52 protein-coding genes (2 of these 52 running past the window's edge) are annotated in these 56,234 nt (G+C 66.2%); 19 read left to right on the top strand and 33 right to left on the bottom strand.

Going from position 1 to position 56,234, the window contains the following annotated elements; translation table 11 throughout:
* Together rhaI and LZD57_RS21480 are read right to left on the bottom strand one after the other, a co-directional pair.
* Positions 1 to 547, bottom strand: the start of a protein-coding gene (gene rhaI, locus LZD57_RS21485) for an L-rhamnose catabolism isomerase (RefSeq protein WP_233721632.1). 752 nt of this gene lie to the left of the window's left edge; the window shows 547 of its 1,299 coding nt (coding positions 1–547); its start codon is at positions 545 to 547; the stop codon falls past the left edge of the window.
* A gap of 49 nt (positions 548 to 596) precedes the next feature.
* Entirely contained in the window at positions 597 to 2,708 is a 2,112-nt protein-coding gene (locus tag LZD57_RS21480; protein ID WP_233721631.1) for a bifunctional rhamnulose-1-phosphate aldolase/short-chain dehydrogenase, read from the bottom strand.
* 274 nt (positions 2,709 to 2,982) lie between these two features.
* On the opposite strand from LZD57_RS21480, the gene LZD57_RS21475 reads away from it, so the two are divergent.
* Genes LZD57_RS21475 through LZD57_RS21445 form a run of 7 tightly spaced genes read left to right on the top strand, consistent with a single transcriptional unit; the run spans position 2,983 to position 10,221 of the window.
* Positions 2,983 to 3,786, top strand: coding sequence for a DeoR/GlpR family DNA-binding transcription regulator (locus tag LZD57_RS21475; protein ID WP_233721630.1), 804 nt, complete (start codon positions 2,983 to 2,985; stop codon positions 3,784 to 3,786).
* Entirely contained in the window at positions 3,776 to 4,135 is a 360-nt protein-coding gene (locus tag LZD57_RS21470; protein WP_233721629.1) for an L-rhamnose mutarotase, read from the top strand. The genes LZD57_RS21475 and LZD57_RS21470 overlap by 11 nt, the downstream gene beginning before the upstream one ends.
* Before the next feature lie 4 nt (positions 4,136 to 4,139).
* Positions 4,140 to 5,582, top strand: a complete 1,443-nt coding sequence (locus LZD57_RS21465) for an FGGY-family carbohydrate kinase (protein ID WP_233721628.1) — start codon at positions 4,140 to 4,142, stop codon at positions 5,580 to 5,582.
* A 52-nt stretch (positions 5,583 to 5,634) separates the two neighbouring features.
* Positions 5,635 to 7,155, top strand: a complete 1,521-nt coding sequence (locus LZD57_RS21460) for a sugar ABC transporter ATP-binding protein (RefSeq protein ID WP_233721627.1) — start codon at positions 5,635 to 5,637, stop codon at positions 7,153 to 7,155.
* The gene (locus tag LZD57_RS21455) at positions 7,152 to 8,102 is read left to right on the top strand and encodes an ABC transporter permease (RefSeq protein WP_233721626.1); all 951 of its coding nucleotides are present in this window, start codon (positions 7,152 to 7,154) and stop codon (positions 8,100 to 8,102) included. The genes LZD57_RS21460 and LZD57_RS21455 overlap by 4 nt, the downstream gene beginning before the upstream one ends.
* Before the next feature lie 15 nt (positions 8,103 to 8,117).
* Positions 8,118 to 9,068, top strand: a complete 951-nt coding sequence (locus LZD57_RS21450) for an ABC transporter permease (protein ID WP_233721625.1) — start codon at positions 8,118 to 8,120, stop codon at positions 9,066 to 9,068.
* 49 nt (positions 9,069 to 9,117) lie between these two features.
* Entirely contained in the window at positions 9,118 to 10,221 is a 1,104-nt protein-coding gene (locus tag LZD57_RS21445; protein WP_233721624.1) for an autoinducer 2 ABC transporter substrate-binding protein, read from the top strand.
* Between the two features lie 342 nt (positions 10,222 to 10,563).
* Here LZD57_RS21445 and LZD57_RS21440 read toward each other — a convergent pair whose 3' ends face one another.
* The 6 genes from LZD57_RS21440 to LZD57_RS21415 form a co-directional block, all read right to left on the bottom strand.
* Positions 10,564 to 11,295, bottom strand: coding sequence for an SDR family oxidoreductase (locus LZD57_RS21440; RefSeq protein ID WP_233721623.1), 732 nt, complete (start codon positions 11,293 to 11,295; stop codon positions 10,564 to 10,566).
* A gap of 75 nt (positions 11,296 to 11,370) precedes the next feature.
* Positions 11,371 to 12,099, bottom strand: a complete 729-nt coding sequence (locus LZD57_RS21435; RefSeq protein ID WP_233721622.1) for an SDR family oxidoreductase — start codon at positions 12,097 to 12,099, stop codon at positions 11,371 to 11,373.
* A gap of 37 nt (positions 12,100 to 12,136) precedes the next feature.
* Positions 12,137 to 12,868 carry an SDR family oxidoreductase gene (locus LZD57_RS21430; RefSeq protein WP_233721621.1) on the bottom strand — a complete coding sequence of 244 codons (732 nt, stop codon included), beginning with the start codon at positions 12,866 to 12,868 and terminating at the stop codon, positions 12,137 to 12,139.
* Between the two features lie 91 nt (positions 12,869 to 12,959).
* Positions 12,960 to 13,934, bottom strand: coding sequence for a tagatose kinase (locus tag LZD57_RS21425; protein ID WP_233721620.1), 975 nt, complete (start codon positions 13,932 to 13,934; stop codon positions 12,960 to 12,962).
* A gap of 3 nt (positions 13,935 to 13,937) precedes the next feature.
* Positions 13,938 to 14,822 (bottom strand): sugar phosphate isomerase/epimerase family protein, encoded by an 885-nt coding sequence (locus tag LZD57_RS21420; protein WP_233721619.1) that lies wholly within the window; start codon positions 14,820 to 14,822, stop codon positions 13,938 to 13,940.
* A 63-nt stretch (positions 14,823 to 14,885) separates the two neighbouring features.
* Entirely contained in the window at positions 14,886 to 15,887 is a 1,002-nt protein-coding gene (locus LZD57_RS21415; protein ID WP_233721618.1) for a sugar-binding transcriptional regulator, read from the bottom strand.
* Positions 15,888 to 16,074: 187 nt separating this feature from the next.
* On the opposite strand from LZD57_RS21415, the gene LZD57_RS21410 reads away from it, so the two are divergent.
* The 6 genes from LZD57_RS21410 (at position 16,075) to LZD57_RS21385 (ending at position 21,878) form a co-directional block, all read left to right on the top strand.
* A complete protein-coding gene (locus LZD57_RS21410) occupies positions 16,075 to 17,526 on the top strand; it encodes an extracellular solute-binding protein (protein WP_233721617.1) in 1,452 nt (483 codons plus the stop codon).
* A gap of 228 nt (positions 17,527 to 17,754) precedes the next feature.
* Positions 17,755 to 18,630 (top strand): carbohydrate ABC transporter permease, encoded by an 876-nt coding sequence (locus LZD57_RS21405; RefSeq protein ID WP_233721616.1) that lies wholly within the window; start codon positions 17,755 to 17,757, stop codon positions 18,628 to 18,630.
* A gap of 4 nt (positions 18,631 to 18,634) precedes the next feature.
* Positions 18,635 to 19,471 (top strand): carbohydrate ABC transporter permease, encoded by an 837-nt coding sequence (locus tag LZD57_RS21400; RefSeq protein WP_233721615.1) that lies wholly within the window; start codon positions 18,635 to 18,637, stop codon positions 19,469 to 19,471.
* Positions 19,472 to 19,475: 4 nt separating this feature from the next.
* Positions 19,476 to 19,745, top strand: coding sequence for a DUF2160 family membrane protein (locus tag LZD57_RS21395; protein ID WP_255700091.1), 270 nt, complete (start codon positions 19,476 to 19,478; stop codon positions 19,743 to 19,745).
* A 6-nt stretch (positions 19,746 to 19,751) separates the two neighbouring features.
* Positions 19,752 to 20,801 carry an NAD(P)-dependent alcohol dehydrogenase gene (locus tag LZD57_RS21390; protein WP_233721614.1) on the top strand — a complete coding sequence of 350 codons (1,050 nt, stop codon included), beginning with the start codon at positions 19,752 to 19,754 and terminating at the stop codon, positions 20,799 to 20,801.
* Positions 20,802 to 20,813: 12 nt separating this feature from the next.
* Entirely contained in the window at positions 20,814 to 21,878 is a 1,065-nt protein-coding gene (locus LZD57_RS21385) for an ABC transporter ATP-binding protein (protein WP_338034728.1), read from the top strand.
* A 66-nt stretch (positions 21,879 to 21,944) separates the two neighbouring features.
* Here the strand turns inward: LZD57_RS21385 and LZD57_RS21380 are convergent, their stop codons facing one another.
* From LZD57_RS21380 to LZD57_RS21340, 9 genes are all read right to left on the bottom strand, one after another.
* Positions 21,945 to 23,669 carry a nitrilase-related carbon-nitrogen hydrolase gene (locus LZD57_RS21380; RefSeq protein ID WP_233721613.1) on the bottom strand — a complete coding sequence of 575 codons (1,725 nt, stop codon included), beginning with the start codon at positions 23,667 to 23,669 and terminating at the stop codon, positions 21,945 to 21,947.
* 108 nt (positions 23,670 to 23,777) lie between these two features.
* The gene (locus tag LZD57_RS21375; RefSeq protein ID WP_233721612.1) at positions 23,778 to 24,776 is read right to left on the bottom strand and encodes an acetamidase/formamidase family protein; all 999 of its coding nucleotides are present in this window, start codon (positions 24,774 to 24,776) and stop codon (positions 23,778 to 23,780) included.
* A 62-nt stretch (positions 24,777 to 24,838) separates the two neighbouring features.
* On the bottom strand, positions 24,839 to 25,558 hold the full coding sequence (locus LZD57_RS21370; protein ID WP_233721611.1) for an ABC transporter ATP-binding protein: 720 nt from the start codon (positions 25,556 to 25,558) through the stop codon (positions 24,839 to 24,841).
* Entirely contained in the window at positions 25,551 to 26,267 is a 717-nt protein-coding gene (locus LZD57_RS21365; RefSeq protein WP_233721610.1) for an ABC transporter ATP-binding protein, read from the bottom strand. Before LZD57_RS21365 ends, LZD57_RS21370 begins: the two co-directional genes overlap by 8 nt.
* Positions 26,267 to 27,325, bottom strand: a complete 1,059-nt coding sequence (locus LZD57_RS21360; protein ID WP_233721609.1) for an ABC transporter permease subunit — start codon at positions 27,323 to 27,325, stop codon at positions 26,267 to 26,269. Before LZD57_RS21360 ends, LZD57_RS21365 begins: the two co-directional genes overlap by 1 nt.
* 19 nt (positions 27,326 to 27,344) lie before the next feature.
* Positions 27,345 to 28,217 (bottom strand): ABC transporter permease subunit, encoded by an 873-nt coding sequence (locus LZD57_RS21355; protein WP_233721608.1) that lies wholly within the window; start codon positions 28,215 to 28,217, stop codon positions 27,345 to 27,347.
* Positions 28,218 to 28,366: 149 nt separating this feature from the next.
* Complete coding sequence (locus tag LZD57_RS21350; RefSeq protein WP_233721607.1) at positions 28,367 to 29,608, bottom strand: urea ABC transporter substrate-binding protein; 1,242 nt, start codon at positions 29,606 to 29,608, stop codon at positions 28,367 to 28,369.
* Positions 29,609 to 29,628: 20 nt separating this feature from the next.
* Entirely contained in the window at positions 29,629 to 30,288 is a 660-nt protein-coding gene (locus LZD57_RS21345) for an ANTAR domain-containing response regulator (RefSeq protein WP_233721606.1), read from the bottom strand.
* Positions 30,288 to 31,445 (bottom strand): transporter substrate-binding domain-containing protein, encoded by a 1,158-nt coding sequence (locus LZD57_RS21340; protein WP_233721605.1) that lies wholly within the window; start codon positions 31,443 to 31,445, stop codon positions 30,288 to 30,290. The genes LZD57_RS21345 and LZD57_RS21340 overlap by 1 nt, the downstream gene beginning before the upstream one ends.
* A gap of 289 nt (positions 31,446 to 31,734) precedes the next feature.
* Between LZD57_RS21340 and LZD57_RS21335 the strand changes: the two genes are divergently transcribed.
* Positions 31,735 to 32,496 (top strand): SDR family NAD(P)-dependent oxidoreductase, encoded by a 762-nt coding sequence (locus LZD57_RS21335; protein WP_233721604.1) that lies wholly within the window; start codon positions 31,735 to 31,737, stop codon positions 32,494 to 32,496.
* Between the two features lie 116 nt (positions 32,497 to 32,612).
* On the opposite strand, the gene scpA is transcribed toward LZD57_RS21335, so the two are convergent.
* From scpA to LZD57_RS21270, 13 genes are all read right to left on the bottom strand, one after another.
* Positions 32,613 to 34,778, bottom strand: a complete 2,166-nt coding sequence (gene scpA / locus LZD57_RS21330; RefSeq protein WP_233721603.1) for a methylmalonyl-CoA mutase — start codon at positions 34,776 to 34,778, stop codon at positions 32,613 to 32,615.
* Complete coding sequence (locus LZD57_RS21325) at positions 34,775 to 36,823, bottom strand: acetyl-CoA carboxylase biotin carboxylase subunit (RefSeq protein ID WP_233721602.1); 2,049 nt, start codon at positions 36,821 to 36,823, stop codon at positions 34,775 to 34,777. The genes scpA and LZD57_RS21325 overlap by 4 nt, the downstream gene beginning before the upstream one ends.
* Positions 36,824 to 37,340: 517 nt before the next feature.
* The gene (locus LZD57_RS21320) at positions 37,341 to 37,718 is read right to left on the bottom strand and encodes a hypothetical protein (RefSeq protein WP_233721601.1); all 378 of its coding nucleotides are present in this window, start codon (positions 37,716 to 37,718) and stop codon (positions 37,341 to 37,343) included.
* Positions 37,718 to 37,981: a DUF2442 domain-containing protein gene (locus LZD57_RS21315; protein WP_233721600.1), complete on the bottom strand. Its 264-nt coding sequence runs from the start codon at positions 37,979 to 37,981 to the stop codon at positions 37,718 to 37,720. Before LZD57_RS21315 ends, LZD57_RS21320 begins: the two co-directional genes overlap by 1 nt.
* A 17-nt stretch (positions 37,982 to 37,998) precedes the next feature.
* Positions 37,999 to 38,277, bottom strand: a complete 279-nt coding sequence (locus LZD57_RS21310; protein ID WP_233721599.1) for a DUF2442 domain-containing protein — start codon at positions 38,275 to 38,277, stop codon at positions 37,999 to 38,001.
* Positions 38,258 to 38,494, bottom strand: a complete 237-nt coding sequence (locus LZD57_RS24195) for a DUF4160 domain-containing protein (RefSeq protein ID WP_233721598.1) — start codon at positions 38,492 to 38,494, stop codon at positions 38,258 to 38,260. The genes LZD57_RS21310 and LZD57_RS24195 overlap by 20 nt, the downstream gene beginning before the upstream one ends.
* Before the next feature lie 66 nt (positions 38,495 to 38,560).
* Entirely contained in the window at positions 38,561 to 39,127 is a 567-nt protein-coding gene (locus LZD57_RS21300; RefSeq protein ID WP_233721597.1) for an HXXEE domain-containing protein, read from the bottom strand.
* Positions 39,127 to 40,044: a glutathione-dependent disulfide-bond oxidoreductase gene (gene yghU, locus LZD57_RS21295; protein WP_233721640.1), complete on the bottom strand. Its 918-nt coding sequence runs from the start codon at positions 40,042 to 40,044 to the stop codon at positions 39,127 to 39,129. The genes LZD57_RS21300 and yghU overlap by 1 nt, the downstream gene beginning before the upstream one ends.
* A gap of 127 nt (positions 40,045 to 40,171) precedes the next feature.
* On the bottom strand, positions 40,172 to 41,704 hold the full coding sequence (locus tag LZD57_RS21290) for an acyl-CoA carboxylase subunit beta (RefSeq protein WP_233721596.1): 1,533 nt from the start codon (positions 41,702 to 41,704) through the stop codon (positions 40,172 to 40,174).
* 306 nt (positions 41,705 to 42,010) lie between these two features.
* Positions 42,011 to 42,760: an arginyltransferase gene (locus tag LZD57_RS21285; RefSeq protein ID WP_233721595.1), complete on the bottom strand. Its 750-nt coding sequence runs from the start codon at positions 42,758 to 42,760 to the stop codon at positions 42,011 to 42,013.
* 16 nt (positions 42,761 to 42,776) lie between these two features.
* Positions 42,777 to 44,606, bottom strand: coding sequence for an SLC13 family permease (locus tag LZD57_RS21280; RefSeq protein WP_233721594.1), 1,830 nt, complete (start codon positions 44,604 to 44,606; stop codon positions 42,777 to 42,779).
* Between the two features lie 118 nt (positions 44,607 to 44,724).
* Positions 44,725 to 45,165, bottom strand: coding sequence for an RDD family protein (locus LZD57_RS21275; RefSeq protein ID WP_233721639.1), 441 nt, complete (start codon positions 45,163 to 45,165; stop codon positions 44,725 to 44,727).
* Positions 45,166 to 45,327: 162 nt separating this feature from the next.
* Positions 45,328 to 46,602 carry an NAD(P)/FAD-dependent oxidoreductase gene (locus LZD57_RS21270; RefSeq protein WP_233721593.1) on the bottom strand — a complete coding sequence of 425 codons (1,275 nt, stop codon included), beginning with the start codon at positions 46,600 to 46,602 and terminating at the stop codon, positions 45,328 to 45,330.
* Positions 46,603 to 46,835: 233 nt separating this feature from the next.
* Between LZD57_RS21270 and LZD57_RS21265 the strand changes: the two genes are divergently transcribed.
* Both LZD57_RS21265 and LZD57_RS21260 read left to right on the top strand, forming a co-directional pair.
* Positions 46,836 to 47,552 (top strand): class I SAM-dependent methyltransferase, encoded by a 717-nt coding sequence (locus LZD57_RS21265; protein ID WP_233721592.1) that lies wholly within the window; start codon positions 46,836 to 46,838, stop codon positions 47,550 to 47,552.
* Between the two features lie 144 nt (positions 47,553 to 47,696).
* A complete protein-coding gene (locus LZD57_RS21260; RefSeq protein WP_233721591.1) occupies positions 47,697 to 48,128 on the top strand; it encodes a MarR family winged helix-turn-helix transcriptional regulator in 432 nt (143 codons plus the stop codon).
* 15 nt (positions 48,129 to 48,143) lie between these two features.
* Here the strand turns inward: LZD57_RS21260 and LZD57_RS21255 are convergent, their stop codons facing one another.
* Positions 48,144 to 49,460, bottom strand: a complete 1,317-nt coding sequence (locus tag LZD57_RS21255) for an NAD(P)H-dependent oxidoreductase (protein WP_233721590.1) — start codon at positions 49,458 to 49,460, stop codon at positions 48,144 to 48,146.
* Positions 49,461 to 50,155: 695 nt separating this feature from the next.
* On the opposite strand from LZD57_RS21255, the gene hemA reads away from it, so the two are divergent.
* Positions 50,156 to 51,433, top strand: coding sequence for a 5-aminolevulinate synthase (hemA, locus tag LZD57_RS21250; RefSeq protein WP_233721638.1), 1,278 nt, complete (start codon positions 50,156 to 50,158; stop codon positions 51,431 to 51,433).
* A gap of 52 nt (positions 51,434 to 51,485) precedes the next feature.
* Positions 51,486 to 51,863, top strand: a complete 378-nt coding sequence (locus LZD57_RS21245; protein ID WP_233721589.1) for a cupin domain-containing protein — start codon at positions 51,486 to 51,488, stop codon at positions 51,861 to 51,863.
* Positions 51,864 to 51,891: 28 nt separating this feature from the next.
* Here the strand turns inward: LZD57_RS21245 and LZD57_RS21240 are convergent, their stop codons facing one another.
* Together LZD57_RS21240 and LZD57_RS21235 are read right to left on the bottom strand one after the other, a co-directional pair.
* Positions 51,892 to 52,980: an AbrB family transcriptional regulator gene (locus tag LZD57_RS21240; protein ID WP_233721588.1), complete on the bottom strand. Its 1,089-nt coding sequence runs from the start codon at positions 52,978 to 52,980 to the stop codon at positions 51,892 to 51,894.
* Positions 52,981 to 53,000: 20 nt separating this feature from the next.
* Positions 53,001 to 54,170 carry a pyridoxal phosphate-dependent aminotransferase gene (locus LZD57_RS21235; protein ID WP_233721587.1) on the bottom strand — a complete coding sequence of 390 codons (1,170 nt, stop codon included), beginning with the start codon at positions 54,168 to 54,170 and terminating at the stop codon, positions 53,001 to 53,003.
* A gap of 354 nt (positions 54,171 to 54,524) precedes the next feature.
* Here LZD57_RS21235 and LZD57_RS21230 point away from each other — a divergent pair, with 354 nt between their 5' ends.
* Positions 54,525 to 56,234, top strand: partial view of an FAD-dependent oxidoreductase gene (locus tag LZD57_RS21230; RefSeq protein WP_233721586.1) — the 5' portion only. The gene runs 726 nt beyond the window's last position; only the first 1,710 of its 2,436 coding nucleotides appear in the window; the start codon lies at positions 54,525 to 54,527; the stop codon falls past the right edge of the window.

Below are 56,234 nucleotides of genomic sequence, written 5' to 3'. Positions count from 1 at the left end.
TCCAGACGGTGATCGCCTTCGAGCCGATGGCGCGGCCGAATTCGACCACGTCGAGATTGTGCTCCACCGCCTGGGCGCGCACCGCCGGGTCGGCATGGCTGAGCGAGCCGAACTTGTAGGAGAGCGGCTGCTTCGGGTCGTCCGGATGATCCTGGAAGGTGTTGGAATTCATCGCGTCGAAGGACAGGCCGAGGCTCGCCGCCTTCTCCTTGAGCGCCGCCGGATCGGTGCGGTCCCAGGGAATGTGCAGCGAAACGGCCGGCGTCGCCCGTCCGAGCTGTTGGATCACGCCGCAGTCGTCGAGCTTTTCCATGATGCCGCGCGGCTCGCCCTGGCCGGGGAAGCGGGCAAAGCGCGTGCCCCCCGTGCCGACGCCCCAGGAGGGCACAGCCACGGTGAAGCCGCGGACCTTGTCCACGATCGCGTCGATCGCGATGCCCCGGCGGTCGAGGTGCTCGCCGAGCGCCGCGTAATCGGCGTCGAGACCGGCGCCGAGCCGGCTGTTGTCCGCCTCCACGACGGCGCGGTCGATGGGCTTTTCGCTCATGGCCGTCTCCTCCCAGATTGGCCCGGTGACGTTACGGTGCGCGGCAGGCTCAGCGCGTGAAAGACTGAGCGTTGCCAGCGTCGACGTTCAGAATGTTGCCGGTCGACTTTTCCGAAAGGTCGGAGGCGAAGAAGTAGACGCCTTCCGCGATGTCCTCCGGGAAGACCGAGCGCTTGAGCAGCGAGCGGTTGCGGTAATGCTCCTCGAGCTGGTCGACTTCGAGCCTGGAGGAGGCCGCGCGCTGTTCGCGCCATTCGCCGGACCAGATCTTCGAGCCGCGCAGCACCGCGTCCGGATTGACGACGTTGACGCGGATCGCAGCTTCCGCGCCCTCCAGAGCCAGGCAGCGCGCGAGATGGATCTCTGCCGCCTTGGCGGCGCAATAGGCCGACGCTCCCGGCGAGGCGGCAAGGCCGTTCTTGGAGGCGACGAAGACGACGTTGCCGCCCAGCTTCTGGCGGCGGAACAGGCGGAACGCCTCTCGCGAGACGAGGAAATAGCCGGTGCCGAGGATCGACATGTTGCGGTCCCAGACCGCGAGTTCGGTCGCCTCGATCGGGGCGGCCGAGGCGATGCCGGCATTCGAGACGAGAATGTCGAGACCGCCGAATTCCGTCGCCGCATCCGCGAACCCCTGCGCCACCGCTGCCTCGTCGGTCACATCGAAGCGGCAGTCGCGCACCTGGTCGGCGCCGAAGCGCTTTGCCAGCTCGGCCTTGGCGGCATTGAGCGCGTCCGCATCGATATCGGCGAGAACGACGCAGGCGCCTTCGCCCATCAAACGCTCGGCCGTCGCCTTGCCGATGCCGCCGGCGCCGCCCGTGACGAGCGCCACCCGGCCCGCGAGGCTCTTCGGCTTCGGCATGCGCTGGAGCTTGGCCTCTTCGAGCAGCCAGTATTCGATGTCGAAGGCCTCCTGCTCGGGCAGGCCGCGATAGGTGCCGACGGCCTCGGCGCCGCGCATGACGTTGATGGCGTTGACGTAGAATTCGCCGGCGATCCGCGCCGTCGCCTTGTCCTTGGCGAAGGTGATCATGCCGACGCCGGGCACCAGATAGACCACCGGGTTCGGGTCGCGCATCGCCGGGCTGTCGTCATGCCGGCAGCTCTCGTAGTAGCGGGCGTAGTCGGCGCGGTAGGCGGCGATCGCCTCGTCGAGTCCGCCGATCAGGGCGTCGACGTCGCCGGCCTTCGGATCGAAATCGAGCACCAGCGGCCGGATCTTGGTGCGCAGGAAATGGTCGGGGCAGGAGGTGCCGAGCGGGGCGAGCTTTTCGAGGTCGTTCGAGCCGACGAAGGCGAGGACGGCGTCGCCGTCGTCGAAATGGCCGATCTTGCGCTCGTCTCTGCCGATGCGGGCGCGGATCTCGGGCATCAGCTTTGCCGCGATCGACCGCCGGGCGGCGGCGTCGAGAGGCTCGACCCGTATGCCGCCGAAGGGTGCGGCGCCGGCGGTCTTTTCGTCAAGGAAGGCGATGGCGGTGTTGATGATCCGCAGCGTCGTCTCGTAGCACTCGCGCGCCGTCGCGCCCCAGGTGAAGAGCCCGTGGCTTTCGAGGACGACGCCCTTGGCGTCCGGGTTCTCGCGGGCGAAGGCGGAAAGGTCGAGGCCGAGCTGGAAGCCCGGCCGGCGCCAGGGCAGCCAGCCGATCTCCTCGCCCCAGATCTGCCGCGTCACCTCCCGGCTGTCGTCGCTCGCGGCGATCGCGATCACCGCGTCCGGGTGCATGTGGTCGACATGGGTGTAGGGCAGATAGGCGTGCAGTGGCGTGTCGATCGATGCGGCGCGCGGATTGAGGGCGAAGGTGCAGTGCGGCAGATAGCCGACCATCTCGTCTTCGTGTTCGGCGCCGCGATAGAGGCTCTTCAGGGCTTCGAGCTTGTCCTGATAGAGCGTCGCGAAGCCGTCGCGCTTCATCGTGCCGACGTCGCCGCCGGAGCCCTTGACCCAGAGCACCGTCACGTCCTGCCCGGTCAGCGGATCCTTCTCGGTCACCTTAGCCGAGGTGTTGCCGCCGCCGTAATTGGTGATCCGCTTGTCGGCGCCGAGAAGGTTCGAGCGGTAGAGCAGCCGCCCCGGCACGTCGAGCGTCGCTGCATGGGCGTCGTCCCACAGCGAGGGGAGGAGAGTGGAACCGCTGGTTTTCGGACCTGTCGGCATGATCGACCTCGTTTCGGCTTCGTCGGGTGCCGGACCACGCCGAAATCACGGGCTGTGCGCGTCCGGACGATAATCCAGGCCTTGCGTGGCGGCGCACCGGAAGGTCTGCGGCCGCAGGCTGGTTCGGGTCGCAGCATTGGCCAAAATCGCGCGAGCGTCAATCAAAACGATCATGACTAGTCATGTTGCACTGCAATATGATTGAATTTGATCGAAGATGATTGACAACCGACACGTCGTCCATCAGCATCCATGGCCGGGAGAAACTTCAACGATGCACGAACGCGAGAGACAGAGGATCATCCTCTCCGTGGTTCAGGCCCGCTCGGTCGCCACCGTGCAGGAGCTGTCGCGGTTGACCGAGGCGTCGGAGGCGACGACCCGCCGAGACATCGCGGCGCTCGCCCTGCAGAAGAAGGTCAAGCGGGTGCGCGGCGGCGCCGAGGCGTTGAAATCCCCGCCTTTCGGGGAGATTTCCAGCCCTCCCTTCGAGACCGCCCGGACGATCAACGAAATGCCGAAGCGGGCCATCGCCCGCGAGGCGGCAAAGCTCTGCGAGGACGGCGACGCCATCATCCTCAACGGTGGCACGACGACCTTCCAGATGGTCCATCACGTCGCCGGGGCACGGCTGCAGATCCTGACCAACTCCTTCTCGATCGCCAACCACCTGATCGATCATTCCGAATGCACGGTGATGCTGCCGGCGGGCGCGATCTACCGGGACCAGGCGCTGATCCTGTCTCCCTTCGAGACCGACGGCATCGCGCATTTTCGGGCGCGGCGGATGTTCATGGGCGCGCAGGGCGTCTCGCAGTACGGCATCGCCGAAACCGATCCGCTCGTCATCCAGTCGGAGCAGCGGCTGATGCGCCAGGCGGACGAACTCGTCCTTCTCGCCGATTCTTCGAAGTTCCACCGTCCGTCGAGCATGATCATCGCGCCGCTCGAACGGGCCGACGTTCTCATCACCGACGAGGGGATTTCCGACAAGGACGCGGCGATGGTCGAGGCGGCCGGTGTGCGCCTGCTGGTGGCCGAGTTTTCGCAGGAAGGGAGCGAGCGCGATGTCGCGTGACGGGACGCTGCCGGGCCGCGAGACGGCGGAGGCCTTCGAGCGCATCGGCTTCCGCATGCGTCTGCAGGCGGGAATGGCCGAGGAGTATCGCCGGCGCCACGACGCGATCTGGCCGGAGCTCGTCGATCTCCTGCGCAAGGCCGGCATTCGCGACTATGCGATCTTCCTCGATCCCGAGACGAACGCACTCTTCGCCACCCTGGAGCGGCGTCGCGACCACGCGATGGACGATCTGCCGGATCATCCCGTGATGCGCCGCTGGTGGGCGATGATGGCCGACATCATGGAGGTGAAGGCCGACGACGAGCCGGTTTCGCTGCCCCTTCGACCGATGTTCCGGATGGGTTGACGCAATGGGAGGCGCAATCCGCAACGTCGCCGTCGTCGACATCGGCAAGACCAACGCCAAGGTCGTCGTCTACGATCTCGACCGGCAATGCGAAGTCGCGGCGCTGACGACGCCGAACCGCGTTCTCGACGACGGACCTTATCCGCATTTCGACACCGACGCCCTCTGGGAGTTCGTCCTCGCCTCCCTTGCAAATCTGTCGCGTCAGCAGCCGGTCGATGCCATCTCCGTCACCACCCACGGCGCATCGATCGCCCTCGTCGAGGGGGACGATCTGGCGCTGCCGGTGATGGACTACGAATTTCCCCTCGATCCCGAGACGCTGGCGGACTACCGAGCCGTCCGCCCGGATTTTGTCGAGACGCAGTCGCCGGCCTTGCCGGGCGGGCTGAACGTCGGGGCGCAACTCTTCCATCTGGAGCGGCATTTCCCGGACCGCTTCGCCGCGGCGTCGATCCTCACCTACCCGCAGTTCTGGGCGTGGAAGCTCTGCGGCGAAGAGGCCTGCGAGGTCACCCAGCTCGGCGCCCACACCGATCTGTGGTGCCCGGCCGAACGCCGCTTCTCCTCCCTCGTCGAGGGGCAGGGGTGGCGGGCGAAGTTCGCGCCGCTGCGCTCGGCCTTCGATCGGCTCGGCGACCTGAAGCCGGCGATCCGGGCGGCGATGCCGGGGGAGAACCCCATTCCGGTCTTTTGCGGCATCCATGATTCCAACGCCTCGCTGCTGCCGCATCTCATCGGGCGGCAGGGCGCGTTCACGGTCGTTTCGACCGGCACCTGGGCGATCGTCTTCGCCGTCGGGGGCAAAGCGGGTGCGCTCGACCCGGCCCGCGACACGCTGGCGAACGTCGACGCCTTCGCCCGGCCCGTGCCGTCGGCACGCTTCATGGCCGGCCGCGAATTTTCGGCGATGGCCGGCGAGGCGCTGGGCGCCGCCGACCATGCGAGCGCCGAAGCCGTCATCGCCAGGGACATCATGGCCCTGCCGAGCTTCGCCCGCGGGACCGGGCCCTTCGCCGAGCGCGCGGGCGAATGGACGGTCGATCCCGCCGGTTTGACGCAATCCGAACGCACCGCCGCCGCGAGCCTTGCCATCGCGCTGACGACCTCGGTCTGCCTCGACCTCGTTGGCGCCGAGGGGCCGATCATCGTCGAGGGGCCGTTCGGCCGCAACGCCGTCTATTGCGATGCGCTCGCCATGCTGACGGGACGGCCGGTGGAGGCGAAGCCGGGACTGTCGGGCACCTCGGCCGGCGCCGCGCTTTTGGCGCGCGGAAAGGATGCCCAGGCTCCGTCGCGGTCCGGCGGGGTGGGGCTCGAAGGAGCGACGGCGTCGCCCCGGCGGCCGATCCGGGGTCTTGCGGCCTATGCGGAAAGCTGGCGGCGCCGCGTGGCGGAACACGAGAGCCGCAAAATGCCGGAACCATCGGGGGGAGCGAGCGGGTGACAGCCAATCTGGGGGGAGCATCGGGCGCCGGAGAGCGCCGGATGGGGCGGCCATGACGCCGATCCTCGAACTGAAGAACATCTCCAAGGCCTTCGGGCCGGTGAAGGTGCTGACCGGCGTCGATTTCGACCTTCGTCCGGGCGAGGTCCACGCCTTGATGGGCGAGAACGGCGCCGGCAAGTCGACGATGATCCGCATCGCCGCCGGCGATCATCGTGCCGAAGAGGGCGAGATCCGTCTCGACGGCGAGGTGCGCCGCTTCGCCGGCCCGCGCGAGGCGCAGGCCGAGGGCATCATCGTCGTCCATCAGGAACTGCTCCTGTTTCCGGCCTTGAGCGTCGCCGAAAACGTCTTTCTCGGCCACCAGCCGAAGACCGCCGCCGGCCTCGTCGACTGGGGTCGCATGCGCCGCGAGGCCCGCGACCTGCTCGACCGGCTCGACTGCCCCAATCTCGACGTCGACCAGAAGGTTTCGCGGCTGTCCGTCGCCGATCGCCAGCGGGTCGAGATCGCCAGAGCCCTGTCGCGCAACGCCCGCGTGCTGATCATGGACGAACCGACGGCGGCGCTCGCCGAAGCCGACGTGAGGCGGCTTCTGGAAGTGATCCGCCGGCTGCGCAGCGAGGGCGTCGCGATCGTCTACGTCTCCCACCGGATGAACGAGATCTTCGAGATCGCCGATCGGGTCACCGTCTTGCGCGACGGCGTGTCGGTCGGCACGCGGCCGATCGGCGAGGTGACCGAAGCCTCGCTCGTCTCGATGATGGTCGGCCGCGACATCCACCAGCTGTTTCCCAAGGAGGACGTCCCCCGCGGCGAGACGCGGCTGGAGCTGCGCGGCGTGTCGCTTGCCGGCGTCGTCGAGGACATCTCCTTCGATCTCCACGCCGGCGAGATCCTCGGCATCGCCGGCCTCGTCGGCTCGGGCCGCACCGAACTCGCCCAGACGATCTTCGGCGTGACGCCGGCGACGTCGGGCGAAATTCTCGTCGACGGCAAGCCGCGGAAGATCGGCTCGGTGCGCGAGGCGATCGACGCCGGCATCGCCTACGTTCCCGAGGATCGCGGCCTGCACGGCCTCGTCCGCGCGCAGCCCCTGCGCGAGAACGTCTCCATGGCGATCCTCGACCGGCTGACGCGATATTCGGTCGTCGACACGGGCCGCGAGCAGAACCTCGCGAGCGACGCGATCGAACGGTTCTCGATCCGGGCGCGGGATGCGCGTCAACGGGTCGGCCAGCTCTCCGGCGGCAACCAGCAGAAGGTGGTGCTGGCGAAATGGCTCGCCACCGATCCGAAGATCCTCATCCTCGACGAGCCGACCCGCGGCATCGACATCGGCGCCAAGACCGAAATCCACCGCCTGATGGGCGAACTCGCCAAGAAGGGCCTTGCCATCCTGATGATCTCCTCAGAACTGCCCGAGGTGCTCGGGATGAGCGACCGGGTCCTCGTCATGCGGGAGGGGCGGCTGTCGGCGATCGTCGACCGCAAGGACGCCACGCCCGACGCCGTCGGCGCGGCGATGATGCAGGGGCGGCGCGAGCCGGCCCGGGCGGGAGCCGCCCGATGAGCCGGCGCATCACCCACGCCCTCGGCTCGCTCGGCCAGGAGATTCTCCTCGTCGTCGTCATCCTGGCGCTCTTCGCCTTCGTCGGAACCTACAATCCGCGCTTTCTGTCGGAGAACAACCTCACCTCGATCTTCGTCGGCAACGCCTATATCGCGGTCGCCGCCATCGGCATGTCGCTGGTCATCATCTCCGGCAACATCGACGTGTCGATCGGCGCCCTGATCGGCGTCCTCGCGGTCATCTCCGGCCTGCTGGTCACCAACGGCTATCCGATCTGGCTGGCCTGGCTCGCCCCGCTCGTCCTCGGCGCGGCGATCAACGCGCTCGTCGGCTGCCTCATCGCCTATGCCAGGGTGCCGTCGATCATCGCCACGCTCGCCATGTTGTCGATCCTCTCCGGCGGGCTGATCACCTTCACCGGCGGCCAGTGGATCAGCGGCCTGCCGGCCGGCTACCAGCTCGCCCAGTTCCGGCTTCTCAACGTGCCTTCGCCGGTCTGGTTCATGATCGGCATGACCGTCCTCGCCGGCTTTCTCATGCGCTACACGACCTTCGGCCGCGCGGTCTACGCGGTCGGCAGCAATCCGGAAGCGGCGCGGGCGAGCGGCATCTCCTACAAGGCGACGGTGGTGAAGGTCTTCGCCATCCACGGCGCCATCGGCGGCATCGCCGCGGTGCTCTTCGCCACCCAGCTCCAGGTCATCCAGTCGACGGTCCCGGTCGGTCTCGAACTCGTCATCATCACCGCTTCGGTGGTCGGCGGCGTATCGATCCTCGGCGGCGTCGGCACGGTGTTCGGCTCGACGCTGGCGGCCATCCTGTTTGCGGCGATCGGCTCGTCGCTGATCTTCCTCAACGTCTCGGCCTACTGGCTGCGGGCGGTGCAGGGCATCCTGATCCTCGCGACGGTGCTGGCCGACATGGCGCGCCGCAGGCGAACGGGCTGAGGGGAGGGACCGCAGATGACGTCCATGACACGCATCCTGATCCGCCACGAGGCCATTCTCGGCATTCTCTTCGTCGTCGTCCTCTTCGCCATGGCCTCGCAGAACGACCGCTTCCTGACGACGGCGAACCTCCTCAACCAGGCCCGGCTGATGACCGAGGTCGGGCTGATCGCCATTCCGATGACCTTCGTCATCGTCACCGGCGGCATTGATCTCTCGGTCGGCTCGATCCTCGGCCTCTGCGCCATTCTCCTCGGCGTCTTCTGGCAGAATCTCGGCCTGCCGCTGCCGGCGGCGATCGGCCTGTCGCTGGCCGCGGGCACGGCGGCGGGCTTTGCCAACGGCCTCATCGTCACCCGGTTTCGCGTACCGCCGCTGATCGCCACTCTGGCGACGCTGGCGCTCTATCGCGGGCTGGCGGAGGGCATCAGCCAGGCGCGCTCGGTGCGCGGCTATCCGGACTGGTTCGCCGTGCTCGGGCGGGGCGATTTCCTCGGCATTCCGACCCAGCTCTGGCTGTTCGCCCTCGTGGCGGTGCTCGGCATTTTCATCCTGCGCTTCACCACCTTCGGGCGGACCACCTACGCCATCGGCAACAACGAGGCGGCGGCGGAATTCTCCGGCCTGCCGGTCGAGCGGACGAAGCTCGTCATCTACACCGCTTCCGGCTTCATCTCGGCGCTGGCGGCGATCGTCTTCGTCTCGCGGGTGTCGACCACCCGCTCGGACATGGGCAGCGGCATCGAACTCGAAGTGATCACCGCCGTCGTCCTCGGCGGCACCTCGATCTTCGGCGGCCGCGGCATGGTGATCGGCACCTTGATCGGGCTCTGCCTGATGCAGATCCTGCAGAACGGCCTGTCGCTTTCGGGCGTGCGCGGCGACGGCACCACCGTCGTCATCGGCGCGGTCCTGATCGTCGCCGTTCTGATCAGCAATCTTCTCAGCCGCTTTTCCAGCGACTGAGAATTGGGAGGGGCGCCATGACGGCGCCAAATCAAGAGGAGGAATTGTCATGAAGAAACTTCTGACGGCGCTGATCGGCGCCAGCCTGCTGTCCACGCCGGCCTTCGCCCAGTCGGCCTGGACCGGCGGCGACGACCAGCCGACCAATCCGCTCGCCTGCACCGGCGAGTCGCCGGCGCCCGAGCCGGGCGAATACAACGGCGGCACGCCGACGAATGCGCCCGATCGCAACGGCAAGGATCTGAAGGTCGTCGACATCCCGAAGCTCGTCGGCGTCGGCTATTTCGCCAGCACCGCGTCCGGCATGCAGGAAGCGGCCAAGGAACTCGGCAACATCACCGTCAATACGGACGGGCCGACCCGGGCCAATATCGACGAGCAGATCACCTTCGTCGACAACTACATCACCTCCGGCGTCGACGGCATCCTGTTCGCCGCCAACGACCCGGTGGCGATCGCGCCGGTGCTGAAGAAGGCGCTCGACGCCGGCATCAACGTCGTCGGCTACGACGCCGACGCCGAGGCGGACGCCCGCCAGTGGTTCGTCAACCAGGCGCTGCCGAACGGCGTCGCCAAATCGATGATGGACCAGCTCGCCTCCGAGATCGGCGAGGAGGGCAGCTTCGCCATCGTCACCTCGACCTTCACCACGCCCAACCAGGCGCGGTGGATTTCCGAGATGCAGGCCTATACCGAGAAGTGTCATCCCAATTTGAAGTTCCTCGAAACCGTCGAGGCGCAGGAAGACAACATCCTGTCCTTCAACCAGGCCCAGACGCTGATCAACAAATATGGCGACGACCTGAAGGGCATTCTCGGCATGACGAGCGTCGCGACGCCCGCCGCCGCCGAGGCGGTCCAGCAGAACGGCCTCTGCGGCAAGGTCTCGGTGGTCGGCCTGGCGCTGCCCAACGCCATGAAGCCCTACATTAACTCCGACTGCATCCAGTCGACGATCCTCTGGAACACCGTCGATCTCGGCTATGCGGCGGTCGAGGTGATGCGGCAGGTGGCGGACGGCACGCTGAAGCCCGGCGACAAGACGGTGAAGGCCGGCCGCCTCGGCGAACTGCCGATCGTCAACCAGAGCCAGGTGCTCTTGGGGCAGCCGAAGGTGTTCACCAAGGCCGACATCAACGACTTCGACTTCTGAGGTTGAGCGAGGGCGGCGGGTTTTTTGCCCGCCGCCGCTTCGTCGGGGCCGGGATGGTGGCACGCGGTCTTGAAGCTCTCGTTATAAGCCCTGTCCGACGCTCCCCTGGATTCTCGGCACGGGGCCGAGAATGACGACTGGAGGGGCGATCGCGACTTTTTTTGGCGTCACCGAGGTTGCCGCAGACGGTCCAGGACGAGCGCCGCCATCGACGCTTCGTCATTCTCGGGCCCCGTCCCGAGAATCCAGGACAGCCTCCACTTCGGGTGCAAATTCGGACGGGCTAGACTAACCTTACAGCAGCTGTGACTGGCTTGTACGCCGCCGACCTCGACCGCGGGCTCACCGCACCGTATAGCCCCCATCCGCCATCAGCGTTGCGCCGTTGACGATCCCCGCCTCCGCCGAGGCGAGATAAACCGCTGCCGCCGCGATCTCGGATGGGCGCGCGAAGCGGCCGACGGGAATGTCGCGCCTGGCCTTTTCGCCCTTTTCGCCGGACCAGCCTACGAGCGCCATCGGCGTTTCGACGACGGTCGGGGCGATGGCGTTGGCGGTGATGCCGTAGCGGGCCCATTCGATCGCCATCACCTTTGTCAGGTTGATCAGCGCCGCTTTGCTGGCGCCATAGGCCGCATGCTCCTCGATGGCGATGACGCCGGCCTGGGACGAGACGTTGACGATCCGCCCGCGGCCGGAGGCCTTGAGGAAGGGGAGGGCGGCGGCGGCCATCAGCCAGGGTGCGCGGACGTTGATCCGCATGGTGCGATCCCAGGCGTCGATCTCGGGGCTTTCGGCCGGAAAGACGATGCCGAGACCGGCATTGTTGACGAGGATGTCGATGCCGGTCTCGCGGCCGATGGCCTCGACCTTGGCCGCGATCGACGCCGGGTCTTCCAGATCGACGACGGCGTGGCGATGCTGAGGCCCGAGGCGCGCCGCGAGCGCCGAAGCATCGGCGATGTCGACGAGAACGAGCCGCGCGCCGGCCTGGGCAAAGCTTTCCGCCATGGCGACGCCGATGCCGCCGGCGGCGCCGGTGATCAGGGCCGTCAGACCCGACAGATCGCTCATGCTTTCTCCTCCCGAACTTTCCCGTGAAACGCCCCGGCGGCAACCTTCCGCGGGCGTCGGCGCGCCCGCCTTCCGTCAGATGTCGAAATTGGTCGGCAGGACGACCATGTCGCGGATGGTGACGTTGCGCGAGCGCGTCAGCATGTAGACGACCGCGTCCGACACCTCGGTCGGCTCGATCAGGCTGCCGCTGTCCTTCGCCGCCTGCAGCCGGTCGGCGGGCCAGTCGGCGAGGAGGGCGGAGACGACCGGACCGGGCGAGACCTGGCCGACGCGGATGCCGTGCTTGTTGAGCTGCCGGCGCATGGTCTGGACGAAGCAGGTGATCGCCCATTTCGAGCCGGAATAGACCGGCTCCCACTGGATCGGCATGTGGCCGGCGACCGAGCAGGTGACGACGATGTCGCCGGTCTTGCGCTCGATCATGTGGGGGATGACGTCGCGCACGTTCTTCATCACGGCATTGACGTTGAGATTGAGCATCCGGTCGATGGTCGCCGTTTCGGTATCGGTCAGATCGCCGCCGATATAGGTGCCGGCATTGCAGTGGAGGATGTCGATCCGGCCGGCCTTTGAAAGGATCTCCGGCACCATGGCCGCGCAGCTATCCGCGTCGAGGAGATCGGTCACCTGGGCGATCGCCCTGTCGCCGAGACGCTCGACGATCTTCTGGAGCGCCGCCTCGTCGCGGTCGACCATCACGACGCTCGCCCCTTGGGCGATCAGCGCCTCAGTGGTGGCGAGGCCGATGCCGGACGCGGCGCCGGTGACCGCGGCGACCTTGCCGTTCAGGGATTCTGCCATGCTGTTCTTCCTTCGATAATCTGTCCGATCGCGCGTCTCAGACGCTCATGAACCCGCCTTCGACCGGCAGGACCGCGCCGGTCACCATCGCCGAATCCGCCGACAGCAGCATCGCGATCATCGACGCGACGTCCTCGACCTCGGCGAAGCGACCGATGGGCGTGCGTGCCATCATCGGCCCGCTCTTTTCCGGGTCGCTCCAGGCGGCTGCGGCGAGTTCGGTCAAAGTGATGCCGGGCGCGACGGCGTTGACGCGGATGCCGTGGGGACCGAGTTCCTTGGCGAGAACGCGGGTCGCGCCTTCGAGACCGGCCTTGGAGGCGGCGTAGCAGAGGTGGTTGGCAAAGCCGCGATGGCCGGCGAGCGAGGTGACGTTGACGATCGCCCCGCCGCCGCCCGCCGCAATGCGCGCCCGGGCGAATTCCTGCGCACAGATCAGCGCTGCCTTGAGGTTGATGCCGAGGACGGTCTCGTAGCCTTCTTCGGTGAAGTCCAGCGTGCTTTCGAGGACGTTGGTGCCGGCGCAGTTGACGAGGTGGTCGGCGATGCCGGCCTCCTGCATGGTGGCGCGGGCGACCTTCGGGTCGAGAAGATCGGCCTTGATGGTCCGGCAGCCCGTCTCGGCGGCGAGGCTCGCAAGGTCCGAATCGGTGCGGGCGATGGCGACGACCTTCGCGCCACGCTCGCTCAGGAACTTCGCGGTGGCCCGGCCGATTCCCTTGCCGGCGCCGGTGATGATGACGGTCTCACCGTCGAAGCTGTGCGGCATGTCTCGCTCTCCCAATTGTGGCATTCGTGTCGCGCCCTGCCGGCTGCGGCTGTTCTCCGTCCCGAACCCGACGCCTTTGCCGGATCGTCTCTCACGGCGCAGCGCGTTGCGTCGCGGCGATGAAGGCGTCGAGCTCGTCCCTCGTGCCGGCGCCTTCCATCGGGCCGCGGACCGTGACGTTGCGGGCGCCGGCCGCGCAGGCGTAGGTGAGGGCTTCCTCGATCCCGGAGCCGAGCCGCCGGCAGGCGACGTATGCGCCGCCGAAGCAGTCGCCGGCGCCGGTCGGATCGACCTCGGTGACGGCGAAGGCGGCAACGTGCAGCGGCTCGGCATCGGCGGTGAAGACGCTGGCGCCCCGGGCGCCCTCCTTCAGCGCGATTTCCGGAATGCCCATCGCCAGAAGCTTTTCGATCGCCGCCTCGCGCCCCGGAACGCCCGCCGCCCGTTCGAGCTCCTCGCCGGACGGCAGCAGGAGATCGGCCATGGCGACGAGTTCCGAAAAGCGCCGCTCGGTCTCGGCGTCGTATCGCAGCTCCTTGCGAAGGTTCGGATCGAAGGACAGCGTCCCGCCACGCTCCTTGACGATCTCGACGGCGCGGTCGATGACCGCGACCGCGCTCGGCATCGATAGGGCCGAGCCCATGACGTGGAGGTGCCCGGCCTTCGCCACCAGCGTAGCGACGGCTTCGCTCCAGCCGAAGCGGGCCGCCGCGGAGGTGGCGATGTTGTAGACGAAGTCGCGCGAGCCGTCCGCCCGGTAGCGCACGAAGGCGCTGCCGGTCGGATAATCCGGAACGACGGCGATCGCCGAGACGTCGGCGCCGTCGCGGGCGAGACGGTCGACGTTCAGCCGGCCGAAATCATCCGCGCCGACGGCACCGACGATCGCCGCCGAGCCCCCGATCCGGGCGCACTGGTCGGTGAAGATCGCCGGAGCGCCGCTCGGATAGGGGCCGACGAGATCGAGCGGCTGGCGAAAGCCTTCGCCGATCGAGGTCGCCATGATCTCGACGAGGATCTCGCCGACGGTGACCGTCGGGCCGAGATGGTCGGGGGCCAGCGCCATGGGTCAGCCGGCCGCGTTGATCTGGCGCGCCATCGCCGCCTCGCGCCATTTCTCTTCGATGAAGGTCTTGGCGTGGGCGGCGAGCTGGTCGTTGTCGGTCCAGGTGTCGCGCCAGATGCCGCAGGCGACCGACAGCGCCTCGTCGACGATCGCGCCGGAGAAGCTCTCGAAGGTGATGTCGCGGACGTAGTCGATGTCGGCCAGCGCCCGGAAGGAGGCCGAGAAGTCGATCGTCCCGGTGCCGAGGAAGCCGCGGTAGTTCTCGCCGATGTGGAAGTAGCCGAGCTTGTCGCCGGCCAGCCGGATCGCCGCGGCGGGATCGGCCTCCTCGATGTTCATGTGGAAGGTGTCGAGATGCAGGCGCACGTCGTCGCGCCCGGTGTCGGCGATGAATTTCAGCCCCTGCGCGGTGGTGTTGAGGAGGTTCGATTCGAACCGGTTGACGATTTCGAGGACGATCTCGACGCCGCAGCCCTTGGCGATGTCGGCCGTCGCCGCGATGGTCTCGGCGCTGTTCATCCAGCCGTCGCGGCTCGGCATCGAATCGTATTTGCCGTGCTTGGAAAAGATGATGCCGCCGAGCCGGATGCCGCCGACGTCGCGCACCGTCTTGACCACGTCGGACAGCAGCGCCCGGCCCCTGGCGACGATGTCCGAATCCTCGCTGGAGACGTCGCAATCGGCCGGCAGGCCCATCGTCACGACGATGTCGAGGTCGAGCGAGCGGGCCTTCTTCGCCAGCCGGTCGAGGTCGTAGCGGCCGGGAAAGAGATAGGCGATCTCGACCATCCGGTAGCCGTGCTCGGCGGACTTTTCGAGCGCCCTCTCGAGGCCCTCCTGGGACTTGCCGTCGGTCCAGACGAAGGTGTGAATGCCAAGACGTCGCATGAAGTGATCCTCCCCATTGTTCCAGTGTCGCGGTCGCCCTGCGGCGAGGCGCGTTCGAAGGTGTCAGCCGGCTCGCTGCTCGGCCGTCAGCGTTGCCGTTTTACGCCCTTCCGAGGGTTCGACGAGAAGTTCGGCCGTAACGTCATCGGTGATCAGCGTGTCGATGAGACCGCGACGCGCGGCGGCGCGGATGATCTCGACCTTGTGCGGTCCGGCCGCGGCCAGGATCTTTTCGGGCGTTCTCTCGACGACGTCGAGATCGACGCCGATCGTGCGCCTGTCGAGCGGGTGGTCGATCGTGCGACCCTCCTCGTCGAGAAACCGGCCGAGCACGTCGCCGATCGCGCCCGCCTCCGTGATGGCGGCCGGCGAGAACTCTTCCGGCAGCCCATTGGCGACGAGATAGGACCTCGGCGAGATGTCGCTCGCGGTCAGGATGGCCGCGTCGAGCGCTTCGAACTTGGCGAAATGGTCGGCGAAGATCTCCTGGGAGAGGAAGAGGTCGCGGTCGACTCCCTCCGACAGGAAGATCGGCGCCGCCAGCAGGGAATAGCTCGCACCGAGCTGTGCCGCGAAGCCCGAGGCGATGCTGAATGAATTGAACGACGCGCCCTGCATCGTGCCGCCCAGCATCGAGACGATCTCGACGTCCGGATTGGCGAGCTGCGGCAGCTTCTGGATCCCCGCCTCGAGCGTCATTCCCCAGGACACGCCGATCTTCCGCCAGGCCTTGGTGCGCAACCGCTCGGTGACGACGGCCGCCAGCGCCGCGCCGACGGAGCCGTGATAGTCGTAGGCGTCGCGGCGGGCCGGGGCGGCGATGACGCGCTCGATGCCGAGCTGCCGGCGCAGCCTGTCCTGCAGCTCGACCCGAGCGACGAAGGGCGATTCGATCCGGACCTTCACCATGCCGAGCGACTTCGCCCGCTGGATCGCCTGGTTCACGCGCAGCCGGGTGGTGTCCAGAAACTTCGCGATCTCGCCCTGGGTCATGCCGTTGACGTAATAGTGCCAGCAGACTTCGGTCGCGAACGCGTCGCTCTCGTCCTGTCCCTCCCGTACCATCCAAGCCTCGTCAGCATCCGTCACGGAGGCAAAGCTATGGCACGGATTACAAATGGAAGACAACGCATACATCTGTAAAAAATCACTTGCATCATGGAGCATACATTTGCATCCTCCCCTCGGAGGCATCGCGGCGCGCCGTCGAGGTCAAGTCGCTGCGGCCCCGCGACCGAACGGGAGGAAGTCTATGAAGTTTGCCTACAAGCTCAGCGCATCCGCCATCGCCCTGGCGATGATGACGGGCATGTCCTTCGCGCAGGACATCGAGATCAAAAATGCGGAATGGTGGCAGGAGGCCGGCAAGAAGTTCGACGGCACCACCCTGCGCGGCGTCACCGAATCCACGCCCGCCTCGAACTACATCGCCGACGTCCTCGCCCCGAAATTCGAGGAGCTCACCGGCATCGACGTGCAGATCGAAACCACGTCCTGGGACCAGATGTACGACAAGGCCATCAAGGACATGGAAGCCAAGACCGGCATCTATGACATGGTCTATATCGAGCAGGACATCGTCTACGCCTATCTCTCCCGCAACTTCCTGGTCGACATCACCAAGTCCCTGAACGAAAAGGCCGAGCTGAAGGCGCCGGAATATTCCGAGGACAATTTCACCACCTTCGCCGAGAACTTCCGCGGATCCGACGGCGATCTCTACGGCGTTCCGATGGAGGCCTTCATCAAGGTCTATCTCTACCGGACCGATCTCTTCGACGATCCGAAGATCCAGGCCGCGTTCAAGGAGAAGACCGGCAAGGACCTGAAGCCCGCCAAGACCCACGCCGAATACACCGAGATCGCCCAGTTCTTCACCGACTACGGCAAGGAGAACGGCATGGATCTGTGGGGCACGACGGCCCAGGCCCATACCGGCCATCCGGCGTCGTGGTACGAGTATTTCGAGTCCGTCGCGCCGACCTTCGGCGTCTACGACTGGGGCATAGACGCGAACGACAATTACGCCGCGACCGTCGAGAATGGCGGTACGATGAACTCGCCCGAGGCCAAGGAAGCGCTGAAGTGGTGGCTGTCGATGCGCGACATCGCCCCGCCGGAATCGGTGCAGTCGACCTGGACCGAGGTGGCGACCACCTTCGCTGCCGGCCGTGCCGCGCAGGGCCTCGTCTACGGCGAGAACGCGGCCTGGATCGCCACGGACGAGTCGAAGTCGCGCGTCGTCGGCGAAGTCGGCGTGGCGCTGCCGCCGCTGGAGCCCGGGGTCATGGAAGAGGCCGAGAGCGGCAAGGGCTATATCGGCTACTATGACGGCGGCGCCTTCGGCCTGCCGGTGACCTCCAAGAGCAAGGATGCCGCGCTGCTGTTCATGCAGTTCATGGCCCTGCCGGAGATCCAGGAGGACTGGGCGGCCGCCGGCTCGCGCATCACCCTGACCTCGACCTACGACACCCCGAAGGTGAAGGAAGTCGACAAGGAGCTGGGCGGCTACTACTCGATGCTCCGCGATGACGGCAAGCTGTTCAAGGGTGCGCCGGAATATCCCTTCCACCGGCAGGTGATCGAAGCCACCGCGCCGACCTTCTACGAGATCCTGACGGGTTCGATCGGTCCGGACGAAGGTCTCGACATGATGGCGCAGAAGGCCGAGGAAGAACTCAAGAACCTCGGCTACCGCAAGTGAGATCCCCCGCGATCCGGCGATAGCGACGACTGCGGGCCGCCCTTTTCAGGCGCGGCCCGCGCTTTACCCCTTCGGCGGATCGGCCCACGATCGCTCCATCGGCATGCCGGCAGCGCGCCGGCCGCAGATCCTGCGACGCCACGCGACCGGGGGCGACGATCGGCCGTCTCGCTCAAAGCGAAGTGGGCTCTTCTGCGAAAACGACGCGTCTCGACGAAAGATGGCTCGATGCAATCCAACAGGTTAGGCTGGATCCTCCTCGCTCCGACGCTGGTGATCCTGTTCTTCTTCGGCGTCGTGCCGTTCTTCTACGTGCTGTGGCTGTCCTTCCACCAGTGGAACCCGTTCGCGCTCGACCCGGCGGTGGTCTATAACGGCGCCGACAACTTCCGCGCCCTGGTGTTCGACAACGGCTTCCTGGCCTCGCTCGGCGTCACCATCGCCTTCGTCTTCTTCGCCGTCCTGACGGAGCTGATCGTCGGCTACCTTCTCGCCCAGGCCTTCATGAAGGAGTTTCCGGGCAAGGCGGTGTTCCGCACGATCCACACGCTGCCCCTGATCATGGCGCCGATCATCGTCGGTTCGATCTGGAAGCTGATGACGACGCCCTCGATCGGAATCATCCCGTCGCTGCTCGCGAGCTGGTTCGGCTTCGACCTCAACATCGGCACCAGCGCCGTCGCCGCCTTCACCGTGACCGTGATCATGGACGTCTGGCACTGGACGCCGCTGGTGACGCTGACGCTGATCGCCGCCCTCGTCTCGCTGCCGGCCGATCCCTTCGAACAGGCGCAGATCGACGGCGCCAACAAGCGGCAGATCTTCTGGCACATCACCTTGCCGATGATCGCGCCGGCGCTGCTCGCCACCGTCTTCATCCGGCTGATGGACGCGCTGCGCACGGTCGACGAGGTGCTGATGCTGACGGGCGGCGGGCCGGGCTCGGCCACCCGCTATCTCGGCGTCCACATCTTCAAGGAAGTCTTCCCGAAGACGAATTACGGCTACGGCTCGGCGGTTTCGATCATCGTCCTTTACCTGACGATCGTCGCCTGCTGGCTGCTCTACGTCGCGCTGATCGCGCCGCGCAACAAGAAGGCCTGATGCGATGAAACGTCAGAGAACCTGGCTGTACCTGCTGTTCTGGGTCGTCGTCAGCTTCCTCACCCTGTTCCCGATCTACTGGCTCTTCGTCATTTCGGTGAAGCCGGCGGTCGAACTGTTCTCGACGCCCGAGGTGATCCTCTCCTCGGTCTACTGGAAGAACTATGTCGACGTGATCAACGACGAGACGCTGCGCGGCTACATGATGAATTCGCTGGTCATCTCGACCGGCAATGCCGTCCTCGTCACGGTGCTCGGCTTTCTCGCCTGCTATGCGCTCTCCCGCTTCGATCTCGGCGGCAAGGAGTCGATCTTCTTCTGGACGATCACCAACCGCATGGCGCCGCCGGCGGTGTTCCTGCTGCCGCTCTTCCTTCTCCTCACCCAGGTCTACAAGTTCGGCGACTTCACGCTGCTCGACACCAAGATCGGCATGATCCTCGTCTACTGCACCTTCAACCTGCCCTTTGCCATCTGGACGCTGCGACCGACCATCGACGGCATTCCGAAGGAGCTCGACGAGGCGGCCTTCGTCGACGGGGCGAGCGCCTGGACGGTGATCACCGAGATCGTCCTGCCGTTGGCGCGCCCCGGCCTCGCGGTGACGCTGATCCTCACCTGGGTCTTTGCCTGGAACGAGTATCTGCTGGCGGCGACGCTGACCAACTTCAACGCCCGCACCCTGACGACCGGCCTGTCGGAATACGTCACCACGACCGGCACCGAATGGGGCGTGATGGCGGCGATCTCGATGTTCACCCTGGTCCCCGCGCTGATCGTCTTCAGCCTGGTCCAGCGCCACATCGTCGCCGGCCTGACCTTCGGCGCCGTGAAAGGATGACGCGATGACCCGCACCGAGCCACAGGACGTCGAGACCCCGATCAATCTCTACGAGGAGCAGGAGGAGGGCCGGCAATCGCCCTTCGACCGCAAGGCGCGCGACGGCTTCCTGCCGATCCAGACGAACTGGTTCGACAGGGTCTTCATCTCCGTCATCATCTGGGTGGCGCTGTCGTTGTTCTGGCTCCGCTTCATGGAGCCGGCGGGGCTGCCGCTCACGATCTCCAACGTCGTCGCCGTCCTCGTCGGCGTCTACATCGTCTGGAAAGGCTGAATTCCCATGAAATCGCTGGTCCTCGAGCGCAAGGACGAACTGTCGCTGCGCGACTTCCCGATCGACAAGGACGAGGCGGTGCTCGGCCCGCGCGACGTGCGGATCAAGCTCCATACCGTCGGCATCTGCGGTTCGGACGTCCACTATTACACCCACGGCCGCATCGGGCCCTTCGTCGTGAAGGAGCCGATGATCCTCGGCCACGAGGCCTCCGGCACGGTGATCGAGACCGGCTCCGACGTCACCACCCTCGCGGTGGGCGACCGGGTCTGCATGGAGCCGGGCATTCCCGATCCGAACTCCAAGGCGACGCGGCTCGGCATGTACAATGTCGATCCGGCCGTGCGCTTCTGGGCGACGCCGCCGGTTCACGGCATTCTGAGGCCGACCTGCGTCCACCCGGAAGCCTTCACCTTCAAGCTGCCGGACAATGTGAGCTTCGCCGAGGCGGCGATGGTCGAGCCGCTGGCTGTCGGCGTCCATGCGGCCACCAAGGCGAAGATCAAGCCCGGTGACGTCGCCGTCGTCATGGGGGCGGGGCCGATCGGACTCGTCACGGCGCTCTCGGCTCTCGCCGGCGGCTGCGCGCGGGTCTACGTCACCGATCTCGCCGAAAAGAAGCTCGAAATCGCCGAAAGCCTCAGCCCGGCGATCGTCGGCGTCGACGCCTCGAAGGACAGCGTCGTCGACCGGGTCAGGGCCGATACCGACGGCTGGGGCTGCGACGTCGTCTTCGAGGCGACGGGCTCGCCGAAGGCGGCCGCGCAGGTGTTCGAGCCGCTGGCGCCGGGCGGCTGCGTGGTGATGATCGGCGGCCAGTCCGAGCCGATTGCCTACGATGCCGGCGCGGCGATGATCCGCGAGGCGCGGGTCGAGAACATCTTCCGCTATGCCCACGTCTTCCCGCGCTGCGTCGCCATGCTCTCGTCGGGCACCATCAACGTCAAGCCGCTGATCACCAGGACCTTCGACTTCGACGAGAGCGTCAGGGCGTTCGAGATCGCCGCCTCGGCTCCGGCCGGGGACGTGAAGATGCAGATCGAACTGCCGCAGTGAGGGGACGTTGAAGTGGCTGGCGTAAACATCGACGACGTATACAAGCGGTACGGCTCGGTTCAGGTCATGCACGGGGTGTCGATCGACATTGAGGATGGCGAGTTCGTCGTCCTGGTCGGGCCGTCGGGCTGCGGCAAGTCGACCCTCCTGCGGATGCTCGCCGGCCTCGAGCCGATCAGCGACGGGACGATCAAGATCGGCGAGAAGGTCGTCAACGAGGTGCTGCCGAAGGACCGCGACATCGCCATGGTGTTCCAGTCCTACGCGCTCTATCCGCACAAGACGGTGGCGCAGAACATCGGCTTTCCCCTGAAGATGGCGAAACGTCCGAAGGCCGAGATCGACGAGAAGGTCGGCCGGGCGGCCGAGATCCTCGACCTGACCAAATATCTCGATCGCTATCCCAAGGCCCTGTCCGGCGGCCAGCGCCAGCGCGTCGCCATGGGCCGGGCGATCGTCCGCGACCCCAAAGTGTTCCTGTTCGACGAGCCGCTGTCGAACCTCGACGCCAAGCTGCGCGTCTCCATGCGCATGGAGATCAAGGAACTCCACCAGCGCCTGAAAACCACCATCGTCTACGTCACCCACGACCAGATCGAGGCCATGACCATGGCCGACAAGATCGTCGTCATGCGCGACGGCCGGGTCGAGCAGATCGGCGCGCCGCTCGATCTCTACGACAACCCGCAGAACGTCTTCGTCGCCGGCTTCATCGGCTCGCCCTCGATGAATTTCGTCAAGGGGCGGATCGACGGTGCGAACGGCACCCGCCAGTTCGTCTCCGAAGGCGGCCTGGTCCTGCCGCTGCCGGCGCAAGCGAGCGTCGCCGTCGGCCAGGAGGTGATCTACGGCATCCGCCCCGAGCACATTTCCATCGGCGAGGGCGGCGTCGCGATGGACGTCGTGGTGATCGAGCCGACCGGATCGGAAACCCAGGTCTTCGCGCGATCCGGCACCGATCTCATCGACGCTGTGGTCAAGGACCGGATCGCGGCGCGGCCGGGCGAAAAGATCGGCTTCCACATCGATCTGAGCCGGGTCCATCTCTTCGACGGAAAGACGCAGCAGCGCCTTTGAGCCAGCCGAGATGTTCCGGCGGCCGGCTTGCGGCTCTGGACGCCGCCGCCGGCGGCGGGTACCCCCTCAGACGACCAGCGGGACATAGTGGTGCGGCAGGCGCATGAGGACGAGATCCTTGCGCCGGAGCGCCGTGGTCGGATAGGCGCCGCCATGGCTGCCGGTGTCGATCTCGGCGACCGCGAGATTGCGGTTGCCGGCGACGATCGCCTCCTGGCGCGGAAACAGGAACGTGTCCGGCCCGAAGACGCCGGAAAGGCCGGGATAGCCTTGGTCCGGCGCACGGACGTTGGCGAAGGCGAAGTGGCAGTTGTTCTCGCCGCTCCGCACCCGGAACTGATGCCAGTGCAGCGGGTCGGGTCCGGTCGGGATCGGCTCCGGCTGGGCGACGGCGCTGCCTTCGTGGCCGAGATGGAAGCCGTCCTTCACTGCGGCGGGGCAGGCGATCACGTCGCAGCCGCGGATCGCCAGCACCCGGCCGGCTTCCGGAAAGTCGGCGTCGTGGCCGAGGAGGAGGCCGAGCCGTGCGAAGGGCAGGTCGAAGACCGTCCAGTCGTCGCCGGGGCTCGCCCAATCGCGATCGGCCTCGGCGAGATGGGTCTGCCGATAGCAGCCGAGGAGCCCCTCCGGCCCGACCAGAACGGCGGAATTGTAGTTCCGCGCGCCATCTGTCTCGGCGAGGCCGGCGACGAGGAAGAGGCCGCTCTCGCGGACGATGGCCGCGAGACGCGCGACGGCCGGATGATCGAGGGCAATTGCGGTGGCCCCCGGATCCGTTAGGCCCGTCAACGCCCGTTCCGGCAGGATCAGAAGCTCGGCGCCATCGCCGGCTGCCTCTCTCGCGAGGCCCGCGATTGTTTCGATATTGCGCGAGACGTTGCCTGCGGGCGCGAATTCGCCGACGGCGATCCTGGCCTTGCGCCCCTTCGGCAGCGGCTGGTGGCCATAGAGCGAGAAGAAGTCGCCGGGGTTCCAGGCGAAGGTGTTGGTCATCAGCTCCTTGTAGAGCTCGGGCCGGCGCTGCTCGAAGATCGCCTCGCCGCGCATCCTCCGCTGCCGGGCGAGGGCCGGATCGATCGTCGCGGTGATCACCCCGTCGCCGCCGTCGATCACCGCGAGCATTTCCGCGTCCGGGCCGATGATGCAGCTCCCGCCGGAGAACTGGACGCCGCGCTCCAGCCCCCAGCGATTGCTTTCGATCAGATAGCAGCCGTTCTCGTAGGCGCGGTTGATCCAGTAGGGCGCGGGCGTGCGCTCGGCCAGCCAGTTGGAGATGTGGCAGATGACGTCGGCCCCGCCGAGGGCTGCCAGACGCGCCGTCTCGATGAAATGGATGTCCATGCAGATGAGCAGGGCGAGGCGGCCGAGCGGCGTCTCGAACACCCGATGGCCAAGGTCGCCGCTCGCCGCCCATTTCGGCTCGGAGATGTAGGGATGGGTCTTGCGATGGGTACCGACGACGCCGTCCGGCCCGATCAGCACGGCGGAATTGTAGTAGAGATCGGTCGCCGGATCGACCTCGGGCATGCCGACGACGAGGAAGACGTCGCGCCGCCTGGCGATCTCGGCGAAATGCTCCGTCGTCGGTCCGGGCACCGGCTCGACGAAGGGCGCGACCTCCTTGCGGTCGTGCCAGCAGTAGCCGGTGGTTCCCATTTCCGGCGTCACGATCAGCTTCGCGCCGGCATCCGCGGCCTCTTCGATCAGCCGGGCGAGCGCCTCGAGGTTGCGCTGCTTGTCGCCCATGACGGGCTCGAACTGCACGGCCGCGGCTTCGAACGGCGAGGACATCGGCAAACTCCGGCAAAGCGTCTCCGGCCGCGCAGCGAGGCGGCGCGGCGGAGCGGGCAGAATTCGGGAAGGGCCGGGCGATCGGCGGTGCCGCCGCCCGGCGAAAGATCAGCGGGCGATGCCGGAGATCGATTTCAGGACGGATGCCCCGACGGTGTATTTCGGATCGACCATGTTGCCGAGGCGGATGCGGCCGCACTGGGTGAGCAGCATGTAGGCGTCGATTTCCTCGAAGCCGAAATCCGCCGCCATCCAGCGGATCAGCTCACGATAGGCGCCGCGCGCCGCATCCTCCATCGGCCGGGACGAGCCGATGGTCATGTAGAATTTCTCGTTTTCGAGCCGCGGCGTCTTGATCGTCCAGCCCTTGATCAGATCGACCCGCAGCGTCGTCACCGTCGGGTGCTCGATGGCGACGCCGCAGAGCTCGCCGTCACCCTGGGCGGCGTGGCAGTCGCCGACATAGAGATAGGCGCCTTCGGTGTTCACCGGCAGATAGATCACCGCACCCGGCGCGACGTCCGGCAGGTCCATGTTGCCGCCGTAATAGTCCGGGACGAGGGAGGAGATCGCCTCGATCTCCGGCGCCGTGCCGATCGTGCCGATGAACGGCTCGTAGGGCAGCGTGATCCGGTCGTTCCAGACGGTGCCCTTCTCCTCGGTGATCTCCAGCTTCTTCACCCGCTCGGGCAAGGGCGCGGTCAGCATCGCCGTGTCGCCGGTCGGCACCAGGCCGCCGAATTCCGGCATGATCACGGTGGTTCCCCGCGGCTGCGGCCCGCGCGGCACCACGCTTTCGATGTAGACCGCCAGGCAGTCGCCCTTCTCGGCACCGTTCACCCAGATCGGGCCGTTCTGCGGGTTGAGATAGGGAAAGTTGAGGATCTCGCTCGGCTTGTCGGTCTCGGACTTGATGGCGCCCTCGAAGGCGTCGTGGGTTTCGGCCGAAACGACGGCGCCCGGATCGACGGTCAGAACCGGCTCGACGAAGGCGCCATAGACGTAGTGATACTTGCCCTGGCTCGCCTCGGTGATGGAATGGGTGGTGAGCGCCTTGCCCTTGGCGACGGCCTTGCGGGCCATGATGGAATCGTCGAACCAGCTCATGGAGCATTTCCTCTCTTGCTTCTGATGCTTTCGCTCGCGGCTCTTTCATGCCGCTCGGGAAACTAGACGGCGAGATAGCGCCGGACGGTGTCGCGATCCTCCAGCGCGTCCCTGCCGATCTCGGCGGTGATCCGGCCCTTGTCCATGACGTAGCAGCGCTCGGCCATCGCCCGGATCATGTCGAGATTCTGCTCGACGAAGACGACGGTGATGCCGGTCTGCCGGTTCAGGTCGACCATGATCCTCGCAATGTCCTGGACGATGTTCGGCTGGATGCCTTCCGACGGTTCGTCGAGCAGGATCAGCGAGGGGCCGCCCATCAGGACGCGGCCGATGGCGAGCTGCTGCTGCTGGCCGCCGGACAGGGTGCCGGCCCGCTGGTCGCGGCGCTCCTTCAGGATCGGGAAATAGCCGTAGATCGCATCGAGCCGCGCGGCAGCATCGCTCCTGCCGCCGCCGATCGACTGGCCGACCAGAAGGTTCTCGCCGACGCTCATGCGCGGAAAGACGTCGCGTCCCTGCGGCACGTAGCCGATGCCCTGCCGGGCCCGGCGGTGCGCCGCCATGGCATCCAGCGCCTCGCCCTGAAACAGCACCGAGCCGCGGTCCGAGGGCAGAAGACCGATCAGGCTCTTCATCAAGGTGGATTTGCCGACGCCGTTGCGCCCGATCACCGCGACGATCTCGCCGGCGCGGACCGAGAGGTCGACGCCCTGCAGCACCGGTTTGCCGCCGTATCCGGCCCAAAGCCCCATGGTTTCGAGGAGGATTTCCTTACGCATGGACCTCGCCCAGATAGATCGCAGCCACCCGCTCGTCGGCGACGATCTCGTCGATCGTGCCCTGTGCGAAGACCTTGCCGAAATGGAGGACCGTGACCTTCTGGGCGATCTGCCGCACGAAGGCCATGTCGTGCTCGACCGCGAGGACGCTGACGCCTTGCGCATTCAGCGCCTGGACCATTTCGCCGGTGGCGAAGGTCTCGTCCGGCGTCATGCCGGCGGTCGGCTCGTCGAGCAGCAGCAGTTTCGGCTTCAGCGCGATCGCCATGCCGATTTCCAGCCACTGCTTCTGGCCGTGGCTGAGCGAGCCGGCGAGCTGGTCTTGCGCGTCCTTCAGCTTCAGGAACTCCAGCAGCCGGTCGATCTCCTCGTTCAGCGTCGCGCCCTGAAGGTGGTGCTGCAGGGCGATCTGCAGGTTCTGCCTTACCTTCAGCGCCTGGAAGATGCCGGGCACCTGGAACTTGACCGAAATGCCGCGCCGGATCCGCTCGAAGGGCTTGGCTCTGGTGATGTTCTCGCCGTCGTAGAGGATCGCGCCGCCAGACGGTGCATGCTCGCCGAGAACGAGCTTGAAGAAGGTGCTCTTGCCCGCGCCGTTCGGGCCGATCAGGCAGTGAACCTCGCCGGTCTCGACGGTGAAATCGACCTCGTCGGTGACGTGCAGGCCGCCGAACCACTTGTCGAGCTTTTCGGTTCGAAGGATCGCCATCACGCGCGCTCCCGCTTCAGGCGCCGTCTCAGGCCCTTGGAAAACAGCGCACCGAGGGTGATGAAGATGCCGCTCGGCGCGGCAAGGATCGTCACCACCAGGAGAACGCCCATGACGACGAGGGCATACTGGCTGCCGTAGATCGTCAGATACTGAAAGCCGGCGAGGACGAGGAGCGTGCCGAACAGCGTCGTCGTCAGGTCCGAGCGTCCGCCGACCGCCACCCAGACGACGGGAAGCGCTGCCGCCGACATGCCCATCGACGACGGCGTGATGTAGTTGCCCCAGGCGGTGTAGAGGACGCCCGAGAGGCCGGCGAGACCCGAGCCGATGACGAAGGCGCCGAGCTGGTAGCGGCGGATGTCGTAGCCGAGCATCTCGGCGCGCTGCGGGTTTTCGCGGATGGCGACGAGGACGTTGCCGAAGCGCGAATTCACCAGCATCCGCAGGGCGAGATAGACGACGACGAGGATCGCCAGCGTCAGATAGTAGAGCGCGACGTCCGGGAATAGGACGATGTCGCCACCGGGCCAGGGGATGGTGAGGGACGGCATGCCGCCCATGCCGTTGAAGCCGTTGAGGCGGGCCGAGCCGATCGCCCATTCCGGTCCGGCGGTCTGGGACATGAAGCGCTCGAGCACCAGCGTCACCGAAAGGGTCACGATGCCGAGGAACACCCCGCTGATCCGGCCGAAGAACAGGAAATAGCCGAGCACGGCGGCAAACAGTGCCGAGATCGCCACGGCGGCGACGAGCGAGAAGAAGGTCAGGCCGTAGGCGTCGCCGAGATTGATGGTCAGGACGCCGTAGGCATAGCCGGCGACGCCGAAGAAGGCGGTCTGGCCGAAGGATAGCGCCCCGCCATAGCCCCAGATCAGGCCGAGGCCGAGCGCCATGAAGGCCCAGTTGAAGAAGTAGACGTTGTTGCCGACGTCGTAGCCGTCGGCAAACAGCGGATAGGCGCAGGCGAGAGCCAGCACCACGGCGAAGCCGGCCCAGAAGCCCGGCCCCTTGCCGAGGGTCTGGGGCCCTTCGAGGAGCCTGAGTGCGGATGACACGGAGTTACGCGAAGACACGTCAGGCCCTTTCCCGCAGGATGAATCCGGTGAGGCCCCGCGGCAGAATGCGGATGACGACGATGACGGCGACGAGGAGGCCGATCTGGCCGGCGAGCTGCCCCTGCCAGGAGGTCAGCCCCGCCTTGACCACCGCGAGGATCGCGGCGGCCGGCGCCGTGCCGAGGAAGATGTCGGCGCCGCCGACGACCACGGTGACGAAGGCCTCGACGACGAAGGCCGAGCCCATGGTCGGCACCAGCGTCATCGTCGGCGCGTAGAGCCCCCCGCAAAGCCCGGCGAGGGCCGCACCGAGGCCGAAGGTGAGGCTGTAGATCAGCGAGGTGTTGACGCCGAGCGCCTCGGCGATGTGCGGCACCTGGATCGTCGCGCGGGCGAGGATGCCGAAGCGCGTGCGGGTGAAGACGAGCCAGAGGACGGCGAGCGTCGCCAGCGCGGCCAGCATCAGGACCAGGCGGTAGACCGAATAGCCGTAGCCGCCGACCGAAAAGCTGCCGAAGGGCGTGCCGGTGCCGGGCATGGTCGAGCCGAGGATGATCAGCGTCCCCTGCGTCGCGATCATCGAGATGCCCCAGGTCACGACGATCGAATCGAGCGGCCGGGAATAGAGGTGGCGGATGATCACCCGCTCCAGCAGCATGCCGACGAGGCCGGCGACGGCGGTGCCGAGGAAGATGGCGATCGGCAGTGGCAATCCGACCTGCACCGCGCTCGTCGTGACATAGGCGCCGCACAGGATGAACTCGCCATGGGCGAGGTTGATGATCCCCATCATGCCGAAGATCACGGCGAGACCGCAGGCCGACAGGACGAGGAAGGCGAAGGCGTCGCCGGTCTGGTAGAGAAACGAGAAGAGGCCGGACGAAAAGTCCATGGACGGTCCTTCGTTGCGAAGATCGGAAAGCGGGCCAAGCGGGGAGCCGGGAAGCGCCTCGCCCGGCGGTCATGCGGGCTGCGAGACGATGGCGGGTGAAGGGCCCCGGAGCGGAAGGGCGCGGGAAGCGCCCTTCCATGCGGGCCGGATCAGCCGCCCGACTTCTTCGGGTTGTCGGACGGCGTGTACTGGGCCTCGGGGTTGTCCTTGGTCAGGTCGCAGCCGACGTCGCCGAGCCAGTAGGGCTTGATGTCGTCCCAGACCTTCGGAAAGGTGATCGAGTGATCCTCGCCGACCTTGGCGAGATAGATCGTGTGGGACATGTGCTGGCTCTTCGGGTCGATGCAGACGTGGCCCTCCGGGGCGTCCATGCAGACGTCGCCCTCGGCGATCACCTTGCGGATGGCGTCGTGATCGGTGGAGCCGGCGCGCTCGACCATCTGCTTGTAGAGATAGACGGCGATGTAGGAGTTCTCGGCTTCCTGGTTGATGTAGGGCTCGTCCGGGAACTTCTCGTGCCACTTCTCGACGAATTCCTTGCTCGCCGGGTTGTCGACTTCCTCGATCCAGTTGGTCGTGACGTACATGTCGGCGAGCGAGGGCGGCTGGAAGCGCTTGTGCTCGTAGCCCTGGCCGACATTGACCGAGGAGGCCATCGGCAGGCCGACATTGGCCGAGGCCGCCTGCTCGTAATAGGAGGCCTGGGCCGTGCCGACGAGGAGGGTCACGAGGAAGTCGGGCTTGGCGTTCTGGATGTTCTGGATGGTTTGCGAGAACTGCGAGACGCCGAGCGGGATGAACTCCTCGCCGGCCATGGTGCCGCCGTTCTCCTTGACGATGTCGCGGACCCATTCGGCCGAGATCTGGCCGAAATTGTAGTCGGCGGCGATGGTGTAGACGTTCTTGCCGTACTTCTCCATCATGTAGGGGATCAGCGTCGAGAACTGCTGCTCGGGCACGGCGCCGGTGACGATCATGTTGGCGTCGCAGACGCCGCCTTCATACTGGTTGTTGTAGAAGGCGAGGCCGTCGAACTGGTCGACGATCGGCCGATAGGCCTCGCGCGAGGCCGAGGAAAAGCCGGCGAAGACGACGTCGACCTTGTCGCGCTGCAGGACGCGGCGCATGAATTCCTGGTAGCGGCGATTGTCCGACTGGGTGTCGTAGGTGACGAGTTCGAGCGGCCGGCCGGCGATGCCGCCATTGGCGTTGATCTCCTCGGCCGCCAGCTCGATGCCGTGCACCTTGCCGATGGTGGCGACGGCGAAATCGCCGGACTGATCTTCGAGGACGCCCATCTTGATCGGCTCGCCGTCCTGGGCGAAGGCCGCCGCCGACAAGGCAAAGAGGGTCCCCAGCGTCGCAAGGACGCCTGATGCTCTGATCTGCATGATCTTCTCCGTTTCGGGGGTTATTCCGCGGACCGGGTCATGACGAGGGTTTCGGCTCCGCTCTCGGACTGCGCCGCGCTCCGTTGCACGACGTACTGGCAGTAGGCTTCGATGCTGAGGCGCGCCTGCATGCTTTCCCGGCGCAGGATCGCGAAGGCGTGGTCGTCGTCGTCGAGGCCCCGCTCGCGCATCAGTTTCAGGATCGCCTTGATGACGTAGCGGCGCTGGCGCCGGCGGGTCTCGTGCGCAGCGAGAGCACCGGACAGGTCCGCTTTCTGGGCAAATTCGTTGACCGCGAGGTAGAGGGCGGAAAACACCGAGCCGCCATAGACCGGCTTGGCGAGGAAGGCCGTCGCTCCCGCCTGCATCAGCGAGCGCAGCCGGCTCGGCGCCTCGACGCCCACCAGCCCGACCACCGGCGCCAGCGGCAGCGAGCCCGGTCCGGCGGAAAAGGGCAGGACCGGCGCGCGGGGAAGGTCGCCGTCGACGAAGACGACGTGGTCTTCGGCCTGCAGCGGGACCTGCGACAGGTCGACGGCCTCCTCGCCGGTCGCACGGTGCTCGACCGTCAGGCCGAGCCGGGCGAGGGTGGGCGGAAGCGTCGCCGAGACGCGCTCGTCGTTGGAGACGAGGATCGCGTGGCGGCGGCTGAAATTCTGGACGAAGCGGGACGGTGCCATCAGACCACCCTCAGTTTCGGCCGTTGCGCCACCGCTTCCAGCGGAGCGGCGGCCCTGACGAGATAGGGATCGGGACGAACCGGCCGATCGGCCTCGACGAGAATGTCGAACTGCCCGTCGGGGCTGGAGCGGCCGATGCGCGGCGTGAGATAGCAGTGCATCGTCTCCGGATCGATCGTCACCTTGCCCTGTGGGGCATCGAGCGACTGGCCGGCGAGCGCGGCCTTGACCGGCGCGATGTCGCCGCCGCCTGCGTCACGCAGCGCCTCGGCCAGGAACCGGACTGCGATATAGGCGGCCTCCGCCTCGGCCGAGACCACCGGCCCGTCCGGAAACATCGCCTGGTAGCCGGCGACGAAGGCCCGGTTCACCGGCGTGTCGATCGAGGCGAAATAGACGCTGGAGGACAGGTGCCCGTCGATCGCCTCGGGGCCGATCTCGGCGAGTTCGGGCTCGGACAGATTGCAGCTGGCGATCGGGAACCGCGTCTTCTGGTCGATGCCGCGCGCTTCGCAGGCCCGGCGGAACTGCCGGAAGAAGGCGTAGGCAGACTGGCCGATCAGCGCATTGAAGACGAAGTCCGGCCCGGCCTCGAAGATCGCCGCGATGATGGCGGAAAAATCCCTCTCGCCGACGGCGAAATAGCGCTCCGCCAGCACCTTCCCGCCGCGCTGGGTGATGTCCTCGCGCAGCACCCGGTTGCTCTCCCAGCCCCAGATGTAGTTCGAGCCGACGCAGAAGGCCCGTTTGCCGAAGCGCGAGACGAGATGGTCGACGAGCGGCGACATGTGATGGTTGGGCGCGGTGCCGGTGTAGACGACGTTCGCGGAGCTTTCGAAGCCTTCGTAATGGGCCGGATACCAGAGCAGCGCGTCGCGCTTCTCGAAGATCGGAATGACGTCCTTGCGGCTCGACGAGGTGTAGCAGCCGACGACGTGGCGGATGCCGGCATCGAGCATCGTCTCCACGGCCGGGGCATAGGCGGACAGGTCGCTCGCCGGATCGACGACGGTCGGAACCAGCTCGACCCCTGCGGATGCATCCGCATTGACCGCCCGGCAGGCCATCAGCGCCCCGTTCAGCATCGTCCGGCCGACCGTGCCGTAGGAGCCGGTGGCGGAGAACAAGATGCCGATCGGATAGCGGAGGCTCGCCATGAAAAAGCACTCAACACAATGCGCCCGCCAGCACTCGGTGCTGCCAGGGCGACGTTGCCAGAACTCATGAAGGGTCATCTGTCGGCGCGATTTTGAGCAGCGTTGCTCTGCGCACAGCTTTTAGGCTGACGGGTTTGCAGGGGCTTGTCAAGCGCCCGGCGATGGCAAATTTCGCCGGCGGTTTCGCGCTTGCGTCCGTCGCCGAAATCTGTCCGGCTTACGCGTGTGCAGGCGCGCCGACGGGCCACCGAGGCCGCCCGCGACATCCTCTTCCGGAAAGGGTTGACGCATGGACCTGAAGTTGCAAGGCCGCAAGGCGGTCGTCACCGGCGGCACCAAGGGCATCGGCCTCGCCATCGCCGAAACGCTGGCTGCGGAAGGCGCAGCGGTCGCGATCTGCGCGCGCAACGCGGCGGAGGTCGAAGCCGAGGTCGAAAGGCTCGCGGCCAAGGGCGTCGCGGCCTTCGGAAAGGCCGTCGACGTCGCCGACGGTCCGGCGCTCACCGCCTTCGTGACCGAGGCCGCCAATGCCCTCGGCGGGCTCGACATCGTCGTCGCCAATGTCAGCGCGCTCGCCGTCGGCGGCGACGAGGAAAGCTGGAAGAAAGGCTTCGAGACCGATCTGATGGGCACCGTGCGGCTGGTCGACGCGGCGATGCCGTTGCTGGAAAAGAGCGACGCGGCGGCGATCGTCACGATCTCCAGCGTCTCGGGACGCGAGATCGATTTCGCCGCCGGGCCCTACGGCGCCTTCAAGGCGGCGCTGATCCACTACACGCAGGGGCTGGCCTACAATCTCGCCGCGAAGAACATCCGGGCGAACACGGTCTCGCCGGGCAACACCTATTTCAAGGGCGGCGTCTGGGACCAGATCGAGACCGGCAACCCGGAGTTGTTCAGGGCATCGCTCGCCCTGAACCCGACCGGGCGGATGGCGACGCCTGAGGAGATCGCCAACGGTGCGGTGTTCCTCGCCAGCCCCGCCGCGAGCTTCATCACCGGCACCAATCTCGTCATCGACGGCGCGTTGACCCGCGGCGTCCAGTTCTGAGTCGGCTCGCCCGAGCGGCGCTCAAGTCTTCTGCGAGGATGAAGCGACCGACAGGTCGCTTCACGTCAGGTCCGACCGGGGCGCGGCCCGATCGCTGCGGCTCCGCCACAATCGGGTCAGGCGGTCAGCCGCTCGCTGTGGCGGGTGTTCCTGCGGCGCCCTTCGAGGACGCCGAGAACGGCCATTGCGGCTTGCAGGACATTGGTGCCGGGGCCAAAGATCTCGGCGACGCCGGCATCGACGAGCGCCTGGTAATCCTGTGACGGGATGACGCCGCCGCAGACGACGTGAATGTCCGCGCGGTTCTTCTCGGCCAGGGCGGCGATCAGCTCCGGCACCAGCGTCATGTGTCCGGCCGTGTGGGACGAGACGCCGACGACGTCGACATGCTTGTCGATCGCCAGAGCGGCGACCTCCTGCGGCGTCTCGAACAGCGGGCCGAGATGGACGTCGAAACCGAGATCGGCGAAGGCGGTGGCGATCACCTTCGAGCCGCGGTCGTGACCGTCCTGACCGAGCTTGGCGACGAGGATCGCCGGCTTGCGGCCCTTCGCCTTCGCATAATCGGCGATGCGCTGGCGGATGGTGGCAAATTCCGGGTCGCTTTCATGGGCGGAGGCGAAGACGCCTGAGATCAGCGACGTCGAGGGCTCGTGCCGGCCGCCGAAGCCGTCCTCCATCGCCTGGGAGATCTCGCCGAGGGTGGCCCTGGCCCGCGCCGCTTCGACGGCGGCGGCCAAGAGGTTGCCGTCCTTGCCCGAGGCGCAGGCGCGGAGCGCCGCGAGGGCGCCCTCGCAGGCGTCCTTGCTGCGGGTGCGTCGCACCTCTTCGAGCCGGGCGATCTGCGAGCGTCGCACGGCCGCCGTGTCGATGTTGAGGATCTCGATCGGCGTCTCTTCCTCCAGCCGGAAGCGGTTGACGCCGACGACGACGTCCTCGCCCTTGTCGATGCGCGCCTGACGCAGCGCCGCCGCCTCCTCGATCCGCCGCTTCGGCAGGCCCTCGGCGACGGCCTTGGTCATGCCGCCGGCCGCCTCGACCTCCTCGATCAGCGCGAAGGCCGCGTCGGCGAGGTCGCGCGTCAGCGCTTCGACATAGTAGGAGCCGCCGAGCGGATCGACGACGTTGGTGACGCCGGTCTCGTGGGAGAGGATCAACTGGGTGTTGCGGGCGACGCGGGCCGAGGTCTCGGTCGGCAGGGCGATCGCCTCGTCGAAGGAATTGGTGTGCAGCGACTGGGTGCCGCCGAGCACCGCCGACAGCGCCTCGTAGGCGGTGCGCACGACGTTGTTCATCGGGTCCTGCTCGGTGAGCGAGACGCCCGAGGTCTGGCAGTGGGTGCGCAGCATCTTGGAGCGGTCGTCGGTGGCGCCGAAGTCCGTCATGATCTTCGCCCACATCTGCCGCGCGGCCCGCAGCTTGGCGACTTCCATGAAGAAGTTCATGCCGATGCAGAAGAAGAAGGAGAGGCGGGGGGCGAACTTGTCGACGGACAGGCCCCGCGCCATCGCCGCGCGGACGTATTCCATGCCATCGGCCAGCGTATAGGCGAGCTCCTGGGCGAGCGTCGCGCCGGCCTCCTGCATGTGGTAGCCGGAGATCGAGATGGAGTTGAAGCGCGGCATCTCGGACGCCGTATAGCCGATGATGTCGGCGACGATCCGCATCGATGGCTCGGGCGGATAGATGTAGGTGTTGCGGACCATGAACTCCTTCAGAATGTCGTTCTGAACGGTTCCGGTGAGCTTCGCCCTGTCGACGCCCTGCTCTTCGGCGGCGACGATGAACATCGCCAGCACGGGGATGATCGCGCCGTTCATCGTCATCGACACGCTCATCGTCTCGAGCGGGATTCCGTCGAAGAGGACCTTCATGTCCTCGACGGTGTCGATGGCGACGCCCGCCTTGCCGACGTCGCCGGCGACGCGCGGATGGTCGGAATCGTATCCCCGGTGGGTGGCGAGATCGAAGGCGACGGAAAGCCCCTTCTGGCCCGCAGCGAGGTTCTTCCGATAGAAGGCGTTGGATTCCTCCGCGGTCGAGAAGCCGGCATATTGGCGGATCGTCCAGGGCTGGCCGGCATACATCGTCGCGCGGGGCCCGCGCGTGAAGGGCGCAACGCCGGGCAGCGCCGTCGCCGCCTCCGGCGGCAGATCCTCGGCGGTGTAGAGCGGCTTGATGGCGATCCCCTCGGCGGTCTGCCAGGTGAGGCTCTCGACCTTTCGGCCCTTCATCTCCTTGGTCGCCAGATCGAGCCAGTCCCGCGGAAACGTCTCGCTCATGTCTCGAACTCCATGATCACCGCATCGACGGCAAGGCTGTCGCCGGCCTTCACCGGAACGGATTTCACCACCGCCTTGTGCTCGGCCTTGAGGACGTTCTCCATCTTCATCGCCTCGATCACGGCCAGCGTCTGGCCGGCCTCCACCGTCTCACCCTCGGCGACGGCGATCTGGACGACGACACCCGGCATCGGGCAGAGAAGGAGGTTGGAGGTATCCGGCGCCTCCTTCACCGGCATCAGCTCGGCGAGCTTCGCCAGATGCGGCTCGTAGACCTTGGCATCGACGTCGATGCCCTTCAACCGCAGGCGGAAGCCGCCGACGATCGGATCGACCCGCAAGCTCAGCGTCTCCTCGCCGAATGCCAGCCGGGCGGTCCGCCGGCCCCGCTGCCAGTCCGTCTCGACCTTGCCGAGGTCGACGCCGTCGACCGTGACGCCCGCCTCGCCGAGATCGACGGTCAGCCGGTGCTCGTCGATGAAGACGATGCGCCGACCGCTTTCCCGGGACAGGGCGAGGTTTTCGCCGAGGCTCGGCATCGGACCGGCGCCCCGCCGCTTCGAGGCTTTGGCGAGGATCGCCGCCGCCGCCGCGAGCTTCGCCCGCATCGGCGCATCCGCCTCGGTGCCGTCGAAGCCCTCCGGATATTCCTCGGCGATGAAACCGGTGGAGATCTCGCCCGAGCGCCAGCGCGGATGCTGCATGATCGCGGCGACGAAGGGGACGTTGTGGCCGATGCCGTCGAGGACGAAGCGGTCGAGCGCCTCGGCCATGGCGTCCGTCGCCGCCTCCCGCGTCTCGCCCCAGCTGCAGAGCTTGGCGATCATCGGATCGTAGAACATCGAGATTTCGGAGCCTTCCGCGACCCCGGTGTCGTTGCGCACGATCGGCGCGCCGCCGCCGATGGCGCGGCCGGCCGGCCCGGTGCTCGATGCGGGCGAGCCGTCGAGCGGGCCTTCCTCCGGCGGCGAATACCGCTTCAGCCGGCCGATCGACGGCAGGAAGCCGCGATAGGGATCCTCGGCATAGACGCGGCTCTCGATCGCCCAGCCGTCGATCTTCACGTCGTCCTGCGTGAAAGGCAGCTTCTCGCCATTCGCGACGCGGATCATCTGCTCGACGAGGTCGACGCCGGTGATCAGCTCCGTCACCGGGTGCTCGACCTGCAGCCGCGTGTTCATCTCGAGAAAGTAGAAATTGCGGTTCTTGTCGACGATGAACTCGACGGTGCCGGCGCTCTCGTAGTCGACGGCCTTGGCCAGCGCCACCGACTGCTCGCCCATTGCCTTGCGGGTTTCGGCATCGAGGAAGGAGGAGGGGGCCTCCTCGACGACCTTCTGGTTGCGCCGCTGGATCGAACATTCGCGCTCGTTCAGATAGACGCAAGTCCCGAAACTGTCCGCCAGCACCTGGATCTCGATGTGGCGCGGCTCTTCGACGAACTTCTCGATGAAGATCCGGTCGTCGCCGAAGGAGTTCTTGGCCTCCGAGCGCGAGCGGTCGAAGCCGTCGCGGGCTTCCTCGTCGTTCCAGGCGATGCGCATGCCCTTGCCGCCGCCGCCGGCCGACGCCTTGATCATCACCGGATAGCCGACCTCGGCGGCGATCTTCGCGGCATGGCCGGCATCTTCGATCAGCCCCATGAAGCCCGGCACGGTCGAGACGCCGGCTTCCGCCGCCAGCTTCTTCGAGGTGATCTTGTCGCCCATGGCCCGGATCGCCTTCGGCTTCGGCCCGATGAAGGTGATGCCGGCCTGTTCGAGCTTTTCGCAGAAGTCGGCATTTTCGGAGAGGAAGCCGTAGCCGGGATGCACCGCCTCGGCGCCGGTCTCCTTGCAGGCCGCGATGATCCTGTCGCCGAGGAGATAGGACTGGTTCGCCTGGGGCGGGCCGAGATGCACCGCCTCGTCGGCCATCAGCACATGCATCGCGTCCCGGTCGGCATCGGAATAGACCGCCACCGTGGCGATGCCCATGCGCCGCGCCGTCTTGATGACCCGGCAGGCGATCTCGCCGCGATTGGCGATGAGGATTTTCTTGAACAAGTCCCGTCTCTCTCCCTTTGCCGGGGCCGGCCATGCCCCAGCCTCTTCGTCTTATCCGCCCGCGGCCGGTATCGTCACCATGGCTGCCTAATGCTTCGGGCGCATGAGCGCCGCGCGTCCCGCCGCCTCCTCCCGGCCGGCCGGCGCCGCCGCTCGCAAATGCGGTTGCGTCGCAAGGCTCGGCGTCGACTCGAGGTCATCGCGATGCCTCGATGCCACCACGCCGCCTGCACAAGAGGCGCCGACACGGAAGCATCGTCATTCTCGGGCTCGGTCCCGAGAATCCAGGGGCGGCGGCCGCTGCATCGGCCGCGTCTGCCCCCTGCAACTTTCGTCGATAGAGCCCTACGATTCCTGGATTCTCGGGACGGAGCCCGAGAATGACGGCGCGTTGGTTGCAGCGTCTCCCTTTACTTCTTCAGCGATGGCATCAGTCGTGGAGCGTTTCCTTGGACGGTCGTGCCCCGTTGCCTGTTATAGGTCGGGCGCCACGACATCCCATCAGGCCACTCGCCGGTCACACCTCCAGCAGCTCCTGAAACGCCTCCGGATAGCTCTTCCTCGCCACCTCCTCGTCGATCATCAGCATCGCCTCGTAGGAGGCCGGATCGAAGGGCTTTTCGGCCGGCACGATCTCCCGGTTGAACAGCCAGGAGATGCGGCCCGCGTCGAGATTGCCGCGCTCGAAGGGCTCGGGGCCGAACAGGTGCCAGAGCGCGTGCAGGAAGGCGGCGTCGGCGAGCTTTTCGGTCGGCGTGCGGTCGTTGAAGCGTTTGCGCTCGATGATCTTGGTCGCGCCCTTGGGGTTGGCCCGTCGGATGGTGAACTGGAAGCCGGTTCCCGGCAGCCCCGAGGGGATGCCGCGATGCTTGGTCATGTCGGGGAGATTGGCCATTATTCCGCAGCCTCCGCAGGGGGAACGGCGCCGGGAGCTGCGCCGCCGACAATCAGCGCCTTGGCGCTGATATATTCGTCGATCGATTCCCAGCCCACGGCATCGCCGAAAGGCAGGATTTGCCAGTCTTTCCGCTGCTCTGCGCTTGCGGCGGCAAGCCGTGGATACCACCAGAGGGGGGCCTCGATACGTCGTCCGTCGGCCATCGAGACGATGATGTGATCGGCCGTTATCGCCACGTCGGAGACGGCGAGATTGGGCATGTCTGGACCCTCCGTTCTCATTCGGCGGCCTCCGCAGGGGGAACGGCGCCGGGGGCCTTCGATCCTCGCAGCATTCCCTTGATGCTCAAGTCCTCGTCCAGTTCCGGCCAGTGGATGCCGGAATACATGAGCTCGAGCGTGTTGCGCTCGGCATGCGAGGCAGCGAGGAGGCGCGGATACCACCAGAGCGGTGTCACGATCTCCCGCCCGTCCGCCAGCCGCACGTGAAGGCTCTCCTGATCGCACCATGCGGCCCGCGGCGCCTCGGCATCCCTCTCATTCTCCGAATTGGTCATTCCAGACACCCAGCAGATGGACTTGCTGCTCCTTCGTCTTTTCGATCAGCGCCCGCAAGGCCTTGGAAGAATGGCCACGATTGAACGCCACGGAGAGATCGTGCAGCCAAATCTTGCATTCAGCCCCGTCTTTGAAAATGTGAACGTGCGCCGGTTCGATCGCGTCATAGGGATACCAGAAAAACCGATATCCACGCCATCTGAGAACCGTGGGCACCCGTGCGTCCTCCCCGAAGCGTGGAGCCCGCTCGTCTTATACGAGCTTTTCCCAGCATCTTCGCCATCAGGCCAACCGCCTCCGCCGCATGAAGACATAGGCGACGATCCCCGCATGGATGGCGATCGCCACCGCGAGGCCGACGAGATGGTGGCCGGCCCCGACGCCGGGCTCGGCGCCGACGACCAGAGCTCCCGCGATGCCGACCGGGAGGAACAGGACGACGGCCGTTGCGAGGCCGGGATTGTAGGCCCGCAGCCGGATCGCCTGGCCGATATGGGCGAGGGCATTGACGAGGGTGAGGTAGACGCCGATCAAGCCCCAGCCGATGCCGACGCCGAAGGCGAGCCAGATCGAGACGAGGTTGACGCCCCAGACGCCTGGGACGTTGATGACGAAGACCGCGGCATCGTCGAGGACGGGTTTGCCCTTGCCGATCATCGCGTTGATGGCCGCTGCGAAGCGGCCATCGTCGTGTTCTTCGAACTGGTGGACCATGTAGACGGGCAGTTGCAGGAAGACCAGCGTCAGCGCCGCCGTCCACTCCGCTGCCAGGATCGGCGTCAGAGCGAGGATCAGGAGCCCCGCCAGGAAGCCGCCATAGACCCAATGCTCCACCAGCCGGGACAGCATCAGGAATCGGACCCGATCTTGTCCTGCGTCTTCGTCTCGAAGTCCGCCGCGTCGTGGCGCTCGTGGAGCTGGGTCGAGGGATCGCCGGTCACGGAATTGACCATGGAGCCGCGCTTTGCGCCCTTGCGCTCGCCGATCTGCTTCCTCCAGCGCTGGACGTTCTCGTACTCGTCCACGGAGAGGAAGGTGCCGGCGTCGCCATAGGCGTCATGGGCGGCGATGCGGCCGTACCAGGGCCAGATCGCCATGTCGGCGATCGTGTAGTCGCTGCCGGCGACGTATTCGTTGTCCTTGAGCTGCTTGTCGAGCACGTCGAGCTGGCGCTTCACCTCCATGGCGTAGCGGTCGATGGCGTACTGGATCTTCATCGGCGCATAGGCGTAGAAATGGCCGAAGCCGCCGCCGAGGAAGGGCGCCGAGCCCATCTGCCAGAACAGCCAGTTCATCACCTCGGCGCGGGCCCGCGCCTCGGTCGGCAGGAAGGCGCCGAACTTGTCGGCGAGATAGGTGAGGATCGAGCCGGACTCGAACAGCCGGATCGGCGCGCCGCCGTCCTTCGGCTCGTGGTCCATCATCGCCGGGATCTTCGAATTCGGATTGACCGAGACGAAGCCGGAGCCGAACTGGTCGCCCTTGTTGATGCGGATGATCCACGCATCGTATTCGGCCTCGGAATGCCCGGCGGCGAGCAATTCCTCCAGCATGATCGTCACCTTGACGCCGTTCGGCGTGCCCAGCGAATAGAGCTGCAGCGGATGCTTGCCGACCGGCAGATCCTTCTCGTACTGCGCGCCGGCCGTCGGCTTGTTGATCGAGGCGAAGGCACCGCCGGATTCGGTGTCGGGCGTCCACACCTTCGGCGGGACGTAGCCGGCGGGCAGGTTCTTCTCGGGCGGGAACTTGTTTTCGTCGGTCATGGTCATTCAGCTTTCTCGCTGGTGAATTCTTCGACGACGCGCTGCGCCGCAGCCGGGTAGATATCGAGGCGACCTGTCATGACGAGCCGCAACGGAGCGTTCGCGATTCCGCCCGGCCGCCTCGTCATCAGAGCGGAATGTTGTCGTGCTTGCGCTTCGGCGCGGCGACCTCTTTCGTCTTCAGCATCTCGAAGGCGCGGATCACCCGCCGGCGCGTCGAATGGGGCATGATCACCTCGTCGACGAAGCCGCGCTGGGCGGCGATGAAGGGATTGGCGAAGCGATCCTCGTATTCCCTGGTGTGGGCGGCCAGCTTCTCGGCGTCGCCGGCATCCTTGCGGTGGATGATCTCGGCCGCGCCTTTCGCCCCCATCACGGCGATCTGGGCCGAGGGCCAGGCATAGTTGACGTCGGCGCGGATGTGTTTCGAGGCCATGACGTCATAGGCGCCGCCATAGGCTTTTCGCGTGATGACGGTGACCTTCGGCACCGTCGCCTCGGCATAGGCGAAGAGCAGCTTCGCCCCGTGCTTGATGATGCCGCCGAGTTCCTGGGAGACGCCGGGCAGGAAGCCGGGCACGTCGACGAGGGTGAGGATCGGAATGTTGAAGGCATCGCAGAAGCGCACGAAGCGGGCGGCCTTGCGGGAGGAATCGATGTCGAGACAACCGGCGAGCACCATCGGCTGGTTGGCGACGACGCCCACCGTCGAGCCGTTCAGCCGGACGAAGGCGGTGACGACGTTGCCGGCGAAGTCCTTCTGGATCTCGAAGACGTCGCCCTCGTCGGCGACCTTCTCGATCAGTTCGCCCATGTCGTAGGGCTTGTTGGGATTGTCCGGGATCAGGGTGTCGAGCGACATCTCGGTTCGCGCCGGATCGTCGAGGGTCTCGTAGACCGGCGGCTTGTCGCGGGAGGAGAGCGGCAGGAAGGAGAACAGCCGGCGCATCTCGGTCAGCGCCTCGACGTCGTTCTCGAACGCCCCGTCGGCGACCGAGCTCTTCTTCGAATGGGTGCCGGCGCCGCCGAGTTCCTCGGCCGTCACCACCTCGCCGGTGACGGTCTTCACGACGTCGGGCCCGGTGACGAACATGTAGGAGGTGTCGCGCACCATGTAGACGAAGTCGGTCATCGCCGGGGAATAGACCGCGCCGCCGGCGCAGGGGCCCATGACGACGGAGATCTGCGGGATCACGCCCGACGCCTGGACGTTGCGCCAGAACACCTCGGCATAGCCGCCGAGCGAGGCGACCCCTTCCTGGATGCGGGCGCCGCCGGAATCGTTCAGCCCGATCAGCGGCACGCCGTTCTGGACGGCGAGGTCCATGATCTTGCAGATCTTCTCCGCGTGGGTCTCCGACAGCGAGCCGCCGAAGACGGTGAAGTCCTGGGAGAAGACGTAGACGGGCCGTCCCTCGATGGTGCCCCAGCCGGTGACGACGCCGTCGCCGGGGATCTGCTGTGCCGCCATGCCGAAATCGGTGGAGCGGTGGGTCTTGAAGGTGTCGTATTCCTCGAAGGAGCCTGGGTCGAGGAGGGCGTCGATGCGCTCTCTCGCCGTGAGTTTGCCCTTGGCGTGCTGGGCTGCGATGCGCTTTTCGCCGCCGCCGAGCCGCGCCTCCTCCCGCCGCGTCTCCAGCTGCTGGATGATGTCGAGCATCGGCTTGCCTCCTCCTTCACGCACCGCCGCCGACGGCTCCGGAGAATCACGCCGACATGCGAGCATCCTAGATGAAACGGTGGCCGGCAAAGTCCAGAAACTTTGGTGGCGACGGTGGTTCGGCCTCGCCCTCGTCACGGGCGGCGTGGTCATGACGATCGCGGCGTTGGGAATGCGGGCCGGCGCGCCGTTGCGCGATCGGCAGGCGCGGTCACCCGTTTGGAGGGAATTGTCGTCCGGCCGTTCGATCGCCGATGAGCGGGAACGCGTCCCGGGCGGGCCATCGCCGCGCCAGCGTCCGACGCCTCACCCCTCGTAGCGCTCCCAGCCGTTCGGGGTGAGATGTTCCTGGGGCTGGAAACGGATCTTGTAGGCCATCTTCTTCGAGCCATCGACCCAGTAGCCGAGATAGAGATAGTTGAGCCCGAGCTTCCTCGTCCGCTCGATGTGATCGAGGATCATGTAGGTGCCGAGGCTGCGCTCGTCCTCGAAGGGGTCGAAGAAGGAATAGACCATCGACATGCCGTCGGCCATGACGTCCGACAGGGCGACGGCGACGAGATCGCCGTCCGAGGCGGCGGAAAAGGCGGAGTCCGGGCCGCGGCGGCGATATTCGATCAGCCGCGTGTCGACCTGGCTGTCCTCCACCATCATCGCATAGTCGAGGACGCTCATCTCGGCCATGCCGCCATGGGCGTGGCGATGGTCGATGTAACGGCGAAACAGCGCGTACTGCTCGCTCGACGGGCTCGGCGACGACATCCGGCCGACGAGGTCGCGGTTCTTCGCCAGCACCCGCTTCATCGACTTGCCGGGCGAGAACTCGTCGGCGACGATGCGAACCGAAACGCAGGCGCGGCAGTGCTCGCAGGCGGGGCGATAGGCGATGTTCTGGCTGCGGCGGAAGCCGCCTTGGCTGAGCAGGTCGAGAAGGCCCGGCGCCCGCTCCCCCACGAGGTGGGTGAAGACCTTCCGTTCGGCCCGTCCGGGAAGATAGGGACAGGAGGACGGCGACGTCAGGAAGAACTGCGGCGTCTGCGGGTGATGGACGGTCACGTGCTATCCCGAAAAGTCAAAGCCCGTAATACCATGGTGCGACGAGAGTGAATGTTAACCACACCAGGAGGACGAGGGGAACTCCCGCCTTCACGAAGTCGACGAAACGATAGCGTCCCGGCCCCATGACGAGGAGATTGGTCTGATAGCCGATCGGCGTCGCGAAAGAGGCGTTCGCCCCGAAAATGACGCAGGCGAGCCACGGTTCCGGCGAACTTCCCAGGCGACGGGCGATGTCGAGGGCGATCGGCGTGAACAGGACCGCCGTGGCGTTGTTCGACAGGAAGTTGGTGAAGATCGCCACCACCAGGAAGAGTCCCGACAGGAGCACCACCGGCGAGGCGCCGTCGAGGGCCGTCAGGGCGCCGTCGGCGATGAGGCGGGCGCCGCCGGTGCGCTCGAGAGCGGTGGCCGCCGCGATCGCGGCGCCGACCAGCATGAAGATCGACCGGTCGAAGGAACGCGCCGCCTCGCCGATGGTGAGGCAGCCGGTCGCCACCATGGCGATGGCGCCGCAGACGGACAGTACCTCGATCGGCAGAATGCCGGCCGCCGAGAACGACACGATGGCGACGAAGATCAGCGTGGCGAGCAGCGCCTTCGCCGATTGCGGGATGGCCTGGGCGGAATATTCCAACAGCAGGAGGTCGTGATTGCCGCGCAGCGCCGAGATGTTCGCCTCGCGTCCGCACAGGAGGAGGGTATCGCCCGGCTCGAGGCGGATCTCGGACAGCGCCGCCCGCGCCATGCGGCTCTTCCTCTGCAGGCCGAAGAGGGTGATGCCGAACTGGGTCCTGAGGCCGGAGAACTGCATGGTCCGGCCGGCATAGCGCGAGCCCGGCGCCACCACCGCTTCGGCCATCACCATGTCCGGGCCGATCTTGTTGGTCGTGCCGGCCTGGTCGCCGCCGGAGGGATCCAGCGTCTTCACCTTGAGATTGCCGCGCGACAGCGCCCGCGAGAAGGCCCTGCGCGTCGCCGTGACGATCAGCCTGTCGCCGACGGCGAGTTCGATGTCGTCGAAGGGCGGCAGGATGGTCTGGTCGTTGCGGATGATCATCCGCGGCGTCAGGTCGCCGAGACCGCGAAACAGCCCCGCACGCGCCTTCAGCCCGAGGAAATCGTGCCCCTCGGTGACGTCGATCTCGCCGAGGAACTGTTTGCCGCCGGGGTCGAGGACGCGGCCGCCGTCCTGCGCCTCGCGCGGGGTCAGGATCCGCGGCATCACCCGGATGACGTAGAGCGCTCCGATGACGGCGATGGCAAGGCCCGGCACCGTGATGTCGAAGAAGCCGATCTCGATGCCCGAGCGCAGGGCGACGCCGGCGACGAGCAGATTGGTGGACGATCCGATCAGCGTGGTCACGCCGCCGAGAATCGACAGGAACGACAGCGGCATGAAGACATGGTTGGGCGAGATGCCCCGCTGGGTGGCGAGCATCGTCAGGATCGGGATGAAGATGACGACGACCGGCGTGTTGTTCAGAAAGGCGGAAAGCGTCGCGGCGGAAACCAGGACGATGGCCACGGCCGCCGCCCCGACATTGCCGCCGAGCTTCGTCAGCCAGGCGGTCGGCCGCGACATGGCATCGGTCGCGAACAGGCCCTGGCCGACGATGAGCAGCGCCATCACGGTGATCAGTGCCGGATTGGCGAAGCCGGAGAGGAGGTCGGAGGTGGTGACCGGAGCGCCGGACGCGTCGGAATAGGGAAACGCGGAGAACAGCACCAGAAAGGCGGCGAGGGATGCCGCGGCCACCCCTTCGATCGGCCAGCGCTCCAGGGCGTAGCCTATCATGCTCACCAGGATGAGAAGATAGGTGAGCCAGATGTGCAAGAGATCCATGAACCGACGCGAGCTGTTGTCCCCGCGCCGTTATCTCCGGCCGAAAGCCGGCTGACAACCCGGTCGCCCGAGATTCCTTCGCCCTCGCAGCCGGCCCATCGGTCGGGCCGGGAGGGGCTCAGGCCTCCATGTCGCGAACGACGACGGTGCCGAGCAGAAGGTCGTGCAACAGCTGCTTGCGCGGAGTGAACAGGGCGACGAGCAGCACGAACGGCGTCAGGACGGCGTTCGCCGCCCAGAACAGGACCCCGTGGAGGACCGCCAGCGTCGGATCGACCCGGCCGCCGTCGAGCCTTGCGACGGTGACGCCGGCGAACCGCATGCCGGGCGTTGCCTGCCGGCTGCCCCCCATGGTGAAGGCGATGTAGAAGATCGCCACGACCGGAAACAGGAATGCGTAGAGTCCCCAGGCAAAGCCGAAGGAGACGATGCCGAGGAGAAAGATCACCACGGCGGCCGGGACGCAGAGCAGGAGAACCAGCGTATAGTCGAAGACGAAGGCCAGCATTCGCCTGCTCCGCACGCCCCGATAGGCGCGTGGCGCGTCGAGATGATCCATGCGCGGTGCGGTGAGCGTGGTCTCGGTCACGGTCTTTCATTCTCCCAAGGACATTGCCGGACGATGCAGCCCGGCTGCGGTCCTGAGATGGGAACTGGAGGGCGAGCGTGCAATGACCCGGCCATGACGCGCCCTGCCGCGAAAGGCCGGCACCGGGCGAGGTCAGCCCTGCCGTTTCAATGCTGCGACATGGGCCTTCAGGTCGAAGCCCTCGCGCGCCACCTCGTTGCGGGCGACGACGAGGTCTTCGGCGAGAAGACGCCGCCCGAGCATGTGTTCGCCCGGCCGGTTGACCGTCTCGATGCCGAGCAGCCTTTCGCCTTTGAAGCAGTAGGCGACGAGCTTGCCCGCCTCGCCGAGCCCGGCGGTCTCGACATGGTCCGCCCCCGCCGTCAGCCCGACGATCTGCAGCTTGAACGGGCCCTGGTCGCTCCAGAACCAGGGGACGGCGCGATAGGGCGGGAGCGACGCCGCGCCGGAGATGATCCTTTCGGCGACGAGCTTGGCCTGGTCGACGGCGTTCTGCACCGATTCCAGCCGGACGATCCTCTCGGCGAAGGGCGAATGGAAGGCGGCGCAGTCACCGATGGCGAAGATCCGCGGATCGGCCGTCGCCATATGGTGGTCGACGAGGATGCCGTTCCGGGTTTCGAGCCCCGCCTCGGCGGCGAGCTGGTCGTTCGGCGTGACGCCGGCGGCGATCAGGACGAGATCGGCGGCGAGCTCCTCCCCATCCGACAGCCGGACGGCCCGGGCTCGGTCTTCGCCGAGTACCGCCGCGACGGCGGCGCCGAGGCGGATCTCGGTGCCCATCTTGCGGTGTTCGTCGAGGAAGAAGCGCGAGACTTCCCGCGATACGGTCCGGCCCATCAGCCGGTCGGCCGCCTCGACGACGGTGACCTGTTTTTCCAGCGCGCGCAGCGCGGCCGCCACTTCGAGGCCGATGAAGCCGCCACCGACGACGACGACGCGCGCCGCACCCGCAAGGCCCGCGCGCAGACGTTCCGCCTCCGCGGCGGTGCGTAGCTGGTGGACGCCGGCGAGTGCGTTTCCGGCAATCGGCAAGACGCGGTTCGAGGCGCCGACCGCCAGGACGAGATGATCGTAGGCAAGGCTCCCGCCGCTCGCCAGACCGACCGTGCAGGCCTGTCGGTCGATCGCCACGACGCGGTCCCCCGTCCGCAGCGAGATGGCGTTCTTTTCGTAAAAGCTCCGAGGCTTCAGGAGCAGGCTGTCGAAGTCCGCATCCGTCTTGATGTAGGTCTTCGACAAGGGCGGGCGCTGATAGGGCAGCCGCGGCTCTTCCGCAACGATGGTGACGGGGCCGCCATAGCCGCCCTGGCGGAGGCTCGCCGCGACCTGAAAGCCCGCCTGGCCGCCGCCGGCGACGACGACGCCCGTCTTGCCGCCGGCCGTCCCCTCGATCGTCCCGCTCATTCGCCGCCTCCTGATCTTCGCCGCCGATACGGTACTTCTCGCCCGCAGCGCAGCGACGCCCGGCCGCCGCCACGACGGCGTGTCGCCATGCGAGCCGAGTCGCGCCAGCTTCGAAGTCTGACCTTTTGACAGGTCGGCCGCAATCGAGGAAGGCTCGCGAGGGAAGCCCCCCCCCACGCGTTTCGCGGTGGTCTGTACCCTTCGCCGGATCGGCGATGTCCGGAGCCCGATCGATGCAGACACCACAGGCCCTGAACGCCGCCTTCGCCTCGGGCAAGTCGCACGACGTCATCGTCGAGACGCTGCGCTTTGCCGGCGCCAACCGGGTTCTCGACGTCGGATGCGGCAAGGGGCGGCTGGTCGCCCGGTTGATCGCCGAGGGCTTCGAGGCGGCCGGCACGGATCCCAATCCGCGCGCCCTCGAATCGGCGCGGGCGAATGCGCCCGGAGCCCGATTCGCGGATGCCGGCGCCGAAATGCTTCCCTTCGACGACGACGGTTTCGATGCGGTGGTCTTTCTCAATTCCTTCCACCACGTCCCCGTCGACCGCATGCGCCAGGCGCTTGCCGAGGCGCGGCGGATCGGCCGGAGGGGTTGTCCGCTCGTGATCGTCGAGCCGCTGGCCGAGGGCAGCTATTTCGAGGCGATGCAGCCGGTGGAGGACGAGACGGCGATTCGCCATGCCGCCGGCGTCGCCATCGCCGATGCGGTTCGCGCCGGCTGGTTCGGGCTGAAGGGCAACGTCGTCTTCGAAACGACCAGCCGGTTCGCGAACGTCCAGGAATTCGTCGACGGATTGATCGCAGTCGATCCGGCGAGAAGGGCCTCGGCCGAACGTCACAAATCCGAGGTAGAGCGGCGGTTTCGCGAATGTTCTCAGAAGGATGAAGGTGGCTTCCGGCTGATGCAACCATTGCGCATCTACTGGCTGGCAGTCCAGAAGAATTGAAACAATTCTAAGTACTGCGCGCGTGAATCAGTTTTCGGCGCATTTTGCAATCATTCCGTTGTCGCGCGGGCGTTCTTCTCGCCCTATAGTGCTTATGACTGCTTGAGGGTGGTCGCGTGAAGTGAAGGGGCAACTTGGTACGACATGACGGAGACTGACACAACCGAACTGCTCACTGGGCTGTTCGAGCAGGTGGCGCGACGCCTGCACTCGAACGGCTATGCCGCACATCTCTTTCCGGCGCAGTGGTCGGCACTACGGTACATCCATCACGCAGATGCGGACAAGCGCACGGCGATCGATCTCGCCCGTCATCAGGGGCTCGCCTCGGGGGCCGTCGCCCGAACCGTCCGGACGCTGATCGAAAAAGGTCTGGTGACGAAGATGGGCACGATCGGCCGCGGCCGGGCCGAGCGGCTCGAGCTGACGGAGGAGGGGCATCAACTGCTGAAGCTCGATCCCCTGCGCTCGATCCGCAAGGCGATGGAAGAACTCTCGACCTACGAGCGAAGCGTGCTCGCCAAGGGCCTCGAGACCGCGATCGACGCCACGCGCCTGCCGAACGGGCGGGCCTGACCCGCCCGGCTCAGCCTATTCGGCCAAAGCCGCGTCGGCGGCGTCCAACTCCGCGCGCATCCGCGTGACCAGCAGGCTCTGGTCCGGCGAGCAATTCTCGTAAGTGAGAAGCTCGCCGGCGGCGATCGGCCGGGTGACGCGTGAGGCTTCGGCGAGGCCGAGGGGTAAAGCCCGCCTGCCGCGCGCGTCGCGCCATTCCATGGCATAACCGCGATAGTCGGCCGTGCCGATGCGGCCGAGGGTCTCGCCCGCCTTCAGGGCGCGCTTGGCGCGCGCGCCGCATTCGGCCACCGGCCGGTCGACCGGCACCATGTCCGGCCGGCGGTGCATTACCACCCTTGCGGCCGAAAGCGGGGTTTCCAGGCTGGTGAGGTGGAAGGGGCGGACGAGGGCGAAGCAGGGGCCCGGACCGACCTTCAGGTCGGCCATGCGCTCGATGGCGCGCGGATGACGCGGCTTCACCACGCAGAACACGCCGGGGGCGACGCCCTTGCCGATCGTGTAGTCGACGCGGCCCGCTTTCGACAACACGCCGCCGTCGTCCTTCGAGCAGAGGATCTGGGCGAGGTTTTCGAGGCTCGCCTCCGGCCCGTGCATGCCCGGCACGTCCGGCACGAGGCCGGTGGAATTGGCGATCGCCGTCATCTCCACCATGGTCTTCGAGCCGTCGATGAACTCGACCAGCATCCGGGCGTTCATGTTGCGCTCGCGCGCCTCGGCCTCGTATTCCTCCGGCACGGCGTCGTGGCGCAGCGGATTGTTCTTGCCCTTGCCGGCCGCGACGACCTCCATGCCGAGCGTCTGGGCGAAGGCGATCAGCTCCAGCGTCGCGGCGGGTTCGTCGCCGGCCGAGCCGGTATAGACCGTGCCGGCGGCCTTGGCCTTGCGGGCGAGAAGGCGGCCCACCGTGATGTCCGCCTCGACGTTCAGCATGACGATGTGCTTGCCGTTCTCGATGGCGAGAAGCGCGAGCCGCGTTCCGATCTCCGGGCTGCCCGTGGCGTCGACGACGACGTCGACCCGGCCGCTGGCGCAGAGCGCCGCGATGTCGTCGGTCACGGCGATGCGGCCCGCCTCGATCGCCGCGTCGATGGCGGAAGGGGAGGCGGCGAGAACGCCGTGGCCCTCGCCATGGCCGGCCATGGCGATCGCTTCCATTGGCCGGCGGGGGCTGTTGGCGGCGATCGCGCCGACCCGGAGCCCGGTCATCAGCGCCGCCTGGACGACGATGTCGGTGCCCATCTGGCCGGCACCGGCGAGCCCGATGGTCACCGGGCCGTGGCGCTCGGTGTAGGCGGCAAGCTCGGCGGCAAAGCCGATGCGGTCGATCATGATGTCTGCTTCCCCCGGCCTTCGCCGCGCTGACGCCGTGGCGGCCGGTCGCGCCGCCATCGTCTGTGGAACGCCGATCTACCGGTTTGGATGCGCCTTTGTCACCCGGTCGCCCGTTTGCATTCGCATGTGCGCTCGACGATCCCGGGAGCGGGAATCCCGGCGGGGCGATTTCGAAGTCTGGTCTTTCCACTTTGGAACCGTTAGATCCCGGCCATGACCAAGGCTCCGTCGGACAAGACCAAATCGGCGCGTCAGGCTCGTCTCGAGCGGGCTTTGCGCGAGAATCTGATGCGCCGCAAGCAGCAGACGCGAGCGCGCCGCGCCCCCGGGGAAAGCCGCGAGCAGGGCGATGAAGCCGCGCAAGACGGACCGCTCCGGGCGGAAACGGACCGCGATCGCCTCGGCTCCGCCGAAACGCCGGCCGAAGAACGCAAGCGATAGACGTCGCGGCGGCTCGCCCGGATGGAACTCCGTGATGGATGGGGCCGGTCGTGCCCGGTTGGGTTTGTTCTAAATCAAGGATCGTGGCGCAGAATGGCGGCAGGATGAACGTCGACTGTCAAAATCAGTTGTCATTCCTGCCGGAATGTGTGTCATATTATTTGGACAGTTGTCGGCGGGTGTCGTCGGTCGCGATTGTGGACAATCCGGTCTGGCGGACTTAGAACCGTTCCGATGAGGAGTGCACGATGATTGATTACCAGCGCCATTTCGCCTCTGCGATCGAGGCTCTCCACGCCGAGCGCCGCTACCGGGTGTTCGCCGATCTGGAGCGGATCGCGGGACGGTTTCCGAAGGCGATCTGGCGGCATCAGGGCGAGGCGCGGGAAATCACCGTGTGGTGCTCGAACGACTATCTCGGCATGGGCCAGCATCCGGACGTCATCGGCGCGATGACCGAAACGGCCGGCGCGATGGGCTCGGGTGCGGGCGGTACGCGCAACATCTCCGGCACCAACCATCCGCTGGTCGAACTCGAGCTCGAGCTCGCCGATCTGCACGGCAAGGAAGCAGCCCTCGTCTTCACCTCCGGCTTCGTCTCCAACGAGGCGTCGATCTCGACCATCGCCAAGCTCCTGCCGAACTGCCTGATCCTGTCCGACGAACTCAACCACGCCTCGATGATCGAGGGCGTCAGGAAGTCCGGCGCCAAGAAGCAGGTGTTCCGCCACAACGACGTCGCCCATCTGGAAGAGCTGCTCGCCGCCGCCGAGCCGGACCGGCCGAAGCTGATCGTCTTCGAGAGCGTCTATTCGATGGACGGCGACATCGCGCCGATCGCGGCGATCTGCGACCTCGCCGACAAGTACAACGCCATGACCTACATCGACGAGGTCCATGCCGTCGGCATGTACGGGCCCCGTGGCGGCGGCATCTCCGAGCGCGACGGAGTCGCTTCCCGGATCGACGTGATCGAGGGAACGCTCGCCAAGGCCTTCGGCGTCCTCGGCGGCTACATCACCGGTTCCAGGGCGATGATCGACGCGGTGCGCTCCTATGCGCCGGGCTTCATCTTCACCACCGCCCTGCCGCCGGCGCTGGCGGCCGCGGCCACCGCCTCCATCCGCCATCTGAAGGCCTCGCAGGCCGAGCGCGACGCCCAGCAGCGCCAGGCCGCCCGCGCCAAGTCGATCTTCGCCTCGGCCGGCCTGCCGGTGATGCCGTCGGACACTCATATCGTGCCGATGCTCGTCGGCGACCCCGATCTCTGCAAGAAGGCGAGCGACCGGCTGCTCGCCGAGCACGGCATCTACATCCAGCCGATCAACTATCCGACCGTGCCGCGCGGGACCGAGCGCCTCAGGATCACCCCGACGCCGCTCCACGACGACCAGCTGATTGCCGCGCTGCGCGACGCCCTGGTCGAGACCTGGCATGCGGTCGGCATCCCCTTCGCCGCGGAACGGCCGGCCAGCCCCGAGCGTTCGGAGAAGGTGACCCCGCTGGTCGTCTCCCAGGCGGGCGGCTGACCGCGCCGCCCTGACGACGAGAAGGCGGGTCCGCGAAGAGGATGATCCGCCGATGAAGGTGTCGCTGAAAGAGCTCGCGAGGACGCTGCCGAAGCCGGCCACCGCCGAGTGGCCGGACGGCCAGTTCCTCGCCGAGGCTTTCGCCCACGGGACGATGACCCTCGAGGTCTTCGCGCCGCGGGGCGAGGACCGGCAGGCGCCGCACCGTCAGGACAGGTTGTTTCTCGTCGTCTCCGGCCGCAGCACGACCCTCGTCGGCGACGATGCGGGCGAAGCCGCAGCCGGCGATGCACTGCTCGTCCAGGCGGGCGAGGCGTTCCGTTTCGCGGAAATGAGCGACGACTTCGTCTCTTGGGTCGTCTCCTGGGGCCCGGAGGGCGGCGAGGCCGAAGCGCCGAGCCCTTCCGTCTTCGCCGCAATCGACGCCTGAAGCTTCTCTCGCCGTAGTCAGCTCGGGCTCATTCTCCCGGCGCTCTCGCCCCGTTCTCCTTCCGATCGATACCGGGTTCTTCGCCCGCCTCGCGGCGCGACACGCGCCTTGCCAGAAACGGCACGATCATCGCGATGGCGAAGAAGCGCACCACGTGGTGCGAGGCGACATAGGCCGGGTCGATGTCGAACTGGAAGGCGAGCACCGTCAGCGCCTCGAGCGCGCCCGGCGCATAGGCGAGCGCGACGTTCGGCGCCGGCAGGTCGACGAAGACGACCGCCGCGAGGCCGGCGAGACCGGTGCCGACGAGGCTGAGGGCGAAGCAGCCGAGGGAGGGGACGAGGAGCTGCAGGAAGGCCTTGGGGCTGATGCCATTCAGCCGGGCGCCGACGATGACGCCGAGAAGGACGAGGCTCGGCAGGGCGAGGAAACCCGGCAGCGATACCGAGACGACGCTCGCCCCGTGCAGCACCGCGCTGCCGATCAGCGCGCCGAGCATCATCCCGCCGGGAACGTTCAGCTTCGCCGCCAGGAAGGCGGTGACCGCGCAGAGCGCGAACATCAGGGCGTATTCGCCGAACGAGCCGTCGACGGACGGGCGGATCGAGGACCCCATCACGTCGCCGCCTTCCAGCGCCCCGAGCAGCGGCACCAGTGCGGCGATCAGCATCAATAGCCGGATCGACTGGATGATCACCACCCGGCCCATGTCGGCCTTGGTCTCCGAGGCAGCGGCGACGACGAAGGAGAGGGCGCCCGGCAGCGAGGCGAAGAGCGCCGAGGCGTGATCCCATTTGAGGAGGCGCCGCAGATAGGCATAGCAGAGCATCACCGCGAGAAGGACGCCAGCGAGCTGGATGACGAAGGAGAGCGGCCAGAGCGCGATCTGGCTGGCGATCTCCGGCGAGACGCCTGAGCCCGCCTGGATGCCGAGGACGAAGAAGGCGAAGGTTTTCAGCGCCTCCGGCAGGCGGGTGTCGAGGCCGGCAAGGCTCATCGCGGTCGCGGCGACCACCGGCCCGAGCAGCCAGGCGACGGGCAGGCCGAGGGCATCGGCGACGACGCCGCCCACGAGCGCCGCGGCGATGGTCAGGGCGAGATCACGCAGGCGGGACAATCCCGCCCGTCGTTCGGCCTTCACACCTGATACCCGATCCACTCGGCCAGCCGGTGGGCCGCCGCCTCCACCTCGTCGAGGCGGCGGTGGAAACAGGCGCGGAGGAACGGCGTTCCCTCAGGCCCGAAAGCCGTGCCCGGCGCGATTGCCACCTTTGCCTCGTCGACGATGCGGAAGGCCGCGGCGCGGGTGTCCGTCACGCCGTCGATCTTGAAGAAGGCGTAGAAGGCGCCGTCGGGCGGCGACAGCTCGACCTTGTTGGTCGCCGTCAGGATGTCGCAGAAGATGTCGCGGGCGGTCTCGGCCCGGGCGACCTGATTTTCGACGAATTCCTCGCCCCGCGTCAAAGCCGCGATCGCGCCCCGCTGCATGAAAGCGGCGACGCCGGAGTTGGAATACTGGATGAGGTTCTCGACCACCTGGCCGAGCGCCGGGCTCGTCTCGATCCAGCCGACCCGCCAGCCGGTCATCGCCCAGTTCTTGGAGAAGGAATTGACGAAGACGATGGCGTCGTGGGACGCCATCACGTCGTGGAAGGACGGCGCGCGCGGCCCCTCGTAATAGAAGCGGGCATAGATCTCGTCGGCGATGATGACGATGCCGGCCTCGCGGGCGATCTTCAGGATCCCGGAAAGCGTCTCGCGGCTCGCCGTCCAGCCGGTCGGGTTCGATGGCGTGTTGACGAAGAGGACGCGGGTCTTGTCGGTGATCGCGGCCTTCAGCTTGCCCAGATCGAAGCTCCAGCGCCCATTCTCGGAATCGAGCGAGACCTCCCGCGTCGCCGCGCCCATCAACCCGGCGGCAGCCGCAAAGTTCGGCCAGGTCGGGCCGATGAACACCACCTCGTCGCCGGCCCCCGCCAGCGCCATCAGCGCGACCTGGATCGCATGCATGCCCGAGCCGGTGACGAAGAAGCGGTTCGGCTCGAGGTTCTGGTCGTAGAGCGTGCTCGAATACCGGCTCAGCGCCTCGCGCAGCTCCGGCAGCCCGCGCTGATAGGTATAGAACGTCTCGCCCGCCTTGAGGCTCTCGGCGGCGGCATCGGCGATGAATTGCGGCGTCGCAAGATCGCCCTCGCCGGCCCACATGGGGATGATCCCCTCCTTGCCGCGGGCATGATTGACGACGGCAACGATGCCGCTTTCAGGCGCCTCCACGGCTTCGCGGCGCAGGCGGGAGAGGTCGAGCATGGGGTGGGGCTTTCGGAAACGTTACTGCATTAGCCAGGAACCCGATAACACGCTCCGCAGGGTACGAGCCAGCACTCACCCTCGCCGATGCGCTATGGCAACATATGGAGGCGAAACAGCAGATCGACGCTTAGTCCATTCAGGGCCGTCGGAAGCGCGAAGTGCTCGAGTTAAGCGGAGGACGATAACTTCTAAAACCGCCTGCTGAGGTACATTTCAGCCCAAGTCTCATCCCGCGGCGACCTCGCATCCGTGAATTTCCCCTTAATGTCGATATTCCTTGCAGACAAATATTCCACACTTATGATCGCAACCCTATATTGTTAATGCGCAAAAGAGCCCCTAAAAAGGTTGATGGATGAGAAGGGCGAAGGTGCGATGTCGGGCTCAGATTTAATCCGGCTCTGCAAGCCGAACCCTGGCCAACGAGCATATGTTCTTGGAGGGCTCGCACACCGAGTTAGTATTCACACGCAGCAGTTGAGGGCCGTACGTCTCGTCGCGGAGTTGCTCAACACCGGCGAAATCGGCGGCACTGACAGGGCGATCGTCGTTGGCGGGGGATTCGCGGGTATTACATGCGCGGCCGCACTCGCAGCGAAAGGTATCGAGGTCACGATATTCGAACGTTCAAAAGAATTGGTTCCAATTCAGGTCCGCAACAGAACTCGCGTCTTAAGTCCGACCAGCGTCTCATGGCCGGATATCGAATTGAATGACACGACTGATCTCCCATTTCTTAATTGGTATTCAGGATATTCCCAAGATGTTGCAAATAGCGTCCTGGAGGATTTTCGTAGACTTTTTATCAACGAAGAAAATGCAAAAGTGAGCATCAGGCTTAAAAGCCAAGTGCGACGGATCGATGTCAAAGCGCATCCAGACGACCACTTCGAGGTTTGCTTTTCGGAAGTAGGGCAAGACGTATCTTCTATCGTGCATTCAGATTTAATATTTCTGGCGACGGGTTTCCCTTTTGAACGCAAGATTTCAGGCTTTGATCGATTTTCCTATTGGGAAGACCGGAACGCGCTACCCCTGAACTATAGTGGAGAATGTCCACGCGTAGCAATTATAGGCGATGGCGACGGTGCATTGACAGATTTATTTAGATGTTTTTGGACGAACCGCCAATTGGAACGGATATCAAGAGCCGTAGGCCAGTATTTTTTGGCTGATGCGGATCTTCGGACGAAGCTGAGAACCCTTGAAGAAACATTCTCGACCAGCAGGAATACGAAATTTGAATCTGATTATGAGTATTTCTACCGAACGCTCTTATCAAAGAAGGGAGCAAACCATTTTTTTGATAGCATAGAGCAGTCGAGTTGCGAAGTAGTAATGTTCTCCGGAAAAAAAATCCCATTCAGTGTGAACGCGTCACCGCTGAATAAGGCAATACTTGGATATTTATACCTGAATGACGCGTTCAAATTCCACAATGGAATCGTTGATCAGGTTTTATACGACAGTCACGATGCCAGCAAGGCACTCAAGGCGAGCGGTACATCGCAGCGCGAGCTTGGCGGTTTCCGCGTAAGGGTGAATGGAAAAATTTTTGGAAAGAGAGAGCTTAGGGCTCTGAATATAAAGGACACTTCTAAAAACTTTGATCGCGTAGTTGAGCGTATTGGTCCAAAGAGGGAATTCTGCAAGATAACCTTATCGCTATTCGATGCAACGCAGCTTGAGCATTTTAAAAGCCTTAATTCAATCACGCTGCGGATCGCGAATCCAATCAAGGGTGCAGAATGGAAGTACGATGATCGCTTAGGACTGGAAGCGGCAAAGTATGACAAAGCTACGCGGGCAATTAGGCAATTTTTAAGCGATAAAATGGATATCATATTGCCGGACACTTCAATTCGAGTGACAAGCGATCTAAAAATTGAAATCGACTGCGAAGACGAGTTTGCGGAACCGGATCGTAAGGCTCCGGCGAAATGGTTCGGGATCGATGTGCTGTACAATAATATCGCCGATGATTCAGACGACGAGGTTGGTCAAGTTCGAGCATCATTGCCGCGCCACTCGTTCTTGAATAATCTGAGCCCTAAAGAAGAA

Source organism: Jiella avicenniae, assembly GCF_021390325.1.
In the GTDB taxonomy this organism is placed as follows: Bacteria; Pseudomonadota; Alphaproteobacteria; order Rhizobiales; family Rhizobiaceae; genus Jiella; species Jiella avicenniae.
This window is presented reverse-complemented; position numbering and strand designations above follow the sequence as displayed.

What these genes read in the sequence shown, in the direction of transcription:
- LZD57_RS21480 (WP_233721631.1), bottom strand. Translation starts at nt 2,708, where the DNA reads ATGCCGACAGGTCCGAAAACCAGCGGTTCCACTCTCCTCCCCTCGCTG.
- LZD57_RS21475 (WP_233721630.1), top strand. Translation starts at nt 2,983, where the DNA reads ATGCACGAACGCGAGAGACAGAGGATCATCCTCTCCGTGGTTCAGGCC.
- LZD57_RS21470 (WP_233721629.1), top strand. Translation starts at nt 3,776, where the DNA reads ATGTCGCGTGACGGGACGCTGCCGGGCCGCGAGACGGCGGAGGCCTTC.
- LZD57_RS21465 (WP_233721628.1), top strand. Translation starts at nt 4,140, where the DNA reads ATGGGAGGCGCAATCCGCAACGTCGCCGTCGTCGACATCGGCAAGACC.
- LZD57_RS21460 (WP_233721627.1), top strand. Translation starts at nt 5,635, where the DNA reads ATGACGCCGATCCTCGAACTGAAGAACATCTCCAAGGCCTTCGGGCCG.
- LZD57_RS21455 (WP_233721626.1), top strand. Translation starts at nt 7,152, where the DNA reads ATGAGCCGGCGCATCACCCACGCCCTCGGCTCGCTCGGCCAGGAGATT.
- LZD57_RS21450 (WP_233721625.1), top strand. Translation starts at nt 8,118, where the DNA reads ATGACGTCCATGACACGCATCCTGATCCGCCACGAGGCCATTCTCGGC.
- LZD57_RS21445 (WP_233721624.1), top strand. Translation starts at nt 9,118, where the DNA reads ATGAAGAAACTTCTGACGGCGCTGATCGGCGCCAGCCTGCTGTCCACG.
- LZD57_RS21440 (WP_233721623.1), bottom strand. Translation starts at nt 11,295, where the DNA reads ATGAGCGATCTGTCGGGTCTGACGGCCCTGATCACCGGCGCCGCCGGC.
- LZD57_RS21435 (WP_233721622.1), bottom strand. Translation starts at nt 12,099, where the DNA reads ATGGCAGAATCCCTGAACGGCAAGGTCGCCGCGGTCACCGGCGCCGCG.
- LZD57_RS21430 (WP_233721621.1), bottom strand. Translation starts at nt 12,868, where the DNA reads ATGCCGCACAGCTTCGACGGTGAGACCGTCATCATCACCGGCGCCGGC.
- LZD57_RS21425 (WP_233721620.1), bottom strand. Translation starts at nt 13,934, where the DNA reads ATGGCGCTGGCCCCCGACCATCTCGGCCCGACGGTCACCGTCGGCGAG.
- LZD57_RS21420 (WP_233721619.1), bottom strand. Translation starts at nt 14,822, where the DNA reads ATGCGACGTCTTGGCATTCACACCTTCGTCTGGACCGACGGCAAGTCC.
- LZD57_RS21415 (WP_233721618.1), bottom strand. Translation starts at nt 15,887, where the DNA reads ATGGTACGGGAGGGACAGGACGAGAGCGACGCGTTCGCGACCGAAGTC.
- LZD57_RS21410 (WP_233721617.1), top strand. Translation starts at nt 16,075, where the DNA reads ATGAAGTTTGCCTACAAGCTCAGCGCATCCGCCATCGCCCTGGCGATG.
- LZD57_RS21405 (WP_233721616.1), top strand. Translation starts at nt 17,755, where the DNA reads ATGCAATCCAACAGGTTAGGCTGGATCCTCCTCGCTCCGACGCTGGTG.
- LZD57_RS21400 (WP_233721615.1), top strand. Translation starts at nt 18,635, where the DNA reads ATGAAACGTCAGAGAACCTGGCTGTACCTGCTGTTCTGGGTCGTCGTC.
- LZD57_RS21395 (WP_255700091.1), top strand. Translation starts at nt 19,476, where the DNA reads ATGACCCGCACCGAGCCACAGGACGTCGAGACCCCGATCAATCTCTAC.
- LZD57_RS21390 (WP_233721614.1), top strand. Translation starts at nt 19,752, where the DNA reads ATGAAATCGCTGGTCCTCGAGCGCAAGGACGAACTGTCGCTGCGCGAC.
- LZD57_RS21380 (WP_233721613.1), bottom strand. Translation starts at nt 23,669, where the DNA reads ATGTCCTCGCCGTTCGAAGCCGCGGCCGTGCAGTTCGAGCCCGTCATG.
- LZD57_RS21375 (WP_233721612.1), bottom strand. Translation starts at nt 24,776, where the DNA reads ATGAGCTGGTTCGACGATTCCATCATGGCCCGCAAGGCCGTCGCCAAG.
- LZD57_RS21370 (WP_233721611.1), bottom strand. Translation starts at nt 25,558, where the DNA reads ATGCGTAAGGAAATCCTCCTCGAAACCATGGGGCTTTGGGCCGGATAC.
- LZD57_RS21365 (WP_233721610.1), bottom strand. Translation starts at nt 26,267, where the DNA reads ATGGCGATCCTTCGAACCGAAAAGCTCGACAAGTGGTTCGGCGGCCTG.
- LZD57_RS21355 (WP_233721608.1), bottom strand. Translation starts at nt 28,217, where the DNA reads ATGGACTTTTCGTCCGGCCTCTTCTCGTTTCTCTACCAGACCGGCGAC.
- LZD57_RS21350 (WP_233721607.1), bottom strand. Translation starts at nt 29,608, where the DNA reads ATGCAGATCAGAGCATCAGGCGTCCTTGCGACGCTGGGGACCCTCTTT.
- LZD57_RS21345 (WP_233721606.1), bottom strand. Translation starts at nt 30,288, where the DNA reads ATGGCACCGTCCCGCTTCGTCCAGAATTTCAGCCGCCGCCACGCGATC.
- LZD57_RS21340 (WP_233721605.1), bottom strand. Translation starts at nt 31,445, where the DNA reads ATGGCGAGCCTCCGCTATCCGATCGGCATCTTGTTCTCCGCCACCGGC.
- LZD57_RS21335 (WP_233721604.1), top strand. Translation starts at nt 31,735, where the DNA reads ATGGACCTGAAGTTGCAAGGCCGCAAGGCGGTCGTCACCGGCGGCACC.
- scpA (WP_233721603.1), bottom strand. Translation starts at nt 34,778, where the DNA reads ATGAGCGAGACGTTTCCGCGGGACTGGCTCGATCTGGCGACCAAGGAG.
- LZD57_RS21320 (WP_233721601.1), bottom strand. Translation starts at nt 37,718, where the DNA reads ATGGCCAATCTCCCCGACATGACCAAGCATCGCGGCATCCCCTCGGGG.
- LZD57_RS21315 (WP_233721600.1), bottom strand. Translation starts at nt 37,981, where the DNA reads ATGCCCAATCTCGCCGTCTCCGACGTGGCGATAACGGCCGATCACATC.
- LZD57_RS21310 (WP_233721599.1), bottom strand. Translation starts at nt 38,277, where the DNA reads ATGACCAATTCGGAGAATGAGAGGGATGCCGAGGCGCCGCGGGCCGCA.
- LZD57_RS21300 (WP_233721597.1), bottom strand. Translation starts at nt 39,127, where the DNA reads ATGCTGTCCCGGCTGGTGGAGCATTGGGTCTATGGCGGCTTCCTGGCG.
- yghU (WP_233721640.1), bottom strand. Translation starts at nt 40,044, where the DNA reads ATGACCGACGAAAACAAGTTCCCGCCCGAGAAGAACCTGCCCGCCGGC.
- LZD57_RS21290 (WP_233721596.1), bottom strand. Translation starts at nt 41,704, where the DNA reads ATGCTCGACATCATCCAGCAGCTGGAGACGCGGCGGGAGGAGGCGCGG.
- LZD57_RS21280 (WP_233721594.1), bottom strand. Translation starts at nt 44,606, where the DNA reads ATGGATCTCTTGCACATCTGGCTCACCTATCTTCTCATCCTGGTGAGC.
- LZD57_RS21275 (WP_233721639.1), bottom strand. Translation starts at nt 45,165, where the DNA reads ATGGATCATCTCGACGCGCCACGCGCCTATCGGGGCGTGCGGAGCAGG.
- LZD57_RS21270 (WP_233721593.1), bottom strand. Translation starts at nt 46,602, where the DNA reads ATGAGCGGGACGATCGAGGGGACGGCCGGCGGCAAGACGGGCGTCGTC.
- LZD57_RS21265 (WP_233721592.1), top strand. Translation starts at nt 46,836, where the DNA reads ATGCAGACACCACAGGCCCTGAACGCCGCCTTCGCCTCGGGCAAGTCG.
- LZD57_RS21260 (WP_233721591.1), top strand. Translation starts at nt 47,697, where the DNA reads ATGACGGAGACTGACACAACCGAACTGCTCACTGGGCTGTTCGAGCAG.
- LZD57_RS21255 (WP_233721590.1), bottom strand. Translation starts at nt 49,460, where the DNA reads ATGATCGACCGCATCGGCTTTGCCGCCGAGCTTGCCGCCTACACCGAG.
- LZD57_RS21245 (WP_233721589.1), top strand. Translation starts at nt 51,486, where the DNA reads ATGAAGGTGTCGCTGAAAGAGCTCGCGAGGACGCTGCCGAAGCCGGCC.
- LZD57_RS21235 (WP_233721587.1), bottom strand. Translation starts at nt 54,170, where the DNA reads ATGCTCGACCTCTCCCGCCTGCGCCGCGAAGCCGTGGAGGCGCCTGAA.